Genomic DNA, 55,008 nt, shown 5'->3' with positions numbered 1-55,008 from the left:
TGCTCATGGAACCTCCCTGATCTGTGGCGTTGCATCTTCTGCAACACTCATTGCGTATATCGCTGAGCGCTGTCTAACATCTCGGCCAACCGCGGGTCAACGGAGCCGCCGATCCACCCGCACAAGGCCTGGAGCTACGACGATCGTGACCATCACCGGACCCCGCAATGCCCCCGACGTCGTGGACGTCGTCGCGCTCGGCGAGTCCATGGTCACGTTCCTGCCCACTCGCCCCGGGCGCCTCGCCGATGTGCCGTCCTTCGAGCGGGGGATCGGGGGCGCCGAGTCCAACGTCGTGTGCGGGCTCGCCGCCGCGGGGCACGCGGTGCGGTGGGTGAGCCGGGTGGGGGCCGACGGGTTCGGCGACCATCTGGTCGAGGCGATCGGGGGGTACGGCGTGGACGTCTCGGCCGTGGGACGGGACGCGGCCCGCCCGACGGGCGTGTACTTCCGCACGGCCGGCGACCGGGCGACCGAGGCCCACGAGGTGGCGTACTACCGGGCGGGGTCGGCGGCCTCGGCGATGTCCGTGGAGAACGTGGACCTGGGGGCGCTGCGTTCGGGGCGGGTGCTGCATCTGTCGGGGATCACGGCGGCGTTGTCGCAGGACTGTCTCGCCCTGATGCGGGAGCTGACCGCTCCGCGTGCCGGACACCCTCTCGTGTCCTTCGACGTGAATAACCGATCGGGGCTGTGGCGTGACGCCGACGGTCCGCGGGTGCTGCTGGAACTGGCGCGTGGTGCCGATGTCGTGTTCGTGGGGGAGGACGAGGCGGAGGAGGCCTGGGGGATCACTGGAGGACCGGACGCGGTGCGTGACGCGTTGCCCGAGCCGCATGTGCTGGTGGTGAAGCAAGGGGGAGCGGGGGCCACCGCATTCGTTTCGGGCGCGGGTTCGTCGTGGCTGGTCGCGCAGTTCCCCGCGCCCCTTGGCGACACCCACCCCCGGCCGGCCCCCACGCGGGGCACTTTCGAACCTGCCGTCGCTGTTGACGTCGTGGCGAGCACCGGCGCAGGTGACGCCTTCGCCGCCGGCTTCCTCTCCGCCACCCTCCGCGGCCTGCCCGTACGGGCTTGCCTCCGCCACGGCCACCTCTGGGCCGCCGCCACCCTCACCGCCCCCGGCGACCTGGCCCCACCCCCCTCCCACGACACCGCCGACCGCCTGGCCGCCCTCGACGCCGCCGGGTGGGAGAAACTTCGACTCGGCCCCGGCTGGACGCAAGCCACTAAGCGGGCCGACGAGGAGGTACGTACGCCATGAGCCAGACCGTCGACCGCGCGCTGAGCATCCTGCCACTGCTCGCCGAGGGCCCCGCCGACCTCGGCCAGGTCGCCGACCGCCTCGGCGTCCACAAGTCCACCGCCCTGCGGCTGCTGCGGACCCTGCACGAGCACGGTCTCGTCTACCGCCAGTCCGACCAGCGCTACCGCCTCGGCGCCCGCCTCATCGCCCTCGCGCAGGAGGCGATGGAGAACCTCGACATCCGCGAGATCGCCCACCCCCACCTCGCCCGGCTCAACGAGCAGTGCGGGCACACCGTCCACCTCGCCGTGTACGAGGAGGACGAGGTGCTGTACATCGACAAGGTCGAGAGCCGGTACCCGGTGCGGATGTACTCCCGGATCGGGAAACCGGTGGCCATCACCGTCGCCGCCGTCGCGAAGCTGCTCCTCGCCGATCTGCCCGACCACGAGCGCCGCGTCCTCGCCGAGAAGCTCGACTACCCCATGTACACGGCCCGTTCGACACCGAACCCGGATGCCTTCCTCAGGGAACTGGCCAAGGTGCGCGAACAGGGCTGGGCCACCGACCTCGGTGGTCACGAGGAGTCCATCAACTGCGTCGCCGCACCGATCCGCGGTGCCGACGGCCGCGTCGTCGCCGCGATGTCGGTCTCCGCGCCGAACGTCGTCGTCACCGCCGACGAACTCCTCACCCTGCTCCCGCTGGTGCGCCGTACGGCGGACGACATCAGCGGCGAGTACTCCGGCAGAACCTCAGCGAAGGGCACCGTATGACCGACAAGATCGCACTCACCCCGAAGACCCACACCACCCCGCCCGCCAAGTTCTCGCACGGCGTGAAGAAGGGGAACATCCTCCAGGTGGCCGGGCAGGTCGGCTTCCTCCCCGCGGTGGAGGGGCAGCCCCCGACGCCCGCCGGACCGACCCTGCGTGAGCAGACCCTCCAGACCCTCGCCAACGTCAAGGCGATCCTGGAGGAGGGCGGCGCCTCCTGGGACGACGTGATGATGATCCGCGTCTATCTGACGGACGTCGCGCACTTCGCCGAGATGAACGAGATCTACAACACCTACTTCGAGGAGCAGGGGCTGACCCAGCCGCCCGCCGCCCGTACGACCGTGTACGTCGGTCTGCCGGCGGGGCTGCTCATCGAGATCGACGCGCTGGCCGTACTCGGCTGACGCCTGCTCAACTCCCGCACGCCGCATACGGCATGGTGTCCAGCTTCCCCTGGGACGCCATGCCGCGATCCCCCCTGCCCGAAAGCAGTATGTACTTACCCCGAGGACCCCCTGATGCCCCCTCTGTCCCTCCCGCTCGCCGCATCGGCCCCTGCCGAGACCCCACCCCACACCGGCGGACTGCTCCTGCTCATCGACGGTACGGCCGGACTGCTCACCGTCGCCGCCATCGGCATCGCGCTTCTGCTCTTCCTCATCATCAAGGTGCGACTGCAGCCGTTCGTGGCTCTGCTCGCCGTCTCCATAGCCGTCGGCCTGATGGCCGGTCTGTCGGTCACCGAACTCTTCGGCACCGTCCAGCGGTCGGACGCCGTGTCCACCATCGAGTCCGGCATGGGCGGCATCCTCGGCCATGTCGCGATCATCATCGGCCTGGGCACCATGCTCGGCGCCATCCTCGAAGTCAGCGGCGGGGCGGAGGTGTTGGCCTCACGTCTGCTGCACCTCTTCGGCGAGCGGCGAGCCCCCCTCGCCATGGGCCTGACCGGCCTGATCTTCGGCATACCGGTCTTCTTCGACGTCGGTATCTTCGTCCTCGCGCCGATCGTGTACGCAGCCGCCAAGCGCTCCGGCAAGTCCGTCCTGCTCTACTGCCTGCCGCTGCTGGCCGGCCTGTCGATGACCCACGCCTTCCTGCCCCCGCACCCCGGTCCGGTCGCGGCGGCCGGCCTGCTCCATGTCGAGCTGGGCTGGGTCATCCTCATGGGCATCGTCTGCGGTATCCCGGCGGTGCTGGCCGCGTGGGTGTTCTCGGCCTGGATCGGCAAGCGCATCTTCGTCGCCGTGCCGCAGGACATGGTCGAGGCGGCGGCCGAGGCGAAGCTCGCGGTCATCAACGAGCAGCGCAACGCCGGGGTGGAGCCCCGGGAGACACCCGTCCCGCTCGGCACGGTCCTCGGCATCATCGGTACGCCGCTGGTGCTGATCCTGGCCGCGACGTTCTCCTCGATCGCGCTGGACCCCTCCACCACCCGCTCGGTGATCGAGTTCTTCGGCCACCCGTTCGTGGCCCTGACGATCGCCCTGCTCCTGGCCTACTACCTGCTGGGCATCCGTCGCGGCTGGTCCCGCAAGTCCCTTGAGACGGTGTCGACATCGTCACTCAAGCCGGTCGGCAACATCCTCCTGGTCGTCGGCGCGGGCGGTGTCTTCGGCGCCGTCCTCAAGGCCAGCGGCGTCGCCCAGGCCCTCTCCGACACCTTCAACGACGTCGGCCTGCCGGTGCTCGTCCTGTCGTACCTGATCTCGCTGGTCCTGCGAGTGGCCCAGGGCTCGGCGACGGTCGCCATCGTCACGACGGCCGGCATCGTCGCCCCCCTCCTCACCGAGGGCGATCACTCCCAGGCCTTCATCGCCCTGGTCATCATGGCCATCTCGGCAGGCTCGATCTTCGCCTCGCACGTCAATGACGGCGGCTTCTGGATCGTCGCCAAGTACTTCGGCATCAGCGAGCGGGACACGTTGAAGACGTGGACCGTGCTGGAGAGTGTGCTGTCGGTGGCGGGTTTCGTGGTGGCTGGGGTGTTGAGCGTCTTCGTATAACGATGCGGGGGCTGGTTGTGCGGGACACAGGGTTGTCGACCATACTGCTCGGCTGTGGAGCAGCGCATAGGTTCAGGCAGCCAGCCCCTGGAGGGCGCCGGGTTCGACCCGGCCTTCATCCCCGGGCTCACCTCGCCCGCGTCGAAGAAGGAGGACGCGGCCGAGGACGGCGACTTCGAGGAGACGGTCCTCGAGGACGCCGAGGAGCCCGAGGCGAAGGCCGATGAGGAGACCGGCGACGAGGCCGACGTCGAGGCCGACGTCGAGGACGACGGCGAGGACGACGGCGAGGACGACGTCGAGGACTACGGCGACGATGACGAGGCGCCGGTCGGCGGGCCCGTCTTCGAGGCCGCCGATCGCCGGGCCCGGATCGTCGCCGACCACAAGGGCGTACGGCTCTGCCTGGACGACCAGGAGTGCGACTTCCGCTGGGACGAGATCGGCGCCGTGGAGACCGAGTCCCCGCGCTTCGGGAAGCGGTACACCGTCACGGTGCACACTCCTGACCGCCGCTGGTACCCGATCGAGATCGAGGCGACGGCCAGGAGCCGCTTCAAGGAGTGGGACGAGCAGTTGGACGCGGTCCTCGACGCCTACTTCGAAGAGGGCACCGAAGGCGCCGAACCCGCCGAGGACGCCGACGCCGTGTGACTAGCCGCAGTACTGGGCCTCCTTGCCGATGGACCGGTACATGCAGTCCGAGTTCTCCAGCAACTGCAGCACCGCATCCCGGTTCCGGGCCGTCTCCCGCTCGATCACCTCGTCGGGCGGGTAGAACCCGCCGCCCCCGGAGCTCGGGTACATCTCGAAGGTGTACGAGAAGATCTTCTGGTTGCCCCACAGCCAGTCGTCGATCGAACCGTCGGTGATGTACAGATCGCTGGACTGCTCCGGCGTGTAGCCGTTGCTCGCGGCCATCTTCTGCCCGACCGCGGCGAACGCGTTGCGGTCGTCGGCGGTCATCCCGGTCGCGGTGTCCGAGTACGTGTACCCGAACGGCCACAGCACCAGCTCGCTGTAGGTGTGGAAGTCGATCCCGGCCGTGATCTGCTGCTTGCCGCCGACGACCCGGCCGCGCACGAAGTTCGCGACCACCTTCACCTCGGGTGCCGACTCGGCGGACGCGCCCCGGTATGTCTCCGAGGACGTCGATCCCGAGGAGCCGCCGCAACAGCCCCACCGGTAGTTCCAGTTCCGGTTGAGGTCGGTCCCGACGGCCGACGAACCGGAGTTGGGCTGCCGGTTCTTGCGCCACGACCGGTACGAGCCGGAGGCGATGTCGTACTCGCCGCCGTCCGGGTTGAGGTCGGGCACGATCCAGATCTCCCGGTTGTTCACCATGCTGGTGACCCGGGAGTCGCTGCCGTAGTCGGAGGTCAGCTCGCGCAGCAGATACAGCGCCATCTCGACGGTGAGGTGCTCGCGGGCGTGCTGGTGATGGGTGAACAGGACCTCCGGCTCGGCCTCGTCGGTGCCGACGTTGTCGCTGATCTTGATGGCGACGATGTTCCGGCCCTGGTACGACGTGCCGATGACACGCTGGCTCGCGATGGAGGAGTTGGCCGAGACGATCGAGTTGATCTCGCTCGTCATCTCCGCGTAGTTGTGATAGCGCGAGTCACCGGACGGGAAGTCGTAGAGGCGTACGTCGTCCTCGCCGGCGGACCGGTCGGGGACGGCGCCGAGCGGGGTGACGTCGTAGCCGAGCGCCCTCAGCTTCTTGATCTGGTCCGCCCGGCCGGAGACCACGACGCCGTGGTCGTCGCTGGCGTCCACGGTCACGCCGGACTGCTGAAGTGCCGTGCGGTCCTTGGCGGTCGCGTGCAGGCGGACCTCGTACTGCCGGATGTCGTCGGCCGAGGAGACCGCCTTGGCGGGGCTGCCGGCGCTGTCCGCGTTGGCGGACACGTTCGCCGAGAGCGGCGCCGCGAGGGCCAGGGCGAGCAGCGTGGCGAGGGCGGCGGTCCGTCTGCCGCTCCCGGCGCCTGAGCCGCGTATGCGAAGTCGCATGAATTCTCCTTGTGGGAGTGGGGGGTGGGGTTCAGTGCGACGTACTCGTGCGGGTGTGGCGCTCATCGTGCGGCGGTGGCATGGACAGGTCAAGGGCGAGCAGGGTGCGGATTGCGTGAACCATCCGAAAATCGGCCGCGCAGTGTACGCGTGCGGGCTCTGGGCGGAGTGGTCCCGGGGGAAGTCCACCCTCGGGTGTGATCCGGGTGTGCGGGGCGGCGCGGGGCGGGGGGAGTGTGGTGATCCGCGCAAGGGGGAGCGGCGGGAGCGACGGAGTGGCGGGGACCGGCGCACCCTCCGCCTCCCCGGCCTTCCGCGCCCGCCCTCTTGTCGGCCCGGCCTCTTTGCGGTTTCTTGATCTGCATGGCGGACACCACAGGCAACCCCACGTCCACTGAGGCATCCTCCGGCAGTAACCCCCCACCCGGTACGTCCCGTTGGCGGTACATCGGGCCCGGCATCGTCGTCGCCGCCACCGGTGTCGGGGCCGGTGATCTCGTCGCCACCCTCATCGCGGGCAGCAACTTCGGCTACACCCTGCTCTGGGCCGCGATCATCGGCTGCCTGGTGAAGATCTCCCTCGCCGAGGCGGCCGGGCGCTGGCATCTGTCGACCGGGCGCACCCTCTTCGACGGCTGGGCCAGCCTCGGCCGCTGGACCACGTACTTCTTCGGCGTCTACGTCGTGATCTGGGGCTTCGTCTACGGCGCGGCCGCGATGTCGTCCAGCGCGCTGCCGCTGCAGGCGCTGTTCCCGGACGTCATGGACCTTCAGTGGTGGGCCATCGCCTGCGGTCTGGTCGGCCTGGTCTTCGTCTGGTTCAACAAGTACGCCGTCTTCGAGAAGGTCATGACGGTCCTGGTCGGCGTCATGTTCGTGGTGACGGTGTACCTCGCCATCCGGGTCACGCCGAACCTCGGCGACGCCTTCGCCGGTCTGCTGCCCGTCCTGCCCGACGAGAAGGACTCGATCCTCAACACCCTCGGTCTGATCGGCGGTGTCGGCGGCACCATCACCCTTGCCGCGTACGGCTACTGGGTCAACGCCAAGGGCTGGACGAACACCGGCTGGATGAAGATCATGCGGCTCGACAACCGGGTCGCCTACGCCACCACCGGCATCTTCGTGATCGCGATGCTCTTCGTCGGCGCGGAACTGCTGCACTCGGCGAACGTGGCCATCGCCAGTGGCGACAAGGGCCTGCTGCAGCTGAGCGACATCCTGGAGGCGGAGTACGGCACCGCGACGGCCAAGTTCTTCCTGATCGGCTTCTTCGCCACCTCCTTCACCTCCCTCATCGGCGTCTGGCACGGCGTGAGCCTGATGTTCGCCGACTTCGTCGCCCGCTTCCGGGGTCAGGGCGAGCAGAAGGGCGAGGAGGTCGCCTCCGGCGCACGCGAACGCTCCTGGGCGTTCCGCGCGTACCTGCTGTGGCTGACCTTCCCGCCCATCGTCCTGCTCTTCCAGGGCGAACCCTTCCGCCTGATCATCATCTACGGCGTCCTGGGCGCGGCCTTCCTGCCGTTCCTCGCCGGCACCCTGATGTGGCTCCTCAACTCCTCGCGCACACCGAGCCAGTGGCGCAACGGGCCGGTGAGCAACGCTGTGCTCGTGATCGCGGGCCTGCTGTTCCTGGTGCTGTGCGCGAAGCAGATCTGGGACCAGCCGTGGTCGGAGTTCTTCTAACGGAACTGCTCCCATTGCCGGCTGAGGGCGATCTCCCGTAGCTGCTTCTCGGTCAGTGCGGGCGTCTCGCGCGTCGGGGCGTCGTGCTGGGTGCCGGCGTTGAAGGCGCTGATGACGACGCGGAAGCCGTTGGTGCGCAGGGTGTCGACGGTCCACATCACGGCGCCTTCGACACCCTTGTCTCCGCCGCTCTCACGGAAGTTGACCCGCGTCCCGTCCGACAGGGTCTCGGAGCCGTCCCCGAAGAGCTCGTCCGCCACGTCGCCCATGCCGTGCTGGACGTCGATCTGGACGTAGCTCCTGCCCTTGCCGTCGTCGAGGACGAGGTACGAGTAGTCGTTGCCCTTCTCGACGACCTCGGCATCCTTGGGGAGCAGCGGCACGAGGGTGCCGAGGATCGCCTCGACGCTCTGCTCGGCCGGTGCGTCCTCGCCCGGCGTGGCCGCGACCGTCGGCTTCCCGGTGTCCTCGGGAATGAACTCGACGTACTTGCGCCAGATCTGTGCCGTCACCAACGCCTTCAACTGGCCGGCGGACAGCGGCGGTTCACTCCGGCTGATCGGCGCGTCCTTCTCGGCGGCGGCGTTCCACTCGCTGACGGAGACATGCTGTCCGGTCGGGGTGATGAGGTCGGCCGACCACAGCTTGGTGTCGACGCGCCGGTCGGGATACTCGTACCCCTGGAACAGCTTGAGCAGCGAGCCGTCGGGCAGCCGGGTGGAGCGGCAACTGTCGTGCGGGATCAGCGCCTTGTCCGGACAGTCGGTCGTCTCACGGGCCTGGTCGCTGCCGGGCTCGACCCGGTTCAGGCTGACGCCGACGGCCCCGGGGCCCTTGCCGTCGTCGTACACGAGGTGGACGTACGGCCGCAGCATCGAGTCCTCGGTGCCCCGTGCCTGCTGCTCGCTGACCTTTCCCTCGGGGAGCAGATCTTCGAGTGTGGCGATGAGTTCGCGGCCCGTCAGGGGAACGGCGGGTGGCGTGCCCGAAGGCTGCTCGGCCACGCTGGAACTCGACGGCAGCGGCTCGGGCGTGCCGCCCCAGGGCACCAGCAGGGCCCCGCTCACCCCGACCAGCGCGATCCCGGCCGCGCCCCCGGCCACCGCCGCCCGGCGCCTGAGCCGCAGCCGCCGCCCGCGTGCCTGACCGGCGGCGGCGAGCGCGGCGCGGTCGGCGTCGAAGCCGCTGCCGATGTCATGCAGGGCGTCACTGAGCCGCCCTTCGAATCGATCCTCGTGGTGCTCAACGGACATGGCGGAACCACCGTCTTCCGAAACTGAAAGGGGTCAGGGACGTGCGTCAGGGCGTGGCGTACTCGCCGAGCTCCTCGCCCAGCAGCTCGCGCAGCCGCCCGAGCGCCCGGGTGCACCGCGTCCGCACCGCCGCGGAACTGGCGTTCAGCGCGGTGGCGGTCTCCTCCACGGACCGGTCCTCCCAGTACCGCAGGACGACCACGGCCCGGTCCTTGGCGGGCAGCCGGGCGAGCGCCTGGAGCAGGGTCAGCCGCAGCGGTACGTCACCGGCCCCGCCCTCGGCCGCCCGGTCCGGCAGCACGTCCGTGGCCCGCTCGGTGCTGCTGCGCCGCCGCTGATGGGCGAGGAAGGTGCGGGTGAGGACGGTCTGCGCGTACCCGGCGGGATTCCCCACCCGCGACACCCGCCCCCAGCGGACGTACAGCCGGCCCAGCGTCTCCTGCACCAGGTCCTCGGCGAGATGAGTGTCCCCGGCGGTCAGCAGACAGGCCGACCGGTACAGATGGCCGGCCCTGGCCACCGCGAACTGCGCGTACTCGTCCGCGTGGGCCTGTCTCATGCGTTCCCCCTGTCGCCCTGCGCCTGCTGCCGCCGAGGGCCTCACTTCATTGATGCGGCGGGGCAGGGAGAATGTTTCATCGCAAGCCCGAGAAGTTCACCGCGGGCACAGAAACCGAGGACGAGGACCCGACGGATGACCGAGCAGCCACCACCACCCGTCCCGGGCTTCGGCCCACCCCCACCGCAGTACGCGCCCGCGCCGCCCGCGCAACCGCCGTACGCCTCCGCGCCGCCCGCCTACGCCCCGCCCCCGCCCCAGCCCGCCCCGGTTCCGGCCGGCCCGGAGTTCCTGGCCGTCGACAAGCGCAACGCGGTCGTCGTCGACGCCTCCGGTGTCGTCTTCGAGCTGTCCGGCCTCACGATGGAGTTCCGCTGGCCCGAGATCCGCGGCGTCCACTACAAGGCGAGTCCCGACGGCAAGGCGCTGATGGTCGCCGTGGTGCACATGGACGGCCGGTTCTACGAGTGTGTGGTGGAGGCCAAGCCCCGGGCGAGGCTGCGGGAGTGGTTCCCGCAGCTCGCCTGGGTGCTCGGCCATTACCGTCCGACGGGGTGAGGCCCACGGCGCCTACGGCAGGGCGTGCACATGCGGGCCCACCGCGTTCGACCACGCGTTCCCGGCCGTGGCGTCCCAGTTCGTCGACCAGGTCATCGCGCCCCGCAGGTCGGGATAGGTCCGCGAGGGCCTGAAGGAACCGCACCCCGTGCCCTTGGTCAGACAGTCCAGGGCGCTGTTCACGACGGACGGCGCCACGTACCCGCTGCCCGCGCCGCGTGTCGAGGCCGGGAGCCCGAGCCCGACCTGGGACGGGGCGAGGCCGCCCTCCAACTGGATACAGGCCAGGGCGGTCAGGAAGTCCACCGAGCCCTGGCTGTAGACCTTGCCGTCACAGCCCAGCATCGAACCGCTGTTGTAGTACTGCATGTTGACGACCGTCAGGATGTCCTTGATGTTCAGGGCCGTCTGGAAGTAGGAGTTCGACGTCGACTGCATGTCGATGGTCTGCGGCGCCATCGTGATGATCAGCGACGAGCCGGCCTTCGCCGCCAGGGAGCGCAGCGCCTGCGTCATGTACGTCGCGTTGAGGCCGTTCTCCAGGTCGATGTCGACACCGTCGAAGCCGTACTCCTGCATCAGCGCGTACACCGAGTTCGCGAAGTTCGCCGCCGACGCCGAGTCGTTCACGCTCACCGTGCCGCGCTCGCCGCCCACCGAGACGATGACCTTCTTCCCGGCGGCCTGCTTCGCCCTGATGTCCGCCTTGAACTGGTCGACGGTGTAGCCGCCAAGACCGGCCGAGTCCAGGTTGAAGGTGACCGCGCCCGGCGTCGAGGCCGCGTCCGCGAAGGCGACCGCGATGATGTCGTACGGGGACTGGACGTCGGCGAGCTTCTGCACGGTGGCGCCGTTGTTGAAGTTCTGCCAGTAGCCGGTCACCGCGTGCTTGGGCAGCGCCGGACCCACCGGGACCGCCGTGGTCGTCCCGGTCACCGCCGCCGACTTCGGCGACTCGCCGGCCGTGTTGGTCGCGGTGACCTGGAAGGAGTACGACGTCGAGGCCGCGAGCCCGGTCACGGTCGCCGAAGTGCCGGTCACCGCGGTCACCTTCGTACCGTCGCGGTAGACGTTGTAGCCGCTCGCGCCGGAGACGGCGGTCCAGGCCAGGGAGATGGACGACGAGGCCCTGCCCGACACCGTGAGCCCGCTCGGTGCGCCCGGGATCGTGGGGGAGGGATCGGTGCCACCGCCGCCGTCGGGGCCGTACACGGACACGTCGTCCGCGTAGTACGCCGCCTGTCCGTACCAGCCGTGCGTGTACACCGTCACGGAGGTCGTCGAGGCGCCGGTGGTGAAGGTGGTCGACAGCTGCTTCCAGCTCGCCGAGTCCGGCGTCCAGGTCGACACGTCCGTCGTGCCGGTGCCCGTCACGCCCAGGTAGGTGTAGCCGCCCTGGACCCAGGCGCTCAGCGTGTACGTCGAGTTGGGCTGCACCGCCACGGCCTGGGTGCACCGGGCGTTGTCCTGCCCGGCCGGGGTCGCCTTCAGGGCCGTCGCGCCGCCGTGCACCGGGGAGGAGACGGTCGTGCCGCTGTTGGCGGAACAGGTCCAGTTGGTCAGGCCCGACTCGAAGCCGGCGTTCCTGGCGTTGTTGACGTCCGCCGCGGACGCGTGGCCCGCGCTGAGGAAGGTGAGGGCGAGGGCGGAGGTGACGGCTGCCGCCCAGAGGCGTGCCGGTCGGCCGCGACGCCCCTGTCGTCTGTGTATGAACATGTCAACCAAGTTGGTCCAGACCAATCCGGCTGTCAAGGGATTCCGGCTGTCAAGAGATTCCGGTCATGGAGAATCGGTGTGCACAACCTGCCCCGTTTTGGCGTGACTTGTGCGAGCAGAGTTCCTTCCCGGCTACAGAAACGCTGTTCTCCGGTCATCGAGCCGTGGATACAGTGCTGAGATAGTCACGCAATGAAGTCATCTCGGTGCACCGGAGTAACACGGACGCACCGAAACCGGGCGGGAAACGGGGAGCGACGCGTGTCAACTGCCATTGCCGTGACCAGCGCCGACATGGCGCTGCCGGCACAGGACGAGCGAACCGTGCCCGCCATCGTGCTTCAGGACCTCGACCGGGAGCCGCTGGAGCGGTCGTTGGCGGGCATACAGACGCTGATCGAGCAGCACGGGCATGTGATCGTCGTCTGCTCGCAGGCCGCTTCCCGGGGCGTACAGCAGCGGCTGCACACCGTACGGTCCCTGCTGGAGAGCGACCGTATCGCCGTGTTCCGGCCCGAACTGCCCCCGCTCGGCCTCGCCGTCCTCGCCCGCCAGCTGCGCCAGCTGGCCTCCTGCGACCTCAGCCCCGGCATCCTCGCCTCGGCCGGCCGGCTGCTCACCCACTACATCCACGCCGGAGCGCTCCTCGGCTCCGTCACCAAGCTCGACCGCGTCCCCGTCGACCTCAAGTCGCACGCCAAGTCCTGGATGCCCGGCAGCCAGTTCGGCGTCCTCGCCCACCCGGGGCCGCAGCTCGTCCGCATCGCCCCGGGCGTCACCCTCCCCGGCCCGGAGTTCGGCACCTCGATGCTGGTCGCCCAGGGACAGCTGCAGTCCGACTGGGTCACCGCCACCCTGGCCAAGTCCTGGAACGCGCAAGGTCTGCGCGAGGTGGTCCTGCCCGCCGAGTCGGCGACCTGGTGGGGGACGGCCAAGCTGATCGAGTTCTGCGCCTATCTGCCCGATCTGTCGGTGCTCTACCAGCTCGTCACCTCCGTACGGCAGAACTCCTGTCACTGGTGCGGTATCGACGTCATCGGCGACCGCTGCGTCTTCTGCTCCGCCGTCCCGCCCACCCACGAGCAGCCGGCCCGCGCAGGCTGACCGGACCCGGCCGCCGAGGCCGCCCCGACTCCGACCGCCCCCGACCGATTCCCCCAATGAGGTTGCACGGCTCATGAACTCCCGTCAGCGCCGCGGCGTGATACTCCTGCTCCTGTCGGTCGTCTGCGCCCTCGGTGCCTTCGCCGGCGTCCTGTCCGTCATCAGCGACGTGAAGTCCAAGGTCGGGCCGGAGGTCACCGCCTACCAGCTCAAGAGGGACGTCGCCCCCTACACACCGCTCAGCGCGGGCCAGTTCGAGAAGATCGAGATGCCCGAGCGGTGGCTGTCGAAGAACGCGGTCACCGATCTCCGCGAGATCCGGGGCAAGATCGCCGTCACGACCCTCAAGTCGGGCTCCCTGCTCCAGAGCGACATGATCGTCGACCAGCCCGCTCTCCAGACCGGCGAGCAGGAGCTCGCCATCATGATCGACGCGGCGACCGGTGTGGCCGGCAAGATCACCGCGGGCTCCAAGGTCAATGTGTACGCCACCTTCGAGGGCGCACGCGACTCGGATCCGGACCAGTCCCGGCTCATCGTGGAGAACGCCCGGGTCATCGACGTGGGCGAGCTGACCTCGCTGAAGCCCGACGAGGACGACCAGGGCCGGCAGCCCACCGAAGCCGTGCCGATCACCTTCGCCCTCGAACCGATCGACGCCCAGCGCCTCACCTACGCCGAGTCGTTCGCCGACGAGGTCCGGCTCGCCCTGGTGGCACCCGGCGCCGACTCCGACATCCCCGCGACGAACCGCACGTACGAACTCGCCAAGGACAAGTGAGAGGCCCCCATGCCCACGAGGATCCTCCCGGCCGTCGGCGACGCGGACGCGGTCCGGTCCCTCACGACGCTGCTCAGCCAGCTCCCCGACGCCGAGCCGATCGCCCCGGTGACCGACTCCACCCAACTCGTCGACACCCTCGCCCGCCTGGCCGCCGAGTCCATCGACGAACTGCCCGAGGTCGTCGTCGTCCACGAGCGCATCGGCCCCGTCCCGGCCCTGGAACTCATCCGCGAGGTCGCCCTGCGCTTCCCGGCGGTCGGCGTCATCCTCGTCACCTCCGACGCCGGCCCCGGCCTCTTCCAGGCCGCCATGGACTATGGCGCGCGAGGTCTGGTGGCCCTGCCCCTGAGCTACGAGGAGCTGGCCAGCCGGGTCAACGTGGTGGCCCAGTGGTCCATGGGCGTACGGCGGCATCTGGGCGCCGGCGGCGATGTGTTCAGCGGCGTCGGCGGCACCGTGGTCACTGTGAGCGGCGCCAAGGGAGGCGTGGGGGCGACCCTCACGGCCATCCAGCTGGCCCTCGCGGCCCAGGCCTCGGGCCGCAGCGCCGCCCTGCTCGACATGGACCTCCAGACCGGTGACATCGCGTCCTACCTCGACATCCAGTTCCGCCGCTCGGTCGTCGACCTCGCCGCCATCAACGACATCTCGCCGCGCGTGCTGGCGGACGCGGTGTTCCGGCACGACACGGGCGTGGCGCTGCTGCTCGCGCCCGGCGACGGCGAACGCGGCGAGGAGGTCACCGACCGGGCCGCCCGCCACATCGTCAGTGCCCTGCGCTCCCGCTACGAGGTCGTCGTCATCGACTGCGGCGCCCAGCTGTCGGGCGCGAGCGCGGCCGCCGTGGAGATGGCCGACACCGCCCTGCTCGTCACCACCCCGGACGTGGTCGCCGTACGCGGCGCCAAACGCACCGTACGGATGTGGGACCGCCTGCAGATCCGCAAGGCGGAGGAGACCACGATCGTCGTCAACCGCCACACACGCGGTACGGAGATCCAGCCCGCCCTGATCCAGCGCATCACCGGCACGGGCATCGCCGCCACCGCGATCCCCGCCAACTTCAAGGAACTCCAGGGCGCGGTCGACGCCGGCCGGGTGCATGAGCTGGACGCCAAGAGCACGGTCAAGCAGGCCCTTTGGGCGCTCGCGGGCGAACTGGGGCTGGTCAAGGGCACCGAGGGGGCCGTACAGCAGCGCCGCAACGGCAGGGCGCGGGGCGCGGACCGGGCGGCACTGACCTTCCGCAGGCGGAAGGAAATAGGGCGGTGAGGGGGCGGTTCAGGGACGACCGGGGTCAGGTGACCGTCGAGTTCCTCGGGATGATGCCGCTGATCATCCTGACGCTGGTGCTGCTGTGGCAGTGCGTGCTGGTGGGGTACACGTTCACGCTCGCGGGGAATGCTGCGGACGAGGCGGTGCGGGCGGGGACGGCGTCGGAGGGACAGTCGGCCTGCCAGGAGGCAGGGCTGGAGCACCTTCCCGACGCATGGCAGGGGGATGCCGGAGTGCAGTGCGGCGCGAGCGGCGGTTTCGTCACGGCTGATGTGACCCTCCGGGTGCCCGTCCTCTTCCCCGGCTCGATCGGCTTCCCGTTCACCGTCGAGGGCCACGCGGGGGCCGTGCAGGAGGAGAAGGACTGAGATGCCGTACCGGCTCTTCTTCCGTCGTGAAGGCCGCGACCGCGGCCAGGTCGCCATCGAGTACCTCGGGTTCATCCCGATCCTGATCCTCGTCGCCATGGCGGGCGTACAGATCGGGCTGATCGCCTACACCGCCCAGCAGGCGGGCACGGCGGCCAGGGCCGGGGCGCGCGCCGCGTCGCTCGACCCCGGCGCCGCGCAGGAAGGGTGCCGGACCGCGGTCAGCAACTGGCTCGCCGACGGAACCGCATGCTCGGAGGCGCCCGGCGGCGACCAGGTCACCGTCACCGCCACCGTCCAGATCCCGTCGATCGTCCCCGGCTGGAACTTCGACGCCGCCCAGAAGACCGCGACCATGCCGCTCGACCACTGAACGAGGATCCACATGAGCCTGAGGTCACGCATCAACTCCCCCGAGGAGCACGGCAGCCGGGGCGAGGACGGCCACCTGGTCTCCTCCTACCGGGCCAAGCTGCTGGAGGAGATCGACCTCGCGGAGATGAGCTCGCTGGCCGCGGCCGAGCGCCGGGCCCGCCTGGAGCGGGTCCTCGGGCACATCATCAGCCGTGAGGGCCCGGTGCTGTCGACGGTCGAGCGCTCGCAGCTGATCCGCCGGGTCGTCGACGAGGCGCTCGGTCTCGGCATCCTGGAGCCGCTCCTCGAGGACGCCTCCATCACGGAAATCATGGTCAACGGGCCCGACGCGATCTTCGTCGAACGAGGCGGCCGCGTCGAGCAGTTGCCGCTCCGCTTCCCCTCCCACGACCAGCTGATGCAGACCATCGAGCGGATCGTCTCGACGGTGAACCGACGGGTGGACGAGTTCAACCCGATGGTGGACGCCCGGCTGCCCTCAGGCGAGCGTGTGAACGTCATCATCCCGCCGCTGTCCCTGACCGGCGCGACCCTGACGATCCGCCGCTTCCCGCACTCCTTCACCCTGCACGAGATGACCGGCCTCGGCTCGCTCGACGAGCCCATGGTGTATCTGCTCGCCGGGCTGGTGCAGGCGAAGTTCAACATCATCGTCTCGGGCGCGACGGGCACGGGGAAGACCACGCTGCTCAATGCCCTTTCGGGGTTGATCCCCGAGACCGAGCGCATCATCACCATCGAGGACTCCGCCGAACTCCAGCTCCAGCAGGGGCATGTGATCCGTCTGGAGTCCCGCCCGCCGAACGTCGAGGGCAAGGGCCAGGTCACCATCCGCGACCTGGTCCGCAACTCCCTGCGGATGCGCCCCGACCGGATCGTCGTCGGTGAGGTCCGCGGCGGCGAGTCCCTGGACATGCTCCAGGCGATGTCGACCGGCCACGACGGCTCGCTGGCCACCGTGCACGCCAACAGCGCGGAGGACGCCCTGATGCGCCTGAAGACCCTGGCGTCCATGTCCGACGTCACGGTCCCCTTCGAGGCCCTGCACGACCAGATCAACAGCGCGGTCGACGTGCTCATCCAGCTGACCCGGTTCCCGGACGGCGCCCGCCGGATCACCGAGATCGCGATCCTGGACAGCCACGGGGCGGAGCCGTACCGCCTGGCGACCGTCGCCCGCTTCAACGCCCAGCCCATGACACCCGACGGCCGCGTCCACGGTGCCTTCGCGTACTACCCGCTCCCACGCCGCACCGCCGACCGCCTCTACATGGCGAGCCAGCCGATACCCCAGGCCTTCGGCGTCGCCCAGACCCCGCTCGAACTCGCGACCCGAGAAGCCAGGTAGGACCCGCCCATGGACCTCCAGACCCGCATCACGCTCACCACCGGCATCGCGCTGCTGACCTGCGCGCTCGCCGTGCTGGGCGTCCACGCATACGCCGCAGGGCGGGCCCGGCGCCAGGCCCTGGTCGAGCGCCTGACCGCCACCGGCCAGCTCACCGGGGCCGGCGGCCGACGCCGCCGCTTCGTCGACCTGGACCGCCGACTGCGCCGTACGAAACTGGGCAAACAGCTCGAACTGCGGCTGGTGGCAACGGGCCTGGACGTCACGCCGGGCGAGTTCTTCGTCTACATGCTGGCGACGGTGGCGGGCCTGTGGCTGATCGGCCAGGCGTCACTGGCCCCCTTCTTCGGCCCGATCGCGGGCCTGCTGGGCGTCTGGGCCGCGGTCCAGTTCCTCAACTGGCAGCGCCAGAAGCGCATCGAGAGGTTCATCAACCAACTCCCCGAAATGGCCCGCATCCTGGCGAACGCGGCGCACGCGGGCCTGGCCATGCGCACGGCCATCGGCCTGGCGGCCGAGGAGCTGGAGGCCCCGGCCGGCGAGGAACTGGCCAAGGTCTCCAACCAGCTGGCGCTGGGCGCCTCGATGGACGACGCCCTGGGCGAACTCGCCGAACGCCTCCCGTCCCGCGAACTGGTCGTCCTGGTGACCACGCTGGTCCTCTCCAACCGGGCCGGCGGCCAGGTGGTGAGCGCGCTGCGGAACCTCACGGAGACGCTGGAGGAGCGCAAGGAGACCCGGCGCGAGGTCCGCACCCAGCTCTCCCAGGTGAGCATGACGTCGTACGCGGTCCCGGTGCTCGGCATCGGGTCGCTGTTCCTGATGAACGGGGTGAAGGACGGCGCCCTCGACCGCATGACGGGCTCGCCGCTGGGCCAGGCCGCTGTGCTCACCGCGTTCGGACTGTACGCGGTCGGCTTCATCCTGATCCGCCGGCTTTCCCGGATCGACGTCTGAGGGCGGGGGACGGCTGATGGAACTCGGAATCGGACTTCTGCTCGCGACGGTCATGGCGCTGAGCGTCTGGGGCGTCTTCGCCGGCATCCGCATGTACCGGGCGGAGACCAGACTGCCCAGCGATCTCGCGCTCGCCCTGGAGGTCGGCGCCACCCGCACCGGCGCCGTGGACTCGCTCATCGACCGCATGGGCATGCGCTACGCCCCCGCCGTACTGCGCCTCATGGGCCCGAAGCTGGTGGCCAAGTACCGCCGCAGGATCGACCTCGCGGGCAACCCCGGCGGCCTGACCATCGACCGCTACGCGGCCAGGCGCGCGGTGTACGGCTTCCTGGGCGCGGTCGGCTTCCTGGTGTTCCTGCTGCGGGGGCAGTTCCTGGTGGCGTTGCTGCTGCTGGCGTTCGGCGCCTTCTGGACGGAGGTCGGCATCTGGTCGGCGATCCGGATCAGGAAGGACGAGATCGAGCGCACCCTGCCGGACTTCCTGGACGTCCTCGCGGTCGTGGTCAGCGCGGGCCTCGGCTTCCGCCAGGCCCTGGACCGGGTCGCCTCGAAATACGAGGGACCCTGGGCGGACGAACTCCGCATCACCCTGCGCCAGATGGACCTCGGCATGAGCCGCCGCCAGGCCTTCGCCGAGCTCCGCAGACGCAACGACTCCGAACAGGTGGCGATGTTCGTGACGGCCCTCCAGCAGGGCGAGGAACTGGGCGCGCCGATCGTCGACACGCTGGTGGCGCTGGCGAAGGACATGCGGCGTACGGATGCGCAGAACGCGCGGCGGAAGGCGGCGCGGGCGGTCCCCAGGGCCACGCTGATGATCACGACGTTCATGGTTCCGGCGACGATGATCCTGCTGGGGGCGGGACTGCTGCTGGGGTCGGGGACGGACTTCGGTTCGCTGACGGGGGAGTAGGGGGGAGGGGCCGTGGCAGGCATGCCGTTGAGGGTGAGATCGGGGGCCGGGGGCGCGAGGTTCGGCCTCGGGCTGCTGCGCGGCCGGCGCCCCGCCGCGGACAGCTCCGGGGAGCCGGACCGGTCCGCGCGGATCCCGCTCCAGGTCAACGCCCTCCAGGCGATGTGCCGCCAGGTCTTCGGCTTCCGGCTCGCCATGATCGCCCTCTCGGCACCCGGGGCCCTGCTGGGCGCGGCGCCCGGCCTGGGCACCCGGCTGGTGGGCGCCGCGGTCGTCGTCACGTTCATGGGCTCCTACGCCCTGTTCCGCGACTGGGAACGCTTCGGCCCCCTCCTCCTGCGTCACCCCACCCTCCTGGCGGCGGACACCCTCTTCACATCCCTGCTGCTGATCTCCGCGGGCCCGGACACCACCCTGGCCTACGTCAGCGTCTGCACCCCGCTGCTCGCCGGGATCGTCTACGGCTACCGGGGCGCCGCGGTCTTCGCGAGCGTGCAGTCCCTGATCCTGCTGCTGGCCTACGCGATCAACACCGACGCCCGCTCGGCGGGCCTGGCGGACAAGCTCCTGCTGCCGGGCCTCTGCGTCATCACCGGCGCGCTCGGCTCGTCCCTGCGCAACCTCATGCTCCGCTTCGGCACGGCGACCGAGGCCCTCACCACGGTCCAGGCGCGCCTGGCGGTCACGCAGGCGGTGAGTGCGGAACGGGCCCGGCTGGCCCGCGAGATGCACGACTCGGTGGCGAAGACACTGCACGGCGTGGCGCTGGCGGCCGACGGCCTCGCGGTCTCGGCCGCGGCGACCCCGCTGGACGCGGCCCGCATCGGACAGCAGGCGGAACTGGTCTCCCGCTCGGCCCGCAGAGCGGCGGCGGAGTCCCGGGAACTCCTGGCGGACCTGCGCCGCGAGTCCGACCCGGACCGATTGACGGACGTGACACCCGAACTGGCCGAGCAGACCAGGGACTTCACCGCGCGGACGGGCGTATCGGCGACCTACGACACCACGGGCGACGCCCCCGCGCCTCCCGTTCCGCCCGCCGTGGCCCGCCAGCTCCTCACCATCACGGCCGAGGCCATGGAGAACGCCCACCGCCACGCGAACGCGACCCGGGTCGACGTACGGGCGGGCGTCCGGGGCGAGGTGCTGTGCCTGACGGTCCGGGACGACGGGCAGGGCCTGCCGCCCGGCACCACCCTCGACGACCTGCGCCGAACCGGCCACTTCGGCCTGCTCGGCATGGCCGAACGAGCCGCGTCGATAGGCGCCCGCATCCACTTCGGCAAGGGCACCCACGCCCGTGGCACGGAGGTCCGCCTGGAACTGCCCCTGGCGGCCCTGACGACGACGAAGGCGACCCCATGAACACGTCGGAATCACCCCCGCCCGCCACGCCGCCCCTACGGCTGGTCGTGGCCGACGACAACCCGGTGGTCCGGGCGGGCCTGACGGCCCTCCTCTCCACGCACGCGGACATACGGGTCGTGGCCGAGGCGGCCAACGGCCACGAGGCCCAGGAGGCGGCCCGCCGCCACCGCCCCGACGTGATCCTCCTGGACGTACGAATGCCGGGCATGGACGGCATCGCGGCACTCCCACTCCTCGTGCGTATCGCCCCGGTGCTGATGCTGACGTACAGCGGGGAGTCGGAGACGGTCCGCGAGGCGCTGCGCCGGGGGGCCGCCGGCTATCTGGTGCACGGCGAGTTCACGACGGACGAACTGCTGGAAGCCGTACGGGATGTCAGGCGCGGCAGGCCACGGCTGACGCCCACGGCGGCGGCTGCGGCTGCGGTGTCATCATCGCTCGCGCTAGCAAACGATGAACTCCCAACTGTTACAGGGAATTCCGCAGAATCGCTTTCGCAAGTGCAATCGGCTGTGGGACAGTCTTCGTCGTATCGGTCGCTGTTCCGGCTGAGCAGGAGGGAGGCGGAGATCATGGACCTCATCGCGGCGGGCATGAACAATCAGCAGATCGCCGCCGCCTGCTTCATCAGCGAGAAGACGGTCAAGAACCACATCAACCGGATCTTCGCCAAACTCCACAGCACGAGCCGTGCGCAGGCCGCCGCCAAGTGGCTGGGCACGGCGCCGGGTTCACACCCGGGACGGAGCTGAGCGGCGATGACACAGCGATGGTTTTCGGCCGGGGCCCGCGATTGGGCCCAGGGACCCTCTGGTGTTCGGGGTATGCACGCCTACGTTTCTCCCGATACTTCTCACAGGACTTGCGAGCCCAGAGGGGAACACCATGAGCAACTGGATCAACACCACCGTCGAGTACCTGCGTTCCCGCGCCGTACGGGACGACAAGGGGCAGACGGCGGTGGAGTATCTGGGCATCATCGCGGTGGTGGTGGCGATTGTGCTGGCCATTACGGGGACGGACATCGGGCAGACGATCTTCAACGCGATCACGGACAAGATCACAGAAGTCACCGGCGGTTGACGAGGCCCCGAAGGCACAACGACGCAGGGCAGGCCTTCCCCATCTACATCACGGTGGTGGCGGGTCTGCTCTTTCTCGCGTTCGCGTACCTTGCGGTCGGCCAGGCCGCGGCCAATCGGAACGGCGCCCAGACAGCCGCCGACGCGGCGGCGCTGGCGGCGGCGCAGGAGACCCGGGACCAGTTGGCGGGGGACTGGTTGGAGGTCGTGGCGGACCCGGCGAAATGGCAGGACATCCTCGACGGCGACACCGCGGTGTTCGACGGTTGCTGGCGGGCGGACGAACTCGCGGCCCAGAACGACGCCGAGGTCCAAGGCTGCGGAGCGGCGGAGCCGTTGGGCTACAAGGTCGATGTCAAGACCAACAAGCCCGTCGGCGACTCCATCGTCCCCGGCACACAGGACAAGCGCTCGACGGCGACAGCCACCGCCGTGATCGAGCCTCTGTGCACGTTCGATCTCCCCGGCGAGGACGCTGACGACGGTGACGGCAACGACACCCTGCCACTGCCGCAACTCACCTGCGAGGACAAGAACTGGGACCCGGACCCGGAGGACCCGATCACCCTCCCGCACCCCGAGGACCTCTTCGACGTCCATCTGGCCGACTGACAAGCGAACGACGAATGACGAAGGAAGCAGAGGCATGAGCATTCGGTTCACCACGAAGGCCCGTAGGGGGATGGTCGCGATGACCATCGCGGCCGGACTGGCCCTCGGTGCGGCCGGCTGCGGCAGTGGAGGCGACGACAAGAAGCCGGAGGCTTCGCCGTCCGCGTCCAGGACCGGCGGATCCGATCCGAGTGCTCAGGAGGGGCAGCCGGGTGATCCCTTGGCCGAGTTGAAGGGCCCCAACGGCCTTGTGCTCCAGATCACCTCCGCCTCCCGGGACGCGGGTGGATTCATCACGGTCAGCGGCGAACTGAACAACGACGGCGACAAGACACTGGCGATCCCCGCGCAGTTGAGCGGCAACGAGACCGAGATCATCAGGAACGGCCGGTCGCTGGGCGGAGCCACACTGGTCGATTCCAAGGGCAAGAAGCGCTACTACGTCCTTCGGGACACCGACGGCCGCCCGCTCACCACAACGGGCATCTCATCCATCAAGTCGGGCGAGACCATCCCGGTGTTCATGCAGTTCCCGGCCCCGCCCACGGACACGGCCGACGTGTCCCTCCAACTGCCCATGTTCGCGCCGGCCGACATCACGATCTCCGGGTGAGGCCCAAATGACCCGCACCCCCCGCCTCGCCCTCACCCTCACCGCCGCCACGATCATGGTCGCCGCCAACGTCCTCGGCGCCACCACGGCCGACGCCGCCGACGACCCCAGCGTCCCGCCCGGCACCGAGGCCACCGCGGCCGCTCCCGTCGAGGTGGACGCCAACGACCCCGACCTGAAGCTCCCGGAAGGCGCCACCCTCGCCGAACCCAAGGTCCTGGACATCAAGCAGGTCGTCGAGGACCAGAGCGGTGAGGAACGCCGGGAGGACACCAACGCGGACGTGAAGTTCGCGCTCCAGGCCGAGGTGCTGTTCCCCAAGGACAGCGCGAAGCTGACCGGCGAGGCGAAGGCCCGTATCGCCTCGATCGCGGAGGAGATCAAGACCCAGAACGCCACGCGGATCCGCGTCTTCGGCTTCACCGACAACCTGGGCTCCTCGGCCCACGGCGACGTCCTGTCCAGGCAGCGCGCCAACGCCGTACAGGGAGTCCTGGACTCGGAGCTGAACGACTCGACGGTCACCTACGAGGTCCGGGGCTACGGCGAGCAGTACCCGATCTCCTCGAACGCGACGGAGGCGGGCCGCAAGAAGAACCGACGGGTGGAGGTCTCGTTCCCGCGCACGGAGGGCTGACCCGGCGGCGACGGGGGACCCCACCAGGACCTCACCCCACGTCCACCGTCACCCGCACCCCGACCCGCACCCCCCACCCGGCCATCGCCCCCGCCTCCGCCTCCAGCACATGCCGGGAGCGCGGCCGGGGCAGCCCGAGCCGCCCCGGCCGCATGGTGCGTACGGCGATGACGTTCAGCCGACGGTCGAGATAGGCGACGTCGATGGGCATGCGCATCCGGAACGTGTGCACGCCGCCGGCCGGCGTGAGCAGCATCGCCCCGTCGACGGCATCCCGCCCCAGCAGCCCCTTCGTACGCGCCCGGTACGACGAGGCGACCTCCAGGGGAACCGACACATCGCCCCGCTCGCCGTGCACGACCAGCGCCCCGTGCCCGTCACGCCATCGTCGCGCCATCCTCGGCCGCCTCCCGCCACTGCAGAATTCCCGGTTGTCCGGCCAGTGTTACCCGGGTAGGAAAGGCCTCATGACTGGACTTGGCGCGGTGTTCCGTCCCCAACTCGCCCCCGAGCGGCTTCGCAGCGTCGCCCGACTCGCCGACGAGGCGGGCCTGGAGGAGCTCTGGCTCTGGGAGGACTGCTTCCGCGAGGGAGGGATCTCCACCGCGGCGGCCGCCCTCGCCTGGACCGAGCGCGTCAAGGTCGGCATCGGGCTGCTGCCCGTGCCGCTGCGCAACGTCGCGATCACCGCCATGGAGGTCGCCAGTCTGTACCGGATGTTCCCGGGGCGGCCGATCCTCGCCGTGGGGCACGGTGTGCAGGACTGGATGGGTCAGGTCGGAGCGCGGGCCGAGTCGCCGATGACCCTGTTGCGGGAGCATCTCGACGCGCTGCGGGCCCTGTTGCGCGGGGAGCTGGTGACCGTCGAGGGGCGGTACGTCAAGCTCGACGACGTCGCCCTGGACTGGCCGCCCGCCGAGCCGGTGCCCGTCATCGCCGGCGCCACCGGACCCCGCTCGCTGCGGCTGGCCGGTGCCTCCGCCGACGGGACGCTGCTCACCGCCTCGACCCCGCCCGAGGGCGTGCGCAGGGCGCGGCAGCTCATCGACGAGGGGCGGGAGTCGGCGGGACGTGCCGGTGGCGAGCCGCATGAGGTCGTCGTCTATCTGCTCACCGCCACCGGGGCCGACGGGCCCGCCCGGCTAAAGGCCGAGCTGGCGGCCGAGGGGGTCGCCTCCGTGCCCGATCTCGGGGTCGCCGGGGACGCCGGAGCCGTGGCGAAGGCCGTGCAGCGGCTCGCGGACGCCGGTGCCGACACCGTGGTGCTCCAGCCGACGGGGGACGAGCCCGACCCGGAGGCGTTCGTGCGGTTCGTGGCGGAGGAAGTGCGGCCGCTGGTGCCGTAGCGCGTCGGTCGGCGAGGCGGCGGCGAGGGGGCGTTGTCCGTGCCCGCTGCCACACTCCGACGCATGAGCGTTGACCCGAGCATCGACACGGTGGACGTAGGCATCCGCGAGGTCCTGGACGCTGACCTGGAGGCCTTCCTCGCCTACGAGCACGACCCGGAGGCCCTCCGGCGGTCGAGGTTCACACCCCGGCCGCGGGACGCGTTCATGAAGCACTGGCGGACCAGCGTGCTCGGTGACGAGACCTGTCTCGTGCGGACCGTCACGGTCGGGGACGAGGTGGCCGGCAACGTCGTCTCCTGGTGGGACGGCGACCGCCGCTTCCTCGGCTACTGGCTGGGGCGGCCGTACTGGGGCCGGGGCGTCGGCACCAGGGCCCTCGCCCTCTTCCTCGGCACGGAGCGGACCCGCCCCCTGTACGCCGACCCCTTGCACGCCAACACCGCCTCGGTACGCCTCCTCGAACACCACGGCTTCCAGCGGGCCGGCACCCTCCACCACGGCGAGGACGAGCATGTGCTGCTCGTGCTCCCCGGTCAGCCCGGCCGGTGATCCCCCATCGCCCCGTCGATCAGCTCGCGCACGATGTCCATATGGCCCGCGTGCCGTGCCGTCTCCTCGATCATGTGGACGAGTACCCACCGCAGCGACACCTCGGCGTCCCGCCACGAGGGCTGCCCCAGGTCCGTCAGCGACCGTTCGGCGATCACGCGGTCGGCGGCGGCCCGCGCACGGCCGTAGAACTCGATGATCTGCTGTGTCGTCTCGCCCTGGTCCGCCCGCATGTCCTCGTCGCTGTACGGGTCGAACCACAGCGGCTCCACCTCGCCGCCGAAGGCCGAGACGAACCAGCCGTACTCCACCGAGCCGAGGTGCTTGACCAGCCCCAGCAGGCTGGTGCCCGTCGGGGTCATCGGGCGGCGCAACTGCTCGTCGTCCAGGCCCTCCAGCTTCCACACCACCGCGTCCCGGTGCCGGTCGAGGCTCTCCCGGAGCGTTGTCTTCTCATCCGCCGTGTACGTCGAGTTCGTCATGGCGCCGGAAACTAGCAGCGGCCACTGACAGCGCCCTGCGATCATGACCGGATGGGACAGGACAGCAGGTCGTTCGAGGAGCTGGTCGCCGAGGGCGCCGCCGTCCCCACCGAGGGCTGGGACTTCTCCTGGTTCGAGGGGCGGGCCACCGAGGCGCGGCCCTCATGGGGGTACGCGAAGTCCCTGGGCCGGCGGCTGGCCGGGGCCGGCTCCGCGCTCGACATCCAGACGGGGGGAGGGGAAGTCCTGCACTTCGCCCTCGCCGAGGCCCCGAAGGCCCCGCCGCTCACCGTCGCCACCGAGGGCTGGCCGCCCAATGTCACCAAGGCCACGGCCCTGCTCCGCCCGTGCGGCGTCCCGGTCGTCGCCTCGCTGGACGACGCCCCGCTGCCCTTCGCGGACGGTGCCTTCGACCTGGTGTCCAGCAGGCATCCGGTGGAGCCGCACTGGCAGGAGATCGCCCGCGTCCTCCAGCCCGGCGGCACCTACTTCGCCCAGCACGTCGGGCCCCACAGCGTCTTCGAGCTCGTCGAGTACTTCCTCGGACCCCAGCCCGCCGAGGTCCGCGACGGCCGCCACCCCGACCGCGAACGTGCCGACGCCGAGGCCGCGGCGCTGGAGATCGTCGATCTGCGCGCCGAGGAACTGCGCATGGAGTTCCACGACATCGCCGCCGTCGTCCACTTCCTGCGCAAGGTGGTGTGGATGGTCCCCGGCTTCACCGTCGAGGCGTACCGTCCCCGACTCCGCGCTCTGCACGAGCGGATCGGGTCCGAGGGCCCGTTCGTCGCGCACAGCACCCGCCACCTCTTCGAGGCCCGCAAGCCCGCCTCCTGAGCCGGCGCCGGAAGTTCCCAAGCCGACCGGTGCAAACCGTGCATCCATGCGCGAAAGCCTCCGGCCCCCTGCGCATCCAAGGGACCCTCACCTTTTCCACATTGTTATGGCGGCCGACTCGCTTCGCCTTCACCCCTCACGTAAGTTCAGACCAAGGTAATTCGCGTACGCAAAGCCGTGCGGCGGCACCGCGCGGTGGAGGGGGCTGCGCGGTGCCATGCGACGGAACGGCCCCCTGTTGGACGCGCGTCGCACCGAAACCGCTTCCACTCCGCGTGCTCCCGTGCGCCGTCAAGCGCACGTTCGCGGTCGGGGTCACCCGGGTGGGGGACGTGCGGACAAGTCGCCAGGCAGGCCTCAAGGGACGCCAAATCCTCCGGATCCGGTTGTATCTCACCCGTTTCCCCTGGGAATCCGCCCTTGGCCCGCCATGAATCCGCCATGAAAGAGCCGTTTCGTGGCCACCGGCCCGTCGCCGAGCGATTTCGGAGAGTAGTTGTGGCACGCCGATGCACGCAGCATCACTTACGAAGGGTTATGGTGGAAACCCCCCCTCGGGCCGGTCCGTCTCCCCCCCACGGACCGGCCCGTTTTTTCTGCCCGCATCGAGGGGGCTTCCTGCCGCCGGTGGCCCCACCCAAGGGGCGCGGGGAACTGCGCGACCAGCCCCCACCGACCCGCGGCCACCCACGCCCCCAGGCGCCCCCCACCCTCCTGGCGCCCCCCACCCGAGGCACACGGCCCAAGCCCCGCAGGGGTACGCTTCGCCGGAGGGGACCGCCATACGGAGGGGCTGACGAAGACGTGAACCTGCGCGACAAGCTGCGCGGCCTGCTGGTCAGGTTGTACGCACGCCGGGTCGAGGGCCACCTGGACCACGCTCAGGTGCCCAAGCACATCGGCGTCATCATGGATGGCAACCGGCGCTGGGCGAAGGCCTCGGGTTCCACCACCGTGCACGGTCACCGGGCGGGTGCCGAGAAGATCGAGGAGTTCCTCGGCTGGTGCTCCGAGACCGACGTCGAGGTCGTCACCCTCTGGCTGCTGTCGACCGACAACTTCGACCGGCCCCAGGACGAGCTCGGCCCGCTCCTCGGGATCATCGAGGACGTCGTACGGACCCTCGCCGCGGACGGCCGCTGGCGCGTGCACCACGTCGGCACCCCCGACCTGCTGCCCTCGCCGATGCAGACCGCGCTGAAGGAGGCCGAGGAGAGCACCGCCCACATCGACGGGATACTGGTCAACGTCGCCATCGGCTACGGCGGCCGCCAGGAGATCGCCGACGCCGTGCGCTCGATGATCGTCGACGCCCACGACAAGGGCACCTCGATGGAGGACCTCGCCGAGTCCGTCAGCGTCGACCTGATCGGCCGCCATCTCTACACCGGCGACCAGCCCGACCCCGACCTCGTGATCCGCACCAGCGGAGAGCAGCGGCTGTCCGGATTCATGCTGTGGCAGACGGCCCACTCGGAGTACTACTTCTGCGAGGTCTTCTGGCCGGCCTTCCGCAAGGTGGACTTCCTGCGGGCCCTTCGCGACTACGCGGCCCGGCACCGGCGCTACGGCGGCTGAGCATCTTCCGGCGCCCTCGTCGACGTATAAGGGCGCGGTAAAACCGACTCTCTCCGGGACAGAAGTAACAAGGAGTTCACCAGCGCGCCGTCATATGCGCTGGCATGGCGCCGCATGTTCGAGGGCATAAGCCAAGCAGGTCGACACCCGAACCACGGGTGTCGTATCTCAGCGGGCGGCGCCGGAGCCGTCCGCCCGGGAGGCCCTTTGCACCAGCCCCACCGTGCGGTCACGGCACGGAAGAAGACGCGGGGGGCCGGTTTTCGGCCCGTGCACAGCGGCCGACGACCGGTCCAGCCCCACTCCGTCGCTCCCCGACCTCATCCGAGGGGGTACGTCCTTCCGTGGTGACCAGCACAAAGCGCCACAAGCCAGACCGGCGCACCTACGTTCTCGACACCAGCGTCCTGCTGGCCGACCCGAACGCTCTGAACCGCTTCGACGAACACGAGGTCGTGCTCCCCGTCGTCGTGGTGACGGAACTGGAGGCCAAGCGGCACCATCCCGAACTCGGCTACTTCGCCCGGCAGGCGCTGCGCCTGCTCGACGAGTTCCGGGTGAAGCATGGCCGTCTCGACGCCCCGATTCCGATCGGGGATCTCGGCGGGACCGTCCGTGTCGAGCTCAACCACTCGGACCCCAGCGTGTTGCCCACCGGCTACCGCCTGGGGGACAACGACTCCCGCATCCTCGCGGTCGCCCGCAATCTGCAGGCCGAGGGGTTCGACGTCACTGTCGTCTCGAAGGACCTGCCGCTCAGGATCAAGGCCTCGTCGGTCGGTCTCCTCGCCGAGGAGTACCGCGCCGAGCTCGCCATCACGGACTCCTCCGGCTGGACCGGAATGTCCGAACTGACCCTGCCGGGCGAACAGGTGGACATCCTCTTCGAGGAGGGCCACGTCTACGTCCCCGAGGCCGCCGACATGCCGGTGCACACCGGACTGACGATCCACTCCGAGCGCGGCAAGGCGCTGGGCCGGATCACACCCGAGGGCAACGTCCGGGTGGTGCGCGGCGATCGGGAGGTCTTCGGCATCAAGGGCCGCAGCGCCGAGCAGCGGATCGCCCTCGACCTGCTGCTCGACCCGGACATCGGGATCGTGTCCATGGGCGGCCGGGCCGGCACCGGCAAGTCGGCACTGGCGCTGTGCGCGGGTCTGGAGGCGGTGCTGGAGCGCCGTCAGCACCAGAAGGTGATGGTCTTCCGGCCGCTGTACGCGGTGGGCGGGCAGGAGCTCGGCTATCTGCCCGGCACCGAGGCCGAGAAGATGAGCCCCTGGGCGCAGGCGGTTTTCGACACGCTGTCCGCGGTCACCAGCCGCGAGGTCATCGAAGAGGTCACCGCACGCGGCATGCTGGAGGTGCTGCCCCTCACCCATATCCGCGGACGCTCGCTGCACGACGCGTTCGTGATCGTGGACGAGGCGCAGTCGCTGGAACGGAATGTCCTGCTGACCGTTCTGTCCCGAATCGGCGCGAATTCAAGGGTCGTTCTGACCCATGATGTGGCCCAGCGGGACAATCTGCGGGTCGGGCGCTACGACGGTGTCGTCGCCGTCGTGGAGAAGCTGAAGGGACATCCGCTCTTCGCCCATGTCACGCTGACGCGGTCCGAGAGGTCCCAGATCGCGGCCCTTGTGACCGAAATGCTGGAGGACGGGCAGATCTGACCCAAGTGCTCAACTTGCGGTAGCTACTCGTTGGTTGGCGCCGTTCGGAAAGGCAGTGAGCCTATCCGGGCGGCGCCTTGGCGTGTGCGGCTTTCCTTAAAACCCCTGGCACAAACGAGGTGTGAGCTTTCACACGCAACACAGAATTGCCTTGCGGCATCCGGGTGCGGCAGAGTCTCCATCCTGTCAGGCCCCGCATACGACACACCTGTACCCCCAGCGGTACGGAACCACAGCAGCACCACAACCAACTGCATAGCGCCGTCGTATGCCGCCCGAGTCATCACGCGGTGCTCCTCGCGGAGGAGTTGCCCATCGGGTCCGTGCCTCCCGTGACCCCGCAGTTGGGAGGCCAGCGCCAGGGGCACGATTGCGTCCGCCAGGGTCACCGAAGCGGACGATGCTGGAAGGAAACCGTGTGAGTCCGATTTCGGTCAGGGGATTCGCAGTGGCCTCTGCCACCGCGGTCACCGCTGTCGGAAGCGTCGTCGGCGTGGCCTCGGGCAGCACCGCGCAGAACAACGACGCCGAGGCGACGGCAGCCGATTCGACGCTCCTCGCGGACATACCCGCGGGCCAGCAGGCCCAGGTGCAGACCGAGTCCCTGTCGACGCAGGCCGATGTCCAGGCCATTGCCGCGGACGCGAGCGCCAAGAAGGACGCTGAGGAGGCCGCCCGCAAGGCTGCCGCCCAGACCGCGATCGAGAAGAAGGAAGCCGCCGAGAAGGCCGAGAAGGCGGCGCAGGAAGCCAAGGAGCGTGAAGAGGCCGAGGCGAAGGCCTCCCGGTCCTCCTCCGCCGACTTCCCCGTCCAGAGCTCGTACACCGTCGCGCAGATCCAGGCGATGGCGCGTTCGATGGTGCCGAGCGACCAGTTCCAGTGCTTCAGCAACATCGTGGACCACGAGTCCAGCTGGAACTACCAGGCGGTCAACGCCTCGTCGGGCGCCTACGGACTTTTCCAGGCCCTGCCCGGTTCCAAGATGTCGTCCGTCGGCTCGGACTGGCAGACGAACCCGGCCACCCAGATCAAGTGGGGCCTGAACTACATGAACGAGCGCTACGACAGCCCCTGCGGCGCCTGGAGCTTCTGGCAGGCCAACAACTGGTACTGAGCCCGCGCTCAACCTTGCAGAGCCCCTCACCGTCCTTCGGTGAGGGGCTTTCGCGCTTCTCCGGGCGGGGCCATGTACGGTCGGACGGAACGACTCCGGGGGGAGTGGTGGGAACAGGCGGGGGAAGAGGACGGATCATGTCGCGAGTGCCAGGGTGGCTCGGTCGGCTCGGTGCCGGGCTGACCGAGATGAGCGAGCGGTTGGACGAGCGCCGCGCCGCGGTGGAGCGGGAGAGCGTGGAGTACGAGCCGGAGCGGCGGTCCGACGCCGCCACGGTCACCGACGTCGAGCCCACGCCCGAACGCGCCGACACCCCACCGCCGCCCGTGGACCACGTCCCGCGGCCCCCCGACTACGCGCCCGCGGCCCCTTCGCCCCGCCCCGACCCCGCACATGTCGTGCCGTGGGGTGTACGGGTCGCGGCGGAGGCCGGCTGGCGGCTGCTGGTGCTGGCCGGCACCCTCTGGGTGCTGATGCGGGTCATCAGCGCCGTCCAACTGGTCGTGCTGGCCTTCGTCATCGCCCTGCTCCTGACCGCGCTGATGCAGCCCTCGGTGGCGTGGCTGACCCGGCGGGGCGTGCCGCGCGGACCGGCCACCGCGCTGACCGCGATCCTCGGGTTCGTCGTCATCGGACTGCTGGGCTGGTTCGTGACCTGGCAGGTCATGGAGAACATCGACAACCTCTCCGACCAGATCCAGGACGGCATCGACGAGCTGCGCAACTGGCTGCTCAACAGCCCCTTCCACGTCACCGACAAGCAGATCAACGAGATCGCCGAGAGCCTCCGGGACGCGGTCGGCGCCAACACCGACGAGATCACCTCGGCCGGCCTCGAAGGCGTCACGGTCATCGTCGAGACGCTCACCGGCATTCTGCTGGCGGCCTTCTCGACGTTGTTCCTGCTCTACGACGGCAAGCGGATCTGGCAGTGGACCCTCAAGCTGGTCCCGGCCGCGGCCCGTCCGGGCGTGGCGGGCGCCGGGCCGCGGGCCTGGGCGACGCTGACGGCGTATGTGCGCGGCACGGTGGTGGTCGCACTGATCGACGCCGTCTTCATCGGCATCGGCATCTACTTCCTCGATGTCCCCATGGCCGTGCCGCTGGCCGTCTTCATCTTCCTGTTCTCCTTCATCCCCCTGGTCGGCGCGGTGGCCTCCGGCGCGCTCGCGGTGGTGGTGGCCCTGGTGACCCAGGGCGTCTTCACCGCGGTCATGACGCTCATCGTCGTCCTCGCCGTCCAGCAGATCGAGGGCCACATCCTCCAGCCGTTCATCCTGGGCCGCGCGGTCCGCGTCCATCCGCTGGCGGTCGTGCTGTCGGTGGCTGCGGGCGGCATGGTGGCGGGGATCGGCGGCGCGGTGGTGGCGGTGCCGCTGGTGGCGGTCACGAACACGATCGTGGGGTATCTGCGGGCGTACTCGCAGCAGACGGTGCCGACGAGTGCCGGTCGGAAACAACCGGCCCGTCGGGCGTCTGAGGGCGCAGCACCCAGGGACAGCGGCCCCAACGCACTGGACCCCGCCCACGAAGGGTGAGCGGGGTCCACACAACGACGGCGCCTACTCGACGTCGGCCAGCACAGCCTCGGCTTCCAAGGTGGAGCCCACGGCCTGGATCACCGACGCGATCTTGAACGCCTCCTGGACCGTCTCCCGGTCCACGCCGGCCTTGCGCAGCACCTGCTCGTGCGAGTCGAGGCACATGCCGCAGCCGTTGATGGCGGACACCGCGAACGACCACAGCTCGAAGTCGACCTTGTCGACACCGGGGTTGCCGATGACGTTCATCCGCAGCCCCGCGCGCAGGCTGCCGTACTCGTGGTCGGACAGCAGATGGCGGGTCCGGTAGAAGACGTTGTTCATCGCCATCACGGCGGCCGCGGACTTCGCCGCGTTGTACGCCTCCGGCGAGAGGTTCGCCTTCGCCTCCGGCGCCAGCTCGCGCAGCACGATCGGGGAGCGCGCGGCGATGGCCGTCGCGAGCACCGTGCCCCAGAGCTGCTGCGCCGGGAGGTCCGAATTGCCGATGACCGAGCCGAGGTTGAGCTTCAGGTCCTTGGCGTAGTCCGGCAGGCGGGACTTCAGGGAGTCGAGGGACATGTCACTCACTCTCCGGCAAGCAGCTTGACCGGGTCCAGGGTGTCCTCGCCCTTGGTCCAGTTGCACGGGCACAGCTCGTCCGTCTGGAGGGCGTCCAGCACCCGCAGGACCTCCTTGGGGTTACGGCCGACGGAGCCGGCGGTCACCATGGAGAACTGGATCTCGTTGTTCTGGTCGACGATGAAGACGGCACGCTTGGCGAAGCCGTCCTCGCCCTCGATGCCCAGATCGCGCATCAGCTCGTGCTTGGAGTCGGCCATCATCGGGAACGGCAGGTCACGCAGGTCGTCGTGGTCCTTGCGCCAGGCGTGGTGGACGAACTCCGAGTCACCGGAGAAGCCGAGGACCTGGGCGTCGCGGTCGGCGAACTCCTCGTTCAGCTTGCCGAAGGCCGCGATCTCGGTCGGGCAGACGAAGGTGAAGTCCTTCGGCCAGGCGAAGACGATCTTCCACTTGCCCTCGTAGGTCTTGTGGTCGATCGTCTCGAACTCCTTGCCCTTCTCCAGCGAGACGCAGGCGGTCAGTTCGAACTCGGGGAACTTGTCACCGACAGTGAGCACACGCTCTCCTTGCAGCGAAGAGACACCTGTTCGGTACAGGTGTCTCCCATGGGTTGGACCTTACCGATCCTGGCACAGGCTGCATTGATACGGGAAATAGCTACACTCGGTCAGGTTGATCGGAGGGATCTATCAGTGACCGTAGGTAAGAGGAGACAGCCCAGCCTCGCCCAGCTGCGGGCTTTCGCGGCCGTCGCCGAGCACCTCCACTTCCGGGACGCGGCCGCCGCGATCGGCATGAGCCAGCCCGCCCTGTCCGGTGCCGTCTCCGCCCTGGAGGAGTCACTCGGAGTGACGCTGCTGGAGCGCACCACCCGCAAGGTGCTGCTCTCGCCCGCCGGCGAGCGTCTGGCCGTACGGGCGAAGGCCGTGCTGGCGGAGGTCGGGGCGCTGATGGAGGAAGCCGAGGCGGTCCGGGCCCCGTTCACCGGTGCCCTGCGCCTCGGTGTCATCCCCACCGTCGCGCCCTACCTCCTGCCCACCGTCCTGCGGCTCACCCACGACCGGTATCCGCACCTCGACCTCCAGGTGCACGAGGAGCAGACCGCGAGCCTGGTCGACGGCCTCACCACGGGCCGCCTGGACCTGCTGCTGCTCGCGGTCCCGCTCGGGGTGCCCGGTGTCAGCGAACTCCCGCTCTTCGACGAGGACTTCGTGCTCGTCACCCCGCTCGACCACTGGCTCGGCGGCCGCGAGGGCATCCCCCGCGAGGCGCTCAAGGAGCTGAACCTGCTGCTGCTCGACGAGGGTCATTGCCTGCGCGACCAGGCCCTCGACATCTGCCGGGAGGCCGGTCGCGCAGACGCGCCGGTGACCACCACGGCCGCCGGTCTGTCCACGCTCGTGCAGCTCGTCGCGGGCGGCCTGGGCTGCACGCTGCTGCCGCGGACCGCCCTCAAACTGGAGACGACCCGCAGCAGCCAGCTCCTCACCGGCTACTTCGCGGACCCGGCCCCCACCCGCCGCGTCGCCCTCGCCATGCGGACGGGGGCGGCGCGGGGAGCGGAGTACGAGGAGCTGGCGGCCGCGTTGCGGGAGGCGCTGCGGCCGCTGCCCGTACGGGTGATGCTCGGCGAGGAGTGAACGTCACTCCGTGCGCAGGCCGTCCGGGCGCATCAGGCGCAGCAGCGGCGGCAGGCTGAGCAGCGTCACCGCGAGCACGACCGCGGCGCCGATGCCCGTCATCGACAGCACGCTCGCCCAGTCCACGCGCACCGACGCGTCGACCATCCTCAGCAGCACCGCGCCCAGCGTCAGTCCCACCACCGACGCCAGCAGCAGACCCAGCGCGATCGGGATCGCCGTCTGCCACAGCACCGACAGACTCAGCGTGCGGCGCCGGGTGCCGAAGGCGACCAGCGACGACAGCAGCTTCTTGCGTTCGCGCAACTGCTCCAGCTGGGAGACCAGCAGGCTCGCGCCGATCAGCAGCAGCACGCAGGTCGCGCCGACGAACAGCCCGGTGCGGATGGACTGGAACTGCAGCGAGCGCGTGGTCGCCGTCAGGGTGTACACGTCCGACACGGGGTCGAGCCGGGCGGCGGTGTTGCGCGCGTAGTCGGCGGCGTCCGGCTCCGACAGGTCCAGCGAGAGGTACACCTGCTGGCTCAGGCCGGCCTTCGCGCCCTCGGGCAGCGCACCCCGGGTGAACAGCAGGCCACTGCGCTCGTAGCCGGTCGGGTCCGCGCGCTGCTCCGCCGTCTCGATGCCGGAGGGCACCTTCCAGGCCACCGTGTGGCTCGTCGTCCCGGGATATCCCGGGTCGAAGTACAGGGTGCCGCCCGGCTCGGTGAGCTTCTTCGTGTCGCTGTCGTACTCGCCGCCGAGGATCTGGAAGACGTCGCCGTCGCGGCACGAGGCGAGGCGCGCCACCTCGCGCAGCTCGGCGCAGCTGCCGACGGCCACTTCCACCGACTTGTCCGGTTCCTTCGCCCGGTCCCCGGCCGAACCCAGGGAGAGGGCCGACGCATGGCGTACGCCCTTGGTCTGCCCCAGCTGCCGGCCGACCTCGGCCAGCGGGACGTCGCCGTGCACGGAGACCTCCATCTGGGCCCGGTTCAGGTCGTCGCCCGTGGGCTTGGTGTAGTCGCCCTCGACCCCGGAGAAGAGCATCTGCAACGCGATCGCCCCGGCCACCGCGACGGCGATGCCGTTGACCATGCGGGCGGCCGTGCCGCTGCTCAACTGGAGCCTGCGGACGGCCAGTTGCCAGGAGACCGAGCCGGAGTTCAGCCGGGCCACCACGGCCTCGACGATCCACGGCAGCAGCGCCGTGATGCCGACCAGCAGCAGCACGGTGCCGCCGATCACCATCCACTGGTTGAAGTCCCCGTTGGTGTTGCCCTGTCCCACCATCGGGTACAGCAGGGCGAGGCCACCCAGCGGCAGCAGCAGCCGCCACCACAGTCGGCGGCGCGGGGGCTTCGCCGTACGGACCACGCCGAGCGGCTCGATGACGACCCCGCGCAGCGCGAACAGCGTCACCAGGACCGCCGCGGCCGGTACCGCCACGGCGACCAGCACCGCGAGCGCCGGCGACGGGTTGAGGTCGCTGGGGAACACGCTGACGTCCCGCACCTCCAGCAGGGCCGCCAGCTGACGACCCGCCAGGAAGAAGCCGGTGCCGAAGACGAGCCCGAGCAGCGCCCCGGCGAGCGCCTCGCCGCCCGCGATCCGGCGCGCCATCCGCCCGTCCGCGCCGACCAGCCGGAGCGCCGCGAGCCGACGGTCCCGGCGCTCGCCGCCGAAGCGCACGGCCGCCGCGATGAACACCGCGACCGGCAGCAGCAGGACGATGAAGACGATCAGGACGAGCAGAAGCAGCACCGGGTCCAGCGGGTCCTCGCCGTTGCCGGCGGAGGGGCCGAAGTAGTCGATGCGCTCGACGGTGCCGCCGGACAGCTGGTCCGCCAGGCCGGAGGCGCCCGCGTAGTAGGCGAGTTCACCGGGCCCGATGAGCCCGGCCTGGGCGATGGTGCCGGTGACCCGGTAGGGGACGCGGTCGCGCAGCAGCTTGCCCGAGTCTGACTTGAGCAGCCGGTCCAGTGCGGGCGAGACGACCATCTCGCCCTTCGCGGGGAACTTCTCGACGCCCGGCGGCAGCGGCGCACGCGCCCCCTCGGGCTCCAGCAGCCGGCCGCGTACGTCCTCGCTGCGGAAGACGGTGTCGGTACGGGCGATGACCAGCGTGTCGTCCGACTTCGGCAGCACCTCCCCGCTGTACGTGAAGTCGTCCCGGGCGCTGCTGCGGTGATCGCGCTCGGACAGCGCGCTCGGGACCGCGGTCGTCAGCAGCAGCAACGCCACTCCGAGGCCGACCCCGACGGCCGTCAGCAGGGCCCGGACCCAGCCCTCACGTCCGCCGGCGAAGGCGAACCGCACCCCCATGGCCAGATCCCCGGCCCACTGCCCCCGCCCCTTCATACGACGCGCTCCATGTCCCGGGACTTGCCGTCCCGTACGACGATCTCGCGGTCGGAGTAGGCGGCCACCCGCGCCTCGTGCGTGACCAGGACGACGGCGGCGTTGGTGGAGCGGGCGGCGTCCGTCAGCAACTCCATGACGCGCTCGCCGTTGAGGGAGTCGAGCGCGCCGGTCGGCTCGTCGGCGAACAGCACGCGCGGGTTGGTGACCAGCGCACGGGCGACGGCGACGCGCTGTCCCTGACCGCCGGAGACCTCGCCGGGCCGCTTCCTGCGCAGGTCGTCGACCTCCAGCCGCTCCATCCAGGACAGGGCGGCTTTCTCGGCCTCCTTGCGCGAGGTGCCGTTCAGCCGCAGCGGAAGGGCGACGTTCTCGACGCAGGTGAGCTCCGGCACGAGCTGCCCGAACTGGAAGACGAACCCGAACTCGGAGCGCCGCAGGGCGCTGCGCCGGGCGTCGCTCATGGTGGCCAGCTCGTGCCCGTTGTAGGTGATGGAGCCCGAGTCGGGCGGCACGATGCCGGCGAGACAGTGCAGCAGGGTCGACTTGCCGGAGCCGGACGGCCCCATGACGGCGACGACCTCGCCGGGGTGGATGGAGAACTCGGCGCCGTCGAGGGCGAGGGTCGGGCCGTAGGCCTTGCGCAGGTCCTCGGCCGCGAGCAGGGAACCGGGAGGCGGAGTCACTTGGCCACCACCTCGGCCAGCTTGTCGAGGCGCGCGGCGGTCAGTTCCAGCCAGCGCAGGTCGGCCTCGAGGTGGAAGAGGGCGTGGTCGCAGATGAGCTGGTCGGCCAGGTCCCCCTTCCGCTTCCGGTCGGTGAGTATCCGCATCATCCGCAGGTGCTCGGCACGCTGGGTGTCGAGGATGTCGGCGGCGTTGCGCCGGGTGAGCAGCGCGAGGACGACCTTGGTGTACAGGGTCGACTGGAGGTACGGCTCCGGCTTCTCGGGTGTGGCGAGCCACCTCTGTACGTCGGTGATACCGGCGTCGGTGATCGCGTACCGCTTCCGCTCGGGCCCGCCGCCGGGCTCGATCCCGTCGACTTCGACGAGGCCGTTCTTCAGCAGCCGCGACATCGTCGAGTAGACCTGGCCGTAGTGCAGCGGCCGGTCGTGACCGAACTTCTCGTCGAAGGCCCGCTTCAGGTCGTAGCCGTGGCGGGGGCCTGATTCCAGCAGCCCTAGAAGGGTGTGACCAATGGACATGCCAAGACTCTACACGGGGTGTATACGCGGCATGTATACGTCGAGTGTGTAGATCATGGCGGTGGGTACGCCGGCCCAGGTGAGGGCCGATTGTCACGGTTCTGCTACTGGGTTCTGATGCCGGGTTGATGCCGGTTCTGATGTCCGTTCCGCTACTGGGACTCGGGTGGATTCACGGGAGGGCGGCCGCGGCGCGGAATCGGCCTGGCCTCGCCCGGCAGCCGGCCCGCCTCGGCGAGGGCCCGCCGCAGCAGGAACTCGATCTGGGCGTTGGCCGAGCGCAGCTCGTCGCCCGCCCACCGCGCGAGCGCCTCGTACACGGCCGGGTCGAGCCGCAGCAGCACCTGCTTGCGCTGCGGCCGACCTTGCGGGGCTGAGCCCCCGGAGGGAACCGTCACTGGTAGAGCGTCCCCGTGTTGAGGACCGGCTGCGGGGCCCGGTCACCGCACAGCACCACCATCAGGTTCGACACCATCGCCGCCTTCCGCTCCTCGTCCAGCTCCACGATGTCCCGCTCGGAGATCCGCGCGAGCGCGGCCTCGACCATGCCCACGGCCCCGTCGACTATCTGCCGCCGGGCCGCGACGACCGCCCCGGCCTGCTGGCGCTGGAGCATCGCGGAGGCGATCTCGGGAGCGTACGCGAGATGCGTGAAGCGCGACTCGATGATCTGCACCCCGGCCGCCTCCACGCGCGCGTGCAGTTCGAAGGCGAGCTTCTCGGTGATCTCCTCGGCGTTCCCGCGCAGCGACAGGCCGCTCTCGTCATGGGCGTCGTACGGGTACTCGATGGCGATGTGCCGCACCGCCGCTTCGGTCTGCGTGGCCACGAACTCCAGGTAGTTGTCCACCTCGAAGGACGCCTGCGCGGTGTCCTCGACCCTCCACACCACGACCGCGGCGAGCTCGATCGGGTTGCCGTAGGCGTCGTTGACCTTGAGCACGGCCGTCTCGTGGTTGCGGACCCGGGTCGAGATCTTCGTACGGGAGGTGAAGGGGTTCACCCAGCGCAGCCCGTCCTCCCGGATCGTCCCCCGGTACCGCCCGAAGAGCTGGACGACCCGCGCCTCGCCCGGCGCGACCATGTTCAGGCCGCACATGGCCAGGACCGCGGCGATGGCGACCAGGATGCCGATGATGATCAGTGCCGCCTTGCCGCCGGCCCCGGAGACCGTGCCGGATGCGGCGATCAGTCCCGCGCCGAGGAGCAGCCCGACCAGCCCCAGCAGCAGGGCGAGCCCGCCGCCGATGCTGTGCGCCGTGAACTCCCGTACGCGTGGCGCGGGCATCTCCGGTACGTCTGCGGCGGCGGATGCGGTGTCGGCCTTGTCGCCGGTGTTGTCGTTCGACATGGGTGATATCCCCCGTTTTCTTGTGAAGCCGTAGCGGGCCCCCACTAGCTTCGATCTATCTAAGTGATAACACATTACCCTGACCGAGCAACCCTATGCACCGCTGAGTCGTCGGTTCCGGTGGGACGGGTGCTGATTGTCACGTCCCCAAAAGACCGGATCGACCGGCCTTTGTCACATCTTCCGGTGTTAGCTTTCTGAGCTGACCTGAGCGGCGAACCTGTGTGGCAGCGGCACACACAAGAGCGAAGCGGAGCGGAACGGACCCATGGGACGAGCGGAAGAGAGACGAGCACGGCAGCGCGGTGGCCGCCGCGCGGCGCCCCGGCGTTCGTCCGGGACGCCGTCGAACACGGGGGCCGGCGAGTCGACCACCGTCATAGGCGCACCGTCGACCGCCGTCGGCGGCCGGGCCGCGGCCCGCCGGGCGGCCAAGGGCGGGAGCAAGGGCGGCAGCGGCAAGGGCCGCATACGCCGGCTGTTCACCTGGAAGAAGATCCTCGGCACGTTCCTCGGCTTCTGCCTGCTCGCCATCGGCGCCTTCATCGCGCTCTACCTCGCGGTGGACGTGCCCAAGGACAACGCCGCGGCCCAGGCCGCCCAGCGTCAGAGCAACGTCTACAAGTACAGCGACGGCTCGCCCCTGGCCCGCGACGGCGAGGTCAACCGCGAGATCGTCGACCTGTCCAAGGTGCCCAAGAAGGTCCAGTACACCTTTGTCGCCGCCGAGAACAAGACGTTCTACGACGACCACGGCATCGACCTGAAGGGCACCGCCCGCGGCGTGCTCAACACCCTGATGGGCAAGGGCGCGCAGGGCGGCTCGACGATCACCCAGCAGTACGTCAAGAACTACTACCTCAGCCAGGAGCAGACGGTCAGCCGCAAGCTCAAGGAGATGGTCATCTCCCTGAAGGTCGACCGCCAGATGTCCAAGGACGACATCCTCGCCGGCTACATCAACACCAGCTACTACGGCCGCGGCGCCTACGGCATCCAGGCCGCCGCCCAGGCCTACTACCGCAAGGACGCCGACAAACTCTCCGTCGCGCAGGGCGCCTATCTCGCCGCGCTGCTCCAGGCACCGAGCCAGTACGACTGGCATGCCGCCTCCGAGACGGGCAAGCGGCTGGTCACCAACCGCTGGAACTACGTCCTGGACAACATGGTCGAGGAGGGCTGGCTGGACCAGGCCGAGCGGCAGGGCATGACGAAGCTCCCGGAGCCGAAGGAGCCCAAGCCCACCGCCGGCCGGGAGGGCCAGAAGGGCTATCTGATCGAGCTCGCCAACCGTCAGCTGGAGGACCAGCTGATGAAGGAGCAGGGCATCACCCGCTCCCAGGCCGAGGCCGCGGTCGAGGACCAGGGCTGGACCATCACCCTGAACATCGACAAGAAGAAGCAGACCGAGCTGGAGAAGTCCGTCAAGGCGCAGCTGACCAGCAAGCTGGACAAGAAGAAGCGCAAGGTCGACGCGAACGTCCAGGCCGGCGCGGTCTCCGTCGATCCCAAGACGGGGAAGATCGTCGCCCTGTACGGCGGCGTGGACTACTTCAAGCACTACACGAGCAACGCGACCCGCACCGACTACCAGCCCGCCTCCACGTTCAAGCCGGTGATCCTGGCCGCCGCCCTGGAGGAGAGCGCCGAGACCCGGTCCGGCAAGCCGATCACCGCGAACACGATCTACGACGGCACGAGCAAGCGACCGGTCGTGGACGCGAACGGCAACAAGGTCGGCTTCGCCCCGGAGAACGAGGACGACCAGGACTACGGCGACATCACCGTCCAGACGGCGATGAACAAGTCTGTTAACTCCGTCTTCGCGCAGATGGGCGTCGACGTCGGCATGCCGAACGTCATGGACGTGGCCGGCAAGCTCGGCATGGACACCGCCAAGGAGCAGGCCGTACCCGCGCAGACCCTGGGCACCATGGGCGCGAGCCCGCTCCAGATGGCCGGGGTGTACGCCACCCTCGACAACCACGGCAAGAAGGTCACACCCGGCATCCTCAAGAAGGCCGAGCACAACAGCCGTACGGTCGACATCCCCGACCCGGTCGGCGAGCAGGTCATCAGCCCCCAGGCCGCCGACACGGTGACCTCGGTGCTGACGGGCGTGGTCGACGACGGTACGGCGCGCACGTCCGTGGCGAACAACCCCAAGCGCGACGGCCAGAAGGTCGCCGGCAAGACCGGTACCTCCGACGACAACAAGTCGGCCTGGTTCACCGGCTACACGCCCGACCTGGTCACCTCGGTGGGCCTGTTCGGCGAGGACGAGAAGACCCACGCGCAGACCAAGATGTACGGCGCCGGCGGCTTCGAACGCGTCAACGGCGGTGGCTTCCCGGCGCAGATCTGGGCGGACTACATGTTCGGAGTGACGGCCACGGACGCCAAGTTCGACCTCGACACCGACCAGGGCGCGGCGGTCCAGCCGACGTGGACCCCGACACCGACCGAGGAGCCGACGACGAAGGAGCCGACGGAGGAGCCGACGACGGAGGAGCCGACGGAGGAGCCGACGACGGAGGAGCCCACGGAGGAGCCGACGACGGAGGAGCCAACGGAGGAGCCCACGACGGAGGAACCGACGGACGAGCCGACATCCACGCCGACGGACGACATCACCCTGGATCCGGTGAGACCCGGAAACGACCAGTAGGGCAGGTCCGTTGCGTCAGCGTCCCTTCAGGGGCGCGGGGCCGTGTTTGATCTGCGGCTCCGCTCGGCGCTCAGCTCCGATTCAACTCGAACCAGACGACTTTCCCGGTGCTCAACCGAGTGGCCCCCCATCGCCGGGCCAGCCGATTGACCAGGTAGAGCCCTCGCCCACCCTCATCCGTCGCCCGAGCCTGCCGCAGTCGCGGCAGCTGCGGCACGTCGTCGCCCACCTCGCAGCGCAGCACATCCGTTCGCAGCAGTCGTAGCGTCACCGGCCGCGAGGCGTACCGCACGGCGTTCGTCACGACCTCGCTGACCAGCAGCTCGACCGAGTCGGTGAGTTCCTCCAGGCCCCAGCGGGCCAGGGCGCGCCGGGCCAGGCGCCGGGCACGGCCGGGTGCCGCGTCCTCCGGCTCCAGGAACCAGTACGCCACATCGCTCGGTGCGATGCCGTCGAAGCGGGCGGCGAGCAGGGCGATGTCGTCGTCGCGGTCGCCGGGGCCGAGCATGTCGAGGACCTCGTCGCACAGGGCTTCGAGGGGCGGCGGGTGGTCGGGGCCGGTGAGCTGCGCGGTCGCGGCGAGCTTCTCGCGCAGCTGCTCTATACCGGTCCATACGTCGCGCAGACGGGACTCGACCAGGCCGTCGGTGTACAGGAGCAGGGTCGCCCCGGCGGGTGCGTCCAGTTCCACGGCCTCGAAGTCGACGCCGCCGACACCGATGGGTGCGCCCGCGGGCACACGGAGCACCTCGGCCCGGCCGCCCAGGTGCAGCAGAACGGGCGGCGGGTGGCCGGCGTTGGCGATGGTGATGCGGTGCGAGACCGGGTCGTAGACCGCGTAGAGACAGGTCGCCATGCGGTCCGTGCCCAGGCGCTGGGCCTGTTCGTCGAGGTGGTGCAGGACCTCCTGCGGGGGCAGGTCGAGACCGGCGAGGGTCTGGGCCGTCGTCCGCAGCTGGCCCATGATCGCGGCCGAGGTCATGGAGTGGCCCATGACGTCACCGACGACCAGCGCCACGCGGCTGCCGGGCAGCGGGATCGCGTCGTACCAGTCGCCGCCCACCCGGGCCGTCTCGGCCGCCGGGAGGTAGCGGGAGGCCAGCCGCACGCCGGTCGGGCGGGGGAGGGTCTCCGGGAGCATGGTGCGCTGGAGCTCGTCGGCGATGTACGCCTCACGGCCGTACAGCACCGCCTTGTCGATGCCGAGCGCGCTGTGCGTGGCGAGCTGGGCGGCGACCAGGAGGTCGTCGGGCTCGAAGGCGAGGCGCTCCGGGCGGCGCAGGAACACCGCGGCGCCGATGACCCGGCGGCGGCCGCGCAACGGGGCGAGGATCGCGCGCTGCCCGTCCGGGATGATCAACTCGCCGTCGTCGCCGAGCAGTTCCGGCAGGGCGGCGCGGGCCGCAGGCGCGTCGGCGAAGACGGGACGTACGCCGCGCAGCACCTCGGCGAGCGCGCCGCCGGGCCGCACCTCGCACAGTTCGGCGGTGAGGGCGGACAGTTCGGACAGCTCGGACGGCTCCGGCTGCTGTGCCCCCGCGGGCAGGAAGCCGCCCTCGGTGTCCCGCTCCTCCGGGATCCGGTCGGTACGGCGCAGCCGCAGCACGACCGGGCCGGTGGGCCGCTCGTCGCCGACCGGCAGCGGATCGCGCAGATAGACGAGGATCGCGTCGGAGAAGGTCGGCACGGTCGCCCGGCACAGCCCCATCACGATCTCGTCCAGGTCGATGCCGCGGGCGATCCGCCGGGTGGCTGCGCCCACGAAGCGCAGCCGGTCACCGTCCCGCCGCATGGGCGTGGGCCGGCCGGGCTGCAGGCCCTGTCCGGTGCGCCGCTCGGCGGAGGCCGGCGGCTGCTCGGTGCCGGGCTGCGGCGGGATGGCCTCCGGGGCGGGGCGCGGCCGGTGGCTGTCGGGCTCGGCGGCGACGGAGGGCTGCGAGTGCTCGGGGCCGTTGCCGGCGATGACTGAGGGCTCCTTGCTCGGGCCGGACGGTGCGGTGGTGCCCGGCGTGGAAGGGGTCTCTCCGGTGCGCGCCTGCGCCGGTAAGGCGGCGGCGCCTCCGGCTCCGCCGCCAGCGGCGTGCGGCGGCGTGGAGTGCGCTGTCGAGGGTGTCGAGGTACGCACGAGCGCCCCGCGGGGCTCCGCGGGGTCCACGCCCGTCTCGGGGCGTTCGAAGGAGGTCGGCTGCTCCGTCACGCCTTTCGAATCCATCCGTCCGGGGCTGCGCGCCACGCGTGCAGTTCGTCCCGCCGAAACTCCGATACCCGGAATACATGCCCCAGGAACGGATTTTCCGCGTGGCCAGAGGCAGTTCCTGTGCCGCCGGTGGAGCGTCTGCCCGTCCCGGCATTGCCCTGGTAACCCTCGCTCACGTCCTGCCGCCCCTCGGTGACGATCGGTCAAGCCCGGCACGCACTCCGGTAGTTGCCCTTGCGCGCCCTTGCGGAGGACGATCCTACGTTTGTTGCCCGGGGGCGCATCAAGGGTCTCATGAGGACATGTGCGCGGGCGTGCGATCCCAGTCCTCAGGCAAAGAAGGTACAGCCCAGGAGGGATCCGGGCGCCAGTTCTGCCAGCCGTCGGTGAACGGCGGCCCCCAGGCGCGGATCACCTCCACCGCCTCGTGCCCCGCTTCACGCACCCGCGCGGCCAGCCGGTCGTCCACCAGCCCGTCCTGCTGGGCCTGCGCGAACTCGTCCTCGTCCCGCCAGTGCCAACTGCGGTCCGGGTGCACGGAGATGTCGAGGAAGTGGTCCTCGGAGTCGACCCCGCCCGACCAACGGGCCAGCGGCTCCTCAAGATTCACGTACCAGTTCTTGAAGCGCCATCCGGGCTCCCAGAACAGCCACACCGACCACGGCTCACCGGGCCGCGCGAGCTTGAGCACCCCGGTCCCGAACCACCGGTCGCGCTGGACGGAACGCGGCTTGGTGTACCGCGTCCTCAGGGGTTCCTCGTGCACGGACGTCCCGTCGGCGAGCACCGGCTTGACGCACTCGGTCCCCGGCGCGAGCCATACGGCGAGAAGCTCGGCGTCATCGCGTACGACGGTGACCGGACGCGCGATGTGGAAGCGACGGCCGCCGTTCTCCCGGTACCGCCACAGGATCTGCGCCCCGGGCGCCCAGAGGCCCGCCGACCCGCGTCCGCCCGCTTCCACGTCCGTCGTCATCGCTCCACCGTCTGCCATGTACAGATATTAGGTGCCACAGGCATACGACGCTGCGGCGCCCGTCACGGTTCACGCAGCCGTGATCATCGGTTACGGCCGCGTCATCCGCAGGACGTCGAGCGCCTCGTCCAGCTGCTCGATCGTGAGGTCGCCGCGCTCCACGTACCCGCCTTCCAGGACGACTTGGCGAATCGTCTTCCGCTCGGCTAGGGCCTTCTTGGCGACCTTGGCGGCCTCCTCGTACCCGATGTGCTTGTTGAGCGGCGTGACCACGGACGGCGACGACTCGGCGTACTCCAGGGCCCGTTCGCGGTGCGCGACGATGCCGTCGACGGTGCGGTCGGCGAGCAGCCGGGAGGCGTTGGCGAGCAGCCGGATCGACTCCAGGACGTTCTTCGCGATGACCGGGAGCATCACGTTCAGCTCGAAGTTGCCGGCGGCCCCGGCGGTGGCCACGGTGGCGTCGTTGCCGACGACCTGCGCGGCGACCATGAGCACGGCTTCCGGAATGACCGGGTTGACCTTGCCGGGCATGATCGAGGAGCCGGGCTGGAGGTCGGGGAGGCTGATCTCGGCGAGCCCGGTGCGCGGCCCGGAGGACATCCACCGCAGATCGTTGGCGATCTTGGTCAGCCCGACCGCGATCGTCCTGAGCTGCCCACTGGTCTCGACGATCCCGTCCCGGGCGCCCTGCGCCTCGAAGTGGTCCCGCGCCTCGGTGAGCGGGAGCCCGGTGGACCGGGCCACCTCCTCGATGACGGCGGCGGAGAAGCCGGGAGGGGTGTTGATGCCGGTGCCCACGGCGGTACCGCCCAGGGGGAGTTCGGCGAGCCGGGGCAGGGACGCCTGGAGCCGCTCGACTCCGTACCGCACCTGGGCGGCGTATCCGCCGAACTCCTGCCCCAGCGTCACGGGTGTGGCGTCCATGAGGTGGGTCCGCCCCGACTTCACGACATCGGCGAACTCCTCGGCCTTGCGCTCCAGCGACGAGGCGAGGTGCTCCAGCGCCGGGACGAGGTCACGGGTGACGGCGGCGGTCGCGGCGATGTGGATGGAGGAGGGAAAGACGTCGTTGGACGACTGGGACGCGTTGACATGATCATTGGGGTGGACGTCCCGCCCGAGCCGCTCGCTCGCGAGGGTGGCGATGACCTCGTTGGTGTTCATGTTGGACGAGGTCCCGGACCCGGTCTGGAACACGTCGACGGGGAAGTGCTCGTCCCACCGCCCCTCGGCGACCTCACCGGCCGCCTCCTGAATCGCCTCGGCGATCTCCTTGTCGAGCACCCCGAGCCGCGCGTTCACCTTGGCGGCGGCACCCTTGATCCGGGCGAGGGCCTCGATGTGGGCCCGCTCGATGCGCTGCCCGGAGATGGGGAAGTTCTCGACGGCACGCTGGGTCTGGGCCCGCCACTTGGCGTCGGCGGGGACGCGTACTTCGCCCATGGAGTCGTGCTCGATGCGGTAGTCGCTCATGCCTGGGTAAGCGTGGCGGACGACGAGGTTGTTCCTCCCATTGCCCCGTCCGTGGCGCGAGACACCGTTCAACACCGGCACAGGCCCTCACGGCCGCCTCGGCTGGGGCTTCGCTTCTTGGCGCCGGTGGAGGGATTTCAGCCGGTCCGGTGTTTGAGGCTGAGTCTGTGCCGTCCCTGGCCCCCGCCCACCCGGCCGGGGCTTCGCTATTCGGCCGCGGGTCGAGGCATTCCAGCCCGTCCGGCGTTTGAGGACGAGGCCCGTTCAGGGCCGACAGCGGGGGTCTGGGGGCGGCAGCCCCCAGAAAGCACCCGGGGTCGAAGGGGCAGCGCCCCTGGAGGATGGGACGGGTAGGGGCGGCGGGGGCGAGAACCCGTCCCCACCGCACCGCAGGCCCCACCGCACCGCAGGCCCCACCGCACCGCAGGCCCTACGCCAGCCCAGGCCCCCGTACCGGAATCGACGTGAACGTCGGCTGCGGCGCCGGGTCCTGGAAGAAGTCGTTGCCCTTGTCGTCCACCACGATGAACGCCGGGAAGTCCTCGACCTCGATCTTCCAGACGGCCTCCATGCCGAGCTCCTCGTACTCGACGACCTCGACCTTCTTGATGCAGTCCTGGGCGAGACGGGCGGCGGGCCCACCGATCGAGCCGAGGTAGAAACCGCCGTGCGCATCACACGCGTCCGTCACCTGCTTGCTGCGGTTCCCCTTCGCCAGCATGACCTTGGACCCGCCCGCCGCCTGGAACTGCTCGACATAGGAGTCCATACGACCGGCCGTCGTCGGCCCGAAGGAGCCGGACGCATAACCCTCCGGCGTCTTCGCCGGACCCGCGTAGTACACCGGGTGGTCCTTCAGGTACTGCGGCATCTCCTCACCCGCGTCCAGCCGCTCCTTGATCTTGGCGTGCGCGATGTCACGAGCCACGACCAGCGGACCGGTGAGGGACAGACGGGTCTTCACCGGGTACTTGGTCAGCTCGGCGAGGATCGCATCCATCGGCTGGTTGAGGTCGATCTTGACCACGTCACCGTCGCCCTCGAGGTGCTCGTCCGTGGTCTCCGGCAGGAACCGCGCCGGGTCCGTCTCCAGCTGCTCCAGGAACACACCCTCGGCGGTGATCTTCGCGACGGCCTGACGGTCGGCCGAGCAGGACACGGCGATGGCCACCGGGCACGACGCACCGTGCCGCGGCAGCCGCACCACCCGCACGTCGTGGCAGAAGTACTTGCCGCCGAACTGCGCCCCGATCCCGATCTTCTGCGTCAGCTCGAAGACCTTCTCCTCCAGCTCCTTGTCCCGGAACCCGTGCCCGAGCGGCGAGCCCTCGGCCGGGATCTCGTCCAGGTAGTGCGCGGAGGCGTACTTCGCGGTCTTGAGGGCGTATTCGGCGCTCGTACCACCCACCACGATCGCCAGGTGGTACGGCGGGCACGCGGCCGTACCCAGCGAACGGATCTTCTCCTCCAGGAACTTCATCATGGAGGCCTCGTTCAGAACGGCCTTGGTCTCCTGGTAGAGGAAGGACTTGTTGGCCGAGCCGCCGCCCTTCGCCATGAACAGGAACTTGTAGGCGCCGCCGTCGGTGGCGTACAGCTCGATCTGCGCCGGCAGGTTCGACCCCGTGTTCTTCTCCTCCCACATGGTGAGCGGAGCCATCTGCGAGTAGCGCAGGTTGAGGTTCAGATATGCGTCGTAGATGCCGCGCGAGAGGGCCTCCTCGTCGCCGCCCTCGGTCAGCACGTTCTGCCCGCGCTTGCCCATCACGATCGCCGTACCGGTGTCCTGGCACATCGGCAGCACGCCCGCCGCCGCGATGTTCGCGTTCTTCAGCAGGTCCAGCGCCACGAACTTGTCGTTGCTCGACGCCTCGGGGTCGTCGATGATGCGGCGCAGCTGGGCCAGGTGGGCCGGGCGCAGATAGTGCTGGATGTCGTGGATGGCCTCCTCGGCCAGCTTGCGCAGCGCCTCGGGCTCCACCTTGAGGAACGTCCGACCGTCGGCCTCGAAGGTGGAGACACCTTCGGAGGTCACCAGCCGGTACGGGGTGGTGTCCTCTCCCATGGGGAGCAGATCGGTGTACGCGAACTCAGGCATGTCGCCCATTCCTCACTAAACAGACAGCGCGGCCGGCCTCCATTGGCAAGCGCCCACCAGCGTAGAACCTGCCGCTGACAGTGAGCTTGTGAGGTAAGGCTCAGTTCGATGCCGTGAGGAAGGGGGTGGGGCGAGGAAAGGGGGCTATCGCGATCTATCGTGTTTGGGTACGCTGCTGCCGTGGACCTTCAGAAGCGCACCGCACCCGCTGCCGCCACCGAACTCCGTGCCTCCGACGCCGATCGCGACCGGATCGCCGACATCCTGCGCGACGCCCTGGGCGAGGGCCGCCTCACCGCCGACGAGCACGCCGAGCGTGTCGAGGGTGCCTTGGCGGCGAAGACGGTCGGTGAACTGGATGTGTTCATACGGGACCTGCCGGCCGCGCACCAGCGCCGCGCACCGCATGTCCCCGCCCCCAGCCGCCCGGCCCCCGGCGCGATCCCGGACGACCCCGACGACAACGTGGTCGCGGTGTTCAGCAGCGCAGTCCGCAGGGGCCGCTGGCGCGCGGGCCGCCGTATCCATGTGTACGCGATCTTCGGCAGTGTGGAGATTGACCTCAGCGAGGCGCTCTTCGAGTACCAGCAGGTGGTGATCCGGGCGATCTCGGTCTTCGGCAACGTCGAGGTCCGCGTCCCGGAGAACGTCTCGCTGCGCGGCACCGGCGGCGGTGTGCTCGGCAATTTCGAGGTGGACCATCTCGACGCCGAGGACCCCCAGGCGCCGGTCGTCCATGTCGACGGCTGGGCCGTGCTCGGCAACATCGAGGGCAGGCCGAAGCGGGGCAAGGTCGTCGCGGACATCCTCGATCGTGTTCAGCGCAAGGTCGACAAGAGTTTGCGCAAGCATCTGGATCGTTGACGGTTGTGAAGTCAACCGCCTCCGGCCCGCCCCGCGAAGGCCTCGGAGGGCCGCACAGCACTGCGCAGTACCCCCCGAAATCCAGCGCTTCGGAACTGGCTGCATAGGCGCGCGCACAGCGGGTAGACCTTGCTGCATCGTCTCTCGCTCGCGAAGCCGTCGTCAGGAGTAGACCGTGCTGCAACCGCCGCATTCGTCCCTGCAGGTAGCTGCCGTTCCGGCCCAGCGGGTGCCAGTGCGAGACAGGGACCAAGACGCCCCATGGCACACCGAGGCCGTGTGCCGCCGCGACGAGGCCGGCCTGTTCTTCGCCCCGTCCAAGGAACCGACCGCGGCCCGCCTCTCCCGTGAAGAGGCGGCCAAGCGGGTCTGCGCCCGCTGTCCCGTCATGGTCGAGTGCCGCGAACACGCCCTCCTCCAACCCGAGCCGTACGGCGTCTGGGGCGGCCTCACCGCGGCGGAACGCCGAGTGGTGCTGGCCCGGCGCCGCCGCCGCGACATGGAACTGAAGAAGGCGGCGAGGGCGACCAACCGCATAGCGCAGGCAGGCTGAGCAACAAAAATTGGGCGCCCCCTCCGCACCGGGGGCGCCCTTTTCGGCCAAGGGGAGCGGGCCGACCCAAGGGGCGCGGGGAACTGCGCGATCAACCACACACAACCGGTGGCCGCCGACGATCCGCAGTCCCGAACTCCTGGGCGCTACTCACTACTTCGCGCGGTCGAAATCAATCGCGCTGTACGCCCGCAGCTTGCTCAGCCGGTGCTCCGAGTCGATCCGCCGCACCGTCCCCGACTTCGACCGCATCACGATCGAGTCGGTGGTCGCGGTCTCCGACCGGTACCGCACACCCCGCAGCAGCTCACCGTCGGTGATGCCCGTGGCGACGAAGAACACGTTCTCCCCGGCGACCAGGTCATCGGTCAGCAGCACCCGGTCCAGGTCGTGCCCGGCGTCGATCGCCCGCTGCCGCTCCTCGTCGTCCTTCGGCCACAGCTTGCCCTGGATGGTCCCGCCGAGGCACTTCACGGCACAGGCCGAGATGATCCCCTCCGGCGTACCGCCGATACCGAGCAGCATGTCGACCCCGGTGCCCTCACGCAGCGCGTAGATCGACCCCGCGACATCGCCGTCGGAGATCAGCTTGATCCGCGCACCGGCGTCCCGGATCTCCTTGATGATGCCCTCGTGCCGGGGCCGGTCCAGGATGACGACGGTGACGTCCTCGGGCGTGGACCGCTTCGCCTTGGCCACCCTGCGGATGTTCACGGCCACGGGCGCGTCGATGTCGACGAAGTCCGCGGCCTCGGGGCCGGTGACCAGCTTGTCCATGTAGAACACGGCGGACGGGTCGAACATGGAGCCCCGGTCGGCGGCGGCCAGCACGGAGATCGCGTTCGGCATGCCCTTCGCGGTCAGCGTGGTCCCGTCGATCGGGTCGACGGCGATGTCGACCTCGGCCCCGGTTCCGTCGCCGACCCGCTCCCCGTTGAAGAGCATCGGCGCTTCGTCCTTCTCGCCTTCGCCGATGACGACGACGCCGTTCATCGACACGGTGTGGACGAGGGTCCGCATGGCGCGCACCGCGGCGCCGTCGGCGCCGTTCTTCTCGCCGCGCCCGACCCAGCGGCCCGCGGCCATCGCCGCGGCCTCGGTCACACGGACCAGCTCCAGGGCGAGGTTGCGATCGGGGGCTTCGCTCGGTACTTCGAGCTCGGACGGCAGATGATGATGATTCTCGGTCATCGGAGCGCACCTTTCTGATACGACGACGGCCGGATGAGGGTGACCTCCCTGACTCTATCCTCGGGCGCGCAGAATGAGCAGGGGGCCCCACGGATGAGCAGGCAGGGCACCTGCGACGATAGGGGGCGTGGCAGGTTCGAACGCTAAGCAGAAGTCAGTCCGCAACATGGTCCTCTCGCTCGGAGTGACCGTGCTCGCGGCGGGAGTCATCTATCTCTTCGTTCCCCATGAGGACGGCGCTCCCGACCTGCCGAAGGTCGACTACCGCGTCGAGCTGCTCACCGCCCGCCGCGCGGCGTCCTACCCGGTGGCCGCGCCCGAGGGCCTGTCCGACTCCTGGAAGGCGACCTCCGTCCGCTTCAAGGGCGACGACTTCGACGCCTGGCATCTCGGCTTCCACACCTCCGGCGGGGAGTACGTGCAGGTCGAGCAGTCGGCCGAGAAGCCGGCGACGTTCCTGGAGAAGGCCACTCAGGGCGGGCGGGCCACCGAGGTCACGGAGAAGATCGGCGACCGGACCTGGACGCGGTACACGGGCGGCCGCTACGACGCGCTCGTGCACCAGGAGAAGGGCGCGACGACCGTGGTGGCGGGCACGGGGTCCTTCGCGCAGCTGACGCAGATGGCGCAGGCGCTCAAGGCGCAGTGACCCTGCCCGGACGACGAAGGCCCCCGATCGCCGGGGGCCTTTCGTGTGCGCGGGTCCGGTCCGGTCAGACCGTGGTGACGACCTGGTCGAAGTCCAGGCGCGGGGAGCGCGGGTACCAGGCGTCGGCGCCCGGCTTGCCGATGTTGACGACCATCAGCGGGGTGTGGTCGTCGTCCAGGAACTCCTTGCGGACGCCCTCGAAGTCGAAGCCGGTCATCGGGCCGGCGGCCAGCCCGGCGGCGCGGACGCCGACGATGAAGTACGCGGCCTGAAGGGCGGCGTTCATCCCGGCGGCGTGCTCGCGGGCCGCGCGCTCGCTGAAGAAGACGTCCTTGGCCTGCGGGAACGCCGGGAACAGGGTCGGCAGCTCCTCGTGGAACTCGTTGTCCGCGGAGAGGATCGCGACCAGCGGGGCGCTGGCCGTCTTGGCCTGGTTGCCCTCGGCCATGTGCTGCACCAGGCGCTCGCGGGCCTCGGCGGAGCGGACCAGGGTGATGCGCAGCGGGGTCTGGTTGAAGGCGGTGGGGCCGTACTTGACCAGGTCGTAGATCGCCTGGACCTGCTCCTCGGTGACCGGCTCGTCGGTGAACGTGTTCGCGGTGCGGGCCTCGCGGAAGAGGAGGTCCTGGGCGGCGGGGTCAAGAACGAGAGACATGCGTGAACCTTCTCGAGAAGTACGGGTGCGTGTACGGGTGCGTATACGTCGTTTACGTCGTTTATGTCGTTGCGCGTAAGCGGACCGGGGACCGCTTGACGGTCTCGACCGTACGCGAGACAAGTTCAAGGTTCAACGAAACCCAGGGTGTGGTGATCCGCTTCACAGTCGCACCAGACTTCTACGGAGCGGCCCGCCCTACGACTCGCCCCCGCCGTCCTCGCGCTCGGCCAGCGCCTGCTCGGCCTCGGCCTCCTCCGCGAGGGCCGCGTCCAGCCGCGCCCGCGCCCCGTCGAGCCAGCGCCGGCACACCTTGGCCAGCTCCTCGCCGCGCTCCCACAGCGCGAGGGACTCCTCCAGCGTCGTACCGCCCGCCTCCAGCCGCCGTACGACCTCGATCAGCTCGTCCCGGGCCTGCTCGTACCCGAGCGCCTCTTCCACCTTGCTGGTCATGCGCCCACCCTATGCATCGGCTCGTGCGTCGACTCGTACGGAGAACTCACCCTCGGCGACCCGCGCCCGCAGCGCCTCGTCCTCGGTCACCTCGTCCGGATCCCGGACCACATGCCCGTCGGCCCGCTGGAGCACCGCGTATCCCCGCTTCAGGGTCGCCGCGGGGGACAGGGCCACCACGCGCGCGTGCGTGTGCGTCAGCTCGGACTCGGCGCGGTCGAGGAGGTGGCCCAGGCAGCGGCGGCCGCGGTCGAGGAGGGAGGCCACCTGGTCGGCCCGCTCGTCGATCATCCGGTGCGGATCCTCTATCGAGGGCCGCGCGAGCGCATGGGCGAGCCCGCGCTCCTCCCGCTCGACGAGCGCCTCGACACACCGCCGGGCCCGGTCGCGCAGCAGTCTCACGCGCTCGTACTCCTCCCCGACGTCCGGTACGACCTTCTTGGCCGCGTCGGTCGGAGTGGAGGCCCGCAGGTCGGCGACATGGTCGAGGAGGGGGTTGTCGGGCTCGTGCCCGATGGCGGAGACGACCGGCGTACGACATGAGGCGACGGCCCGCACCAACTGCTCGTCGGAGAAGGGCAGCAGATCCTCCACGCTGCCGCCGCCGCGGGCGACGATGATCACATCCACGTCGTCCATCTCGTCGAGCTCCTTGACCGCCTGCACCACCTGCGGCACGGCGTGCACACCCTGCACGGCGACATTGCGCACCTCGAAGCGGACGGCGGGCCAGCGGTGGCGGGCGTTCTCAAGGACGTCCCGCTCGGCGGCCGAGGCCCGTCCGCAGACGAGCCCGATCAGCTGGGGCAGGAAGGGCAGCGCCTTCTTCCGCTCCGGCGCGAAGAGCCCCTCGGCGGCGAGGGACTTCTTCAGCATCTCCAGCCGTGCCAGGAGTTCGCCGACGCCGACCGGCTTTATCTCGGTGGCGCGCAGCGAGAGCTGGCCTCGCGGGGCGTACCACTCCGGTTTGGCCAGTACGACGACCCGGGCGCCCTCGCTCACCACGTCGGAGACGGCGTCGAACACCTGCCGGTAGCAGGTCACGCTCACCGAGATGTCGTACGACGGATCCCGCAGCGTCAGAAACACGACCCCGGCGCCGGGCCGCCGCGACAACTGGGTGATCTGCCCCTCGACCCATACCGCCCCGAGCCGGTCGATCCACCCCCCGATGAGCCGCGACACCTCACCGACGGGCAGAGGGGACTCCGGGGTCGTGTTGACAGCCATGCCGCGAGCGTAGCGGCCACGACCGACAACACGGCCCAGCGGACGTGGGCTCGGCGGGAGCGAGGAAACCCCTGGCCTCGCCCGTCGCCCCGGTCCCACCCCTCACAGCCCACCGCCAGTCTCGCCACCAACCCGTCACCCGTGCGATCTTCGAGCCCCCGGAAGCACCCTTACGATGGGACGCATGACTGCTTCGCCTGGCCGCCGTGTCCTGCTCGCCGCCCCCCGTGGCTACTGCGCGGGTGTGGACCGCGCCGTGATCGCCGTCGAGAAAGCCCTCGAGCAGTACGGCGCTCCGGTGTACGTCCGGCACGAGATCGTCCACAACAAGTACGTCGTGCAGACCCTGGAGAAGAAGGGCGCCATCTTCGTCGAGCGGACGGAGGAGGTACCGCCGGGCAACATCGTCATGTTCTCGGCGCACGGCGTCGCCCCCGTCGTCCACGACGAGGCCGCGCGCGGCAAGCTCGCCACCATCGACGCGACCTGCCCGCTGGTCACCAAGGTCCACAAGGAAGCCG

At 69.9% G+C, this 55,008-nt stretch carries 55 protein-coding genes and 1 pseudogene (1 of these 56 only partly in view); 34 read left to right on the top strand and 22 right to left on the bottom strand.

Annotation, left to right across the window (positions count from 1 at the left end; genetic code table 11):
- Positions 1 to 7 carry the 5' portion of an amino acid deaminase gene (locus tag ACZ7NC_RS29495; protein ID WP_471492525.1) on the bottom strand. The gene continues 1,265 nt to the left of window position 1, outside the view, so 7 of the gene's 1,272 nt are visible here — the first part of the coding sequence; the start codon lies at positions 5 to 7; the stop codon falls past the left edge of the window.
- Between the two features lie 138 nt (positions 8 to 145).
- Here ACZ7NC_RS29495 and ACZ7NC_RS29490 point away from each other — a divergent pair, with 138 nt between their 5' ends.
- The 5 genes from ACZ7NC_RS29490 (at position 146) to ACZ7NC_RS29470 (ending at position 4,685) form a co-directional block, all read left to right on the top strand.
- Entirely contained in the window at positions 146 to 1,264 is a 1,119-nt protein-coding gene (locus tag ACZ7NC_RS29490) for a sugar kinase (protein WP_471492524.1), read from the top strand.
- Positions 1,261 to 2,022 (top strand): IclR family transcriptional regulator, encoded by a 762-nt coding sequence (locus ACZ7NC_RS29485; protein ID WP_471492523.1) that lies wholly within the window; start codon positions 1,261 to 1,263, stop codon positions 2,020 to 2,022. Before ACZ7NC_RS29490 ends, ACZ7NC_RS29485 begins: the two co-directional genes overlap by 4 nt.
- Positions 2,019 to 2,429, top strand: a complete 411-nt coding sequence (locus ACZ7NC_RS29480) for a RidA family protein (RefSeq protein ID WP_471492522.1) — start codon at positions 2,019 to 2,021, stop codon at positions 2,427 to 2,429. The genes ACZ7NC_RS29485 and ACZ7NC_RS29480 overlap by 4 nt, the downstream gene beginning before the upstream one ends.
- 114 nt (positions 2,430 to 2,543) lie before the next feature.
- The gene (locus tag ACZ7NC_RS29475; protein ID WP_471492521.1) at positions 2,544 to 4,031 is read left to right on the top strand and encodes a GntP family permease; all 1,488 of its coding nucleotides are present in this window, start codon (positions 2,544 to 2,546) and stop codon (positions 4,029 to 4,031) included.
- A gap of 54 nt (positions 4,032 to 4,085) precedes the next feature.
- Positions 4,086 to 4,685, top strand: coding sequence for a hypothetical protein (locus ACZ7NC_RS29470; protein WP_471492520.1), 600 nt, complete (start codon positions 4,086 to 4,088; stop codon positions 4,683 to 4,685).
- Here the strand turns inward: ACZ7NC_RS29470 and ACZ7NC_RS29465 are convergent, their stop codons facing one another.
- A complete protein-coding gene (locus ACZ7NC_RS29465; RefSeq protein WP_471492519.1) occupies positions 4,686 to 6,044 on the bottom strand; it encodes a M14 family metallopeptidase in 1,359 nt (452 codons plus the stop codon).
- A gap of 363 nt (positions 6,045 to 6,407) precedes the next feature.
- On the opposite strand from ACZ7NC_RS29465, the gene ACZ7NC_RS29460 reads away from it, so the two are divergent.
- Positions 6,408 to 7,730: an Nramp family divalent metal transporter gene (locus ACZ7NC_RS29460; RefSeq protein WP_471492518.1), complete on the top strand. Its 1,323-nt coding sequence runs from the start codon at positions 6,408 to 6,410 to the stop codon at positions 7,728 to 7,730.
- Here ACZ7NC_RS29460 and ACZ7NC_RS29455 read toward each other — a convergent pair.
- Positions 7,727 to 8,983 carry a hypothetical protein gene (locus ACZ7NC_RS29455; protein ID WP_471492517.1) on the bottom strand — a complete coding sequence of 419 codons (1,257 nt, stop codon included), beginning with the start codon at positions 8,981 to 8,983 and terminating at the stop codon, positions 7,727 to 7,729. The genes ACZ7NC_RS29460 and ACZ7NC_RS29455 overlap by 4 nt on opposite strands.
- A gap of 46 nt (positions 8,984 to 9,029) precedes the next feature.
- A complete protein-coding gene (locus tag ACZ7NC_RS29450; protein ID WP_471492516.1) occupies positions 9,030 to 9,542 on the bottom strand; it encodes a SigE family RNA polymerase sigma factor in 513 nt (170 codons plus the stop codon).
- 135 nt (positions 9,543 to 9,677) lie between these two features.
- On the opposite strand from ACZ7NC_RS29450, the gene ACZ7NC_RS29445 reads away from it, so the two are divergent.
- Entirely contained in the window at positions 9,678 to 10,100 is a 423-nt protein-coding gene (locus ACZ7NC_RS29445) for a hypothetical protein (protein ID WP_471492515.1), read from the top strand.
- 12 nt (positions 10,101 to 10,112) lie between these two features.
- On the opposite strand, the gene ACZ7NC_RS29440 is transcribed toward ACZ7NC_RS29445, so the two are convergent.
- A complete protein-coding gene (locus ACZ7NC_RS29440; protein WP_471492514.1) occupies positions 10,113 to 11,816 on the bottom strand; it encodes a chitinase in 1,704 nt (567 codons plus the stop codon).
- A gap of 294 nt (positions 11,817 to 12,110) precedes the next feature.
- Between ACZ7NC_RS29440 and ACZ7NC_RS29435 the strand changes: the two genes are divergently transcribed.
- The 14 genes from ACZ7NC_RS29435 to ACZ7NC_RS29370 all read left to right on the top strand — a co-directional run bounded on the left by ACZ7NC_RS29435 (position 12,111) and on the right by ACZ7NC_RS29370 (position 23,255).
- A complete protein-coding gene (locus ACZ7NC_RS29435; RefSeq protein WP_471492581.1) occupies positions 12,111 to 12,920 on the top strand; it encodes a hypothetical protein in 810 nt (269 codons plus the stop codon).
- A 73-nt stretch (positions 12,921 to 12,993) separates the two neighbouring features.
- The gene (gene cpaB, locus ACZ7NC_RS29430; protein ID WP_471492513.1) at positions 12,994 to 13,701 is read left to right on the top strand and encodes a Flp pilus assembly protein CpaB; all 708 of its coding nucleotides are present in this window, start codon (positions 12,994 to 12,996) and stop codon (positions 13,699 to 13,701) included.
- A 9-nt stretch (positions 13,702 to 13,710) separates the two neighbouring features.
- Positions 13,711 to 14,976 (top strand): AAA family ATPase, encoded by a 1,266-nt coding sequence (locus ACZ7NC_RS29425; RefSeq protein ID WP_471492512.1) that lies wholly within the window; start codon positions 13,711 to 13,713, stop codon positions 14,974 to 14,976.
- Between the two features lie 50 nt (positions 14,977 to 15,026).
- Positions 15,027 to 15,347 (top strand): pilus assembly protein, encoded by a 321-nt coding sequence (locus tag ACZ7NC_RS29420; protein ID WP_471492580.1) that lies wholly within the window; start codon positions 15,027 to 15,029, stop codon positions 15,345 to 15,347.
- 1 nt (position 15,348) lies between these two features.
- Entirely contained in the window at positions 15,349 to 15,720 is a 372-nt protein-coding gene (locus ACZ7NC_RS29415; RefSeq protein ID WP_471492511.1) for a TadE/TadG family type IV pilus assembly protein, read from the top strand.
- A 12-nt stretch (positions 15,721 to 15,732) separates the two neighbouring features.
- Positions 15,733 to 17,070, top strand: coding sequence for a CpaF family protein (locus ACZ7NC_RS29410; protein ID WP_471492510.1), 1,338 nt, complete (start codon positions 15,733 to 15,735; stop codon positions 17,068 to 17,070).
- Positions 17,071 to 17,079: 9 nt separating this feature from the next.
- A complete protein-coding gene (locus ACZ7NC_RS29405; RefSeq protein ID WP_471492509.1) occupies positions 17,080 to 18,027 on the top strand; it encodes a type II secretion system F family protein in 948 nt (315 codons plus the stop codon).
- Positions 18,028 to 18,043: 16 nt separating this feature from the next.
- The gene (locus ACZ7NC_RS29400; protein ID WP_471492508.1) at positions 18,044 to 18,943 is read left to right on the top strand and encodes a DUF5936 domain-containing protein; all 900 of its coding nucleotides are present in this window, start codon (positions 18,044 to 18,046) and stop codon (positions 18,941 to 18,943) included.
- Positions 18,944 to 18,964: 21 nt separating this feature from the next.
- Positions 18,965 to 20,308, top strand: a complete 1,344-nt coding sequence (locus tag ACZ7NC_RS29395; RefSeq protein ID WP_471492579.1) for a sensor histidine kinase — start codon at positions 18,965 to 18,967, stop codon at positions 20,306 to 20,308.
- Positions 20,305 to 21,063 (top strand): response regulator, encoded by a 759-nt coding sequence (locus ACZ7NC_RS29390; RefSeq protein WP_471492507.1) that lies wholly within the window; start codon positions 20,305 to 20,307, stop codon positions 21,061 to 21,063. The genes ACZ7NC_RS29395 and ACZ7NC_RS29390 overlap by 4 nt, the downstream gene beginning before the upstream one ends.
- A 133-nt stretch (positions 21,064 to 21,196) precedes the next feature.
- Positions 21,197 to 21,394 (top strand): Flp family type IVb pilin, encoded by a 198-nt coding sequence (locus ACZ7NC_RS29385; protein ID WP_147993430.1) that lies wholly within the window; start codon positions 21,197 to 21,199, stop codon positions 21,392 to 21,394.
- A complete protein-coding gene (locus ACZ7NC_RS29380) occupies positions 21,391 to 22,005 on the top strand; it encodes a pilus assembly protein TadG-related protein (protein WP_471492506.1) in 615 nt (204 codons plus the stop codon). Before ACZ7NC_RS29385 ends, ACZ7NC_RS29380 begins: the two co-directional genes overlap by 4 nt.
- A 34-nt stretch (positions 22,006 to 22,039) precedes the next feature.
- Positions 22,040 to 22,618, top strand: coding sequence for a hypothetical protein (locus ACZ7NC_RS29375; RefSeq protein ID WP_471492505.1), 579 nt, complete (start codon positions 22,040 to 22,042; stop codon positions 22,616 to 22,618).
- Between the two features lie 7 nt (positions 22,619 to 22,625).
- Positions 22,626 to 23,255 (top strand): OmpA family protein, encoded by a 630-nt coding sequence (locus tag ACZ7NC_RS29370; protein ID WP_471492504.1) that lies wholly within the window; start codon positions 22,626 to 22,628, stop codon positions 23,253 to 23,255.
- Between the two features lie 31 nt (positions 23,256 to 23,286).
- Here ACZ7NC_RS29370 and ACZ7NC_RS29365 read toward each other — a convergent pair whose 3' ends face one another.
- Positions 23,287 to 23,652 (bottom strand): DUF192 domain-containing protein, encoded by a 366-nt coding sequence (locus ACZ7NC_RS29365; protein WP_471492503.1) that lies wholly within the window; start codon positions 23,650 to 23,652, stop codon positions 23,287 to 23,289.
- Positions 23,653 to 23,722: 70 nt separating this feature from the next.
- Between ACZ7NC_RS29365 and ACZ7NC_RS29360 the strand changes: the two genes are divergently transcribed.
- Both ACZ7NC_RS29360 and ACZ7NC_RS29355 read left to right on the top strand, forming a co-directional pair.
- Positions 23,723 to 24,601: an LLM class flavin-dependent oxidoreductase gene (locus ACZ7NC_RS29360; RefSeq protein ID WP_471492502.1), complete on the top strand. Its 879-nt coding sequence runs from the start codon at positions 23,723 to 23,725 to the stop codon at positions 24,599 to 24,601.
- A gap of 63 nt (positions 24,602 to 24,664) precedes the next feature.
- Positions 24,665 to 25,153 carry a GNAT family N-acetyltransferase gene (locus tag ACZ7NC_RS29355; protein ID WP_471492501.1) on the top strand — a complete coding sequence of 163 codons (489 nt, stop codon included), beginning with the start codon at positions 24,665 to 24,667 and terminating at the stop codon, positions 25,151 to 25,153.
- On the opposite strand, the gene ACZ7NC_RS29350 is transcribed toward ACZ7NC_RS29355, so the two are convergent.
- Positions 25,138 to 25,635, bottom strand: a complete 498-nt coding sequence (locus ACZ7NC_RS29350; protein ID WP_471492500.1) for a DinB family protein — start codon at positions 25,633 to 25,635, stop codon at positions 25,138 to 25,140. The two genes, ACZ7NC_RS29355 and ACZ7NC_RS29350, sit on opposite strands and share 16 nt — an antisense overlap.
- Before the next feature lie 51 nt (positions 25,636 to 25,686).
- On the opposite strand from ACZ7NC_RS29350, the gene ACZ7NC_RS29345 reads away from it, so the two are divergent.
- The 5 genes from ACZ7NC_RS29345 to ACZ7NC_RS29325 all read left to right on the top strand — a co-directional run bounded on the left by ACZ7NC_RS29345 (position 25,687) and on the right by ACZ7NC_RS29325 (position 32,372).
- On the top strand, positions 25,687 to 26,472 hold the full coding sequence (locus ACZ7NC_RS29345; protein WP_471492499.1) for a class I SAM-dependent methyltransferase: 786 nt from the start codon (positions 25,687 to 25,689) through the stop codon (positions 26,470 to 26,472).
- 804 nt (positions 26,473 to 27,276) lie between these two features.
- Entirely contained in the window at positions 27,277 to 28,050 is a 774-nt protein-coding gene (locus ACZ7NC_RS29340; protein WP_471492498.1) for an isoprenyl transferase, read from the top strand.
- 344 nt (positions 28,051 to 28,394) lie between these two features.
- A complete protein-coding gene (locus tag ACZ7NC_RS29335; protein ID WP_471492497.1) occupies positions 28,395 to 29,720 on the top strand; it encodes a PhoH family protein in 1,326 nt (441 codons plus the stop codon).
- A 400-nt stretch (positions 29,721 to 30,120) separates the two neighbouring features.
- On the top strand, positions 30,121 to 30,834 hold the full coding sequence (locus ACZ7NC_RS29330; RefSeq protein WP_471492496.1) for an aggregation-promoting factor C-terminal-like domain-containing protein: 714 nt from the start codon (positions 30,121 to 30,123) through the stop codon (positions 30,832 to 30,834).
- A gap of 137 nt (positions 30,835 to 30,971) precedes the next feature.
- Positions 30,972 to 32,372, top strand: a complete 1,401-nt coding sequence (locus ACZ7NC_RS29325) for an AI-2E family transporter (RefSeq protein WP_471492495.1) — start codon at positions 30,972 to 30,974, stop codon at positions 32,370 to 32,372.
- Between the two features lie 24 nt (positions 32,373 to 32,396).
- Here the strand turns inward: ACZ7NC_RS29325 and ACZ7NC_RS29320 are convergent, their stop codons facing one another.
- Positions 32,397 to 32,936 (bottom strand): alkyl hydroperoxide reductase, encoded by a 540-nt coding sequence (locus ACZ7NC_RS29320; protein WP_471492494.1) that lies wholly within the window; start codon positions 32,934 to 32,936, stop codon positions 32,397 to 32,399.
- Positions 32,937 to 32,941: 5 nt separating this feature from the next.
- Positions 32,942 to 33,496, bottom strand: a complete 555-nt coding sequence (locus ACZ7NC_RS29315; RefSeq protein ID WP_403459832.1) for a peroxiredoxin — start codon at positions 33,494 to 33,496, stop codon at positions 32,942 to 32,944.
- A 135-nt stretch (positions 33,497 to 33,631) separates the two neighbouring features.
- Between ACZ7NC_RS29315 and ACZ7NC_RS29310 the strand changes: the two genes are divergently transcribed.
- The gene (locus ACZ7NC_RS29310) at positions 33,632 to 34,579 is read left to right on the top strand and encodes a LysR substrate-binding domain-containing protein (protein WP_471492493.1); all 948 of its coding nucleotides are present in this window, start codon (positions 33,632 to 33,634) and stop codon (positions 34,577 to 34,579) included.
- Positions 34,580 to 34,582: 3 nt separating this feature from the next.
- Here ACZ7NC_RS29310 and ACZ7NC_RS29305 read toward each other — a convergent pair whose 3' ends face one another.
- The 5 genes from ACZ7NC_RS29305 to ACZ7NC_RS29285 all read right to left on the bottom strand — a co-directional run bounded on the left by ACZ7NC_RS29305 (position 34,583) and on the right by ACZ7NC_RS29285 (position 39,477).
- Entirely contained in the window at positions 34,583 to 36,919 is a 2,337-nt protein-coding gene (locus ACZ7NC_RS29305) for an ABC transporter permease (protein WP_471492492.1), read from the bottom strand.
- Positions 36,916 to 37,605 (bottom strand): ABC transporter ATP-binding protein, encoded by a 690-nt coding sequence (locus ACZ7NC_RS29300; RefSeq protein WP_471492491.1) that lies wholly within the window; start codon positions 37,603 to 37,605, stop codon positions 36,916 to 36,918. Before ACZ7NC_RS29300 ends, ACZ7NC_RS29305 begins: the two co-directional genes overlap by 4 nt.
- On the bottom strand, positions 37,602 to 38,126 hold the full coding sequence (locus ACZ7NC_RS29295) for a PadR family transcriptional regulator (RefSeq protein WP_031483740.1): 525 nt from the start codon (positions 38,124 to 38,126) through the stop codon (positions 37,602 to 37,604). The genes ACZ7NC_RS29300 and ACZ7NC_RS29295 overlap by 4 nt, the downstream gene beginning before the upstream one ends.
- Before the next feature lie 152 nt (positions 38,127 to 38,278).
- On the bottom strand, positions 38,279 to 38,524 hold the full coding sequence (locus tag ACZ7NC_RS29290) for a type II toxin-antitoxin system antitoxin (RefSeq protein ID WP_471492490.1): 246 nt from the start codon (positions 38,522 to 38,524) through the stop codon (positions 38,279 to 38,281).
- Positions 38,521 to 39,477, bottom strand: coding sequence for an SPFH domain-containing protein (locus ACZ7NC_RS29285; protein ID WP_471492489.1), 957 nt, complete (start codon positions 39,475 to 39,477; stop codon positions 38,521 to 38,523). The genes ACZ7NC_RS29290 and ACZ7NC_RS29285 overlap by 4 nt, the downstream gene beginning before the upstream one ends.
- A gap of 268 nt (positions 39,478 to 39,745) precedes the next feature.
- Between ACZ7NC_RS29285 and ACZ7NC_RS29280 the strand changes: the two genes are divergently transcribed.
- Positions 39,746 to 42,145 carry a transglycosylase domain-containing protein gene (locus ACZ7NC_RS29280; protein ID WP_471492488.1) on the top strand — a complete coding sequence of 800 codons (2,400 nt, stop codon included), beginning with the start codon at positions 39,746 to 39,748 and terminating at the stop codon, positions 42,143 to 42,145.
- Between the two features lie 70 nt (positions 42,146 to 42,215).
- On the opposite strand, the gene ACZ7NC_RS29275 is transcribed toward ACZ7NC_RS29280, so the two are convergent.
- The 4 genes from ACZ7NC_RS29275 to ACZ7NC_RS29260 all read right to left on the bottom strand — a co-directional run bounded on the left by ACZ7NC_RS29275 (position 42,216) and on the right by ACZ7NC_RS29260 (position 48,892).
- A complete protein-coding gene (locus ACZ7NC_RS29275) occupies positions 42,216 to 44,357 on the bottom strand; it encodes a SpoIIE family protein phosphatase (protein ID WP_471492487.1) in 2,142 nt (713 codons plus the stop codon).
- Positions 44,358 to 44,634: 277 nt separating this feature from the next.
- The gene (gene fomD / locus ACZ7NC_RS29270; protein ID WP_471492486.1) at positions 44,635 to 45,336 is read right to left on the bottom strand and encodes a cytidylyl-2-hydroxypropylphosphonate hydrolase; all 702 of its coding nucleotides are present in this window, start codon (positions 45,334 to 45,336) and stop codon (positions 44,635 to 44,637) included.
- Positions 45,337 to 45,408: 72 nt separating this feature from the next.
- Positions 45,409 to 46,794 carry a class II fumarate hydratase gene (locus tag ACZ7NC_RS29265; protein WP_471492485.1) on the bottom strand — a complete coding sequence of 462 codons (1,386 nt, stop codon included), beginning with the start codon at positions 46,792 to 46,794 and terminating at the stop codon, positions 45,409 to 45,411.
- Positions 46,795 to 47,224: 430 nt separating this feature from the next.
- A complete protein-coding gene (locus tag ACZ7NC_RS29260) occupies positions 47,225 to 48,892 on the bottom strand; it encodes a fumarate hydratase (protein ID WP_471492484.1) in 1,668 nt (555 codons plus the stop codon).
- A 180-nt stretch (positions 48,893 to 49,072) separates the two neighbouring features.
- On the opposite strand from ACZ7NC_RS29260, the gene ACZ7NC_RS29255 reads away from it, so the two are divergent.
- Both ACZ7NC_RS29255 and ACZ7NC_RS29250 read left to right on the top strand, forming a co-directional pair.
- Entirely contained in the window at positions 49,073 to 49,756 is a 684-nt protein-coding gene (locus tag ACZ7NC_RS29255; protein WP_471492483.1) for a DUF1707 SHOCT-like domain-containing protein, read from the top strand.
- 175 nt (positions 49,757 to 49,931) lie between these two features.
- On the top strand, positions 49,932 to 50,309 hold the full coding sequence (locus ACZ7NC_RS29250) for a WhiB family transcriptional regulator (RefSeq protein WP_147993479.1): 378 nt from the start codon (positions 49,932 to 49,934) through the stop codon (positions 50,307 to 50,309).
- 153 nt (positions 50,310 to 50,462) lie between these two features.
- On the opposite strand, the gene glpX is transcribed toward ACZ7NC_RS29250, so the two are convergent.
- Positions 50,463 to 51,500: a class II fructose-bisphosphatase gene (gene glpX / locus ACZ7NC_RS29245; RefSeq protein ID WP_471492482.1), complete on the bottom strand. Its 1,038-nt coding sequence runs from the start codon at positions 51,498 to 51,500 to the stop codon at positions 50,463 to 50,465.
- A gap of 127 nt (positions 51,501 to 51,627) precedes the next feature.
- Between glpX and ACZ7NC_RS29240 the strand changes: the two genes are divergently transcribed.
- Positions 51,628 to 52,149 (top strand): DUF4245 domain-containing protein, encoded by a 522-nt coding sequence (locus tag ACZ7NC_RS29240; protein ID WP_471492481.1) that lies wholly within the window; start codon positions 51,628 to 51,630, stop codon positions 52,147 to 52,149.
- A gap of 64 nt (positions 52,150 to 52,213) precedes the next feature.
- Here ACZ7NC_RS29240 and ACZ7NC_RS29235 read toward each other — a convergent pair whose 3' ends face one another.
- From ACZ7NC_RS29235 to xseA, 3 genes are all read right to left on the bottom strand, one after another.
- Complete coding sequence (locus ACZ7NC_RS29235; protein WP_471492480.1) at positions 52,214 to 52,804, bottom strand: malonic semialdehyde reductase; 591 nt, start codon at positions 52,802 to 52,804, stop codon at positions 52,214 to 52,216.
- Positions 52,805 to 53,002: 198 nt separating this feature from the next.
- A complete protein-coding gene (locus ACZ7NC_RS29230; protein ID WP_471492479.1) occupies positions 53,003 to 53,257 on the bottom strand; it encodes an exodeoxyribonuclease VII small subunit in 255 nt (84 codons plus the stop codon).
- Positions 53,258 to 53,266: 9 nt separating this feature from the next.
- Positions 53,267 to 54,487, bottom strand: a complete 1,221-nt coding sequence (xseA, locus tag ACZ7NC_RS29225) for an exodeoxyribonuclease VII large subunit (protein ID WP_471492478.1) — start codon at positions 54,485 to 54,487, stop codon at positions 53,267 to 53,269.
- Between the two features lie 175 nt (positions 54,488 to 54,662).
- Between xseA and ACZ7NC_RS29220 the strand changes: the two are divergent.
- Positions 54,663 to 55,008 (top strand): annotated as a pseudogene (locus tag ACZ7NC_RS29220) (4-hydroxy-3-methylbut-2-enyl diphosphate reductase); the annotation flags it as partial.

The organism is Streptomyces sp. NPDC111802 (assembly GCF_055634335.1).
This window is presented reverse-complemented; position numbering and strand designations above follow the sequence as displayed.

Excerpts from the sequence above, each read along its gene's own strand:
- ACZ7NC_RS29485 (WP_471492523.1), top strand. The coding sequence starts at position 1,261 with ATGAGCCAGACCGTCGACCGCGCGCTGAGCATCCTGCCACTGCTCGCC.
- ACZ7NC_RS29480 (WP_471492522.1), top strand. The coding sequence starts at position 2,019 with ATGACCGACAAGATCGCACTCACCCCGAAGACCCACACCACCCCGCCC.
- ACZ7NC_RS29475 (WP_471492521.1), top strand. The coding sequence starts at position 2,544 with ATGCCCCCTCTGTCCCTCCCGCTCGCCGCATCGGCCCCTGCCGAGACC.
- ACZ7NC_RS29465 (WP_471492519.1), bottom strand. The coding sequence starts at position 6,044 with ATGCGACTTCGCATACGCGGCTCAGGCGCCGGGAGCGGCAGACGGACC.
- ACZ7NC_RS29460 (WP_471492518.1), top strand. The coding sequence starts at position 6,408 with ATGGCGGACACCACAGGCAACCCCACGTCCACTGAGGCATCCTCCGGC.
- ACZ7NC_RS29455 (WP_471492517.1), bottom strand. The coding sequence starts at position 8,983 with ATGTCCGTTGAGCACCACGAGGATCGATTCGAAGGGCGGCTCAGTGAC.
- ACZ7NC_RS29450 (WP_471492516.1), bottom strand. The coding sequence starts at position 9,542 with ATGAGACAGGCCCACGCGGACGAGTACGCGCAGTTCGCGGTGGCCAGG.
- ACZ7NC_RS29445 (WP_471492515.1), top strand. The coding sequence starts at position 9,678 with ATGACCGAGCAGCCACCACCACCCGTCCCGGGCTTCGGCCCACCCCCA.
- ACZ7NC_RS29440 (WP_471492514.1), bottom strand. The coding sequence starts at position 11,816 with ATGTTCATACACAGACGACAGGGGCGTCGCGGCCGACCGGCACGCCTC.
- ACZ7NC_RS29435 (WP_471492581.1), top strand. The coding sequence starts at position 12,111 with ATGGCGCTGCCGGCACAGGACGAGCGAACCGTGCCCGCCATCGTGCTT.
- cpaB (WP_471492513.1), top strand. The coding sequence starts at position 12,994 with ATGAACTCCCGTCAGCGCCGCGGCGTGATACTCCTGCTCCTGTCGGTC.
- ACZ7NC_RS29425 (WP_471492512.1), top strand. The coding sequence starts at position 13,711 with ATGCCCACGAGGATCCTCCCGGCCGTCGGCGACGCGGACGCGGTCCGG.
- ACZ7NC_RS29420 (WP_471492580.1), top strand. The coding sequence starts at position 15,027 with ATGATGCCGCTGATCATCCTGACGCTGGTGCTGCTGTGGCAGTGCGTG.
- ACZ7NC_RS29415 (WP_471492511.1), top strand. The coding sequence starts at position 15,349 with ATGCCGTACCGGCTCTTCTTCCGTCGTGAAGGCCGCGACCGCGGCCAG.
- ACZ7NC_RS29410 (WP_471492510.1), top strand. The coding sequence starts at position 15,733 with ATGAGCCTGAGGTCACGCATCAACTCCCCCGAGGAGCACGGCAGCCGG.
- ACZ7NC_RS29405 (WP_471492509.1), top strand. The coding sequence starts at position 17,080 with ATGGACCTCCAGACCCGCATCACGCTCACCACCGGCATCGCGCTGCTG.
- ACZ7NC_RS29400 (WP_471492508.1), top strand. The coding sequence starts at position 18,044 with ATGGAACTCGGAATCGGACTTCTGCTCGCGACGGTCATGGCGCTGAGC.
- ACZ7NC_RS29395 (WP_471492579.1), top strand. The coding sequence starts at position 18,965 with ATGCCGTTGAGGGTGAGATCGGGGGCCGGGGGCGCGAGGTTCGGCCTC.
- ACZ7NC_RS29390 (WP_471492507.1), top strand. The coding sequence starts at position 20,305 with ATGAACACGTCGGAATCACCCCCGCCCGCCACGCCGCCCCTACGGCTG.
- ACZ7NC_RS29385 (WP_147993430.1), top strand. The coding sequence starts at position 21,197 with ATGAGCAACTGGATCAACACCACCGTCGAGTACCTGCGTTCCCGCGCC.
- ACZ7NC_RS29375 (WP_471492505.1), top strand. The coding sequence starts at position 22,040 with ATGAGCATTCGGTTCACCACGAAGGCCCGTAGGGGGATGGTCGCGATG.
- ACZ7NC_RS29370 (WP_471492504.1), top strand. The coding sequence starts at position 22,626 with ATGACCCGCACCCCCCGCCTCGCCCTCACCCTCACCGCCGCCACGATC.
- ACZ7NC_RS29365 (WP_471492503.1), bottom strand. The coding sequence starts at position 23,652 with ATGGCGCGACGATGGCGTGACGGGCACGGGGCGCTGGTCGTGCACGGC.
- ACZ7NC_RS29360 (WP_471492502.1), top strand. The coding sequence starts at position 23,723 with ATGACTGGACTTGGCGCGGTGTTCCGTCCCCAACTCGCCCCCGAGCGG.
- ACZ7NC_RS29355 (WP_471492501.1), top strand. The coding sequence starts at position 24,665 with ATGAGCGTTGACCCGAGCATCGACACGGTGGACGTAGGCATCCGCGAG.
- ACZ7NC_RS29350 (WP_471492500.1), bottom strand. The coding sequence starts at position 25,635 with ATGACGAACTCGACGTACACGGCGGATGAGAAGACAACGCTCCGGGAG.
- ACZ7NC_RS29345 (WP_471492499.1), top strand. The coding sequence starts at position 25,687 with ATGGGACAGGACAGCAGGTCGTTCGAGGAGCTGGTCGCCGAGGGCGCC.
- ACZ7NC_RS29330 (WP_471492496.1), top strand. The coding sequence starts at position 30,121 with ATGCTGGAAGGAAACCGTGTGAGTCCGATTTCGGTCAGGGGATTCGCA.
- ACZ7NC_RS29325 (WP_471492495.1), top strand. The coding sequence starts at position 30,972 with ATGTCGCGAGTGCCAGGGTGGCTCGGTCGGCTCGGTGCCGGGCTGACC.
- ACZ7NC_RS29320 (WP_471492494.1), bottom strand. The coding sequence starts at position 32,936 with ATGTCCCTCGACTCCCTGAAGTCCCGCCTGCCGGACTACGCCAAGGAC.
- ACZ7NC_RS29305 (WP_471492492.1), bottom strand. The coding sequence starts at position 36,919 with ATGAAGGGGCGGGGGCAGTGGGCCGGGGATCTGGCCATGGGGGTGCGG.
- ACZ7NC_RS29295 (WP_031483740.1), bottom strand. The coding sequence starts at position 38,126 with ATGTCCATTGGTCACACCCTTCTAGGGCTGCTGGAATCAGGCCCCCGC.
- ACZ7NC_RS29285 (WP_471492489.1), bottom strand. The coding sequence starts at position 39,477 with ATGTCGAACGACAACACCGGCGACAAGGCCGACACCGCATCCGCCGCC.
- ACZ7NC_RS29280 (WP_471492488.1), top strand. The coding sequence starts at position 39,746 with ATGGGACGAGCGGAAGAGAGACGAGCACGGCAGCGCGGTGGCCGCCGC.
- ACZ7NC_RS29275 (WP_471492487.1), bottom strand. The coding sequence starts at position 44,357 with ATGGATTCGAAAGGCGTGACGGAGCAGCCGACCTCCTTCGAACGCCCC.
- fomD (WP_471492486.1), bottom strand. The coding sequence starts at position 45,336 with ATGGCAGACGGTGGAGCGATGACGACGGACGTGGAAGCGGGCGGACGC.
- ACZ7NC_RS29265 (WP_471492485.1), bottom strand. The coding sequence starts at position 46,794 with ATGAGCGACTACCGCATCGAGCACGACTCCATGGGCGAAGTACGCGTC.
- ACZ7NC_RS29260 (WP_471492484.1), bottom strand. The coding sequence starts at position 48,892 with ATGCCTGAGTTCGCGTACACCGATCTGCTCCCCATGGGAGAGGACACC.
- glpX (WP_471492482.1), bottom strand. The coding sequence starts at position 51,500 with ATGACCGAGAATCATCATCATCTGCCGTCCGAGCTCGAAGTACCGAGC.
- ACZ7NC_RS29235 (WP_471492480.1), bottom strand. The coding sequence starts at position 52,804 with ATGTCTCTCGTTCTTGACCCCGCCGCCCAGGACCTCCTCTTCCGCGAG.
- ACZ7NC_RS29230 (WP_471492479.1), bottom strand. The coding sequence starts at position 53,257 with ATGACCAGCAAGGTGGAAGAGGCGCTCGGGTACGAGCAGGCCCGGGAC.
- xseA (WP_471492478.1), bottom strand. The coding sequence starts at position 54,487 with ATGGCTGTCAACACGACCCCGGAGTCCCCTCTGCCCGTCGGTGAGGTG.